The organism is Achromobacter colocynthidis (genome assembly GCF_057334535.1).
On sequence record NZ_JBHFIZ010000024.1, the window covers coordinates 401,324 to 442,936 of the forward strand.

Annotated in this window: 38 protein-coding genes (1 of these 38 running past the window's edge); 24 read left to right on the forward strand and 14 right to left on the reverse strand. The window is 65.9% G+C overall.

Annotated elements, in window-relative coordinates; all coding sequences use genetic code 11:
• On the reverse strand, positions 1-898 hold the 5' portion of the coding sequence (locus tag ACE04A_RS10485; RefSeq protein WP_448715878.1) for an efflux RND transporter periplasmic adaptor subunit. Its footprint begins 305 nt before the window's first position; only the first 898 of its 1,203 coding nucleotides appear in the window; its start codon is at positions 896-898; the stop codon falls past the left edge of the window.
• Between the two features lie 381 nt (positions 899-1,279).
• On the opposite strand from ACE04A_RS10485, the gene ACE04A_RS10490 reads away from it, so the two are divergent.
• The 6 genes from ACE04A_RS10490 (at position 1,280) to purU (ending at position 6,474) form a co-directional block, all read left to right on the forward strand.
• Positions 1,280-2,488, forward strand: a complete 1,209-nt coding sequence (locus tag ACE04A_RS10490; protein WP_485820090.1) for an MFS transporter — start codon at positions 1,280-1,282, stop codon at positions 2,486-2,488.
• Between the two features lie 4 nt (positions 2,489-2,492).
• The gene (locus ACE04A_RS10495; RefSeq protein WP_447988023.1) at positions 2,493-3,155 is read left to right on the forward strand and encodes a gamma-glutamylcyclotransferase; all 663 of its coding nucleotides are present in this window, start codon (positions 2,493-2,495) and stop codon (positions 3,153-3,155) included.
• 117 nt (positions 3,156-3,272) lie between these two features.
• Positions 3,273-3,902, forward strand: a complete 630-nt coding sequence (pdxH, locus tag ACE04A_RS10500; protein ID WP_438859528.1) for a pyridoxamine 5'-phosphate oxidase — start codon at positions 3,273-3,275, stop codon at positions 3,900-3,902.
• Positions 3,903-3,941: 39 nt separating this feature from the next.
• A complete protein-coding gene (locus tag ACE04A_RS10505; protein ID WP_050448957.1) occupies positions 3,942-4,466 on the forward strand; it encodes a flavin reductase family protein in 525 nt (174 codons plus the stop codon).
• Positions 4,463-5,572, forward strand: coding sequence for an L-2-hydroxyglutarate dehydrogenase LghO (lhgO, locus tag ACE04A_RS10510; RefSeq protein ID WP_438859529.1), 1,110 nt, complete (start codon positions 4,463-4,465; stop codon positions 5,570-5,572). The genes ACE04A_RS10505 and lhgO overlap by 4 nt, the downstream gene beginning before the upstream one ends.
• 47 nt (positions 5,573-5,619) lie before the next feature.
• A complete protein-coding gene (purU, locus tag ACE04A_RS10515; protein WP_485820091.1) occupies positions 5,620-6,474 on the forward strand; it encodes a formyltetrahydrofolate deformylase in 855 nt (284 codons plus the stop codon).
• An 11-nt stretch (positions 6,475-6,485) separates the two neighbouring features.
• Here the strand turns inward: purU and ACE04A_RS10520 are convergent, their stop codons facing one another.
• Positions 6,486-7,397, reverse strand: a complete 912-nt coding sequence (locus ACE04A_RS10520) for a LysR family transcriptional regulator (protein WP_448715875.1) — start codon at positions 7,395-7,397, stop codon at positions 6,486-6,488.
• Between the two features lie 114 nt (positions 7,398-7,511).
• Between ACE04A_RS10520 and ACE04A_RS10525 the strand changes: the two genes are divergently transcribed.
• The 4 genes from ACE04A_RS10525 (at position 7,512) to ACE04A_RS10540 (ending at position 13,641) form a co-directional block, all read left to right on the forward strand.
• Entirely contained in the window at positions 7,512-9,212 is a 1,701-nt protein-coding gene (locus tag ACE04A_RS10525; protein WP_448715874.1) for an acyl-CoA dehydrogenase family protein, read from the forward strand.
• A 50-nt stretch (positions 9,213-9,262) separates the two neighbouring features.
• Positions 9,263-10,246, forward strand: a complete 984-nt coding sequence (locus ACE04A_RS10530; protein ID WP_448715873.1) for a Bug family tripartite tricarboxylate transporter substrate binding protein — start codon at positions 9,263-9,265, stop codon at positions 10,244-10,246.
• 12 nt (positions 10,247-10,258) lie between these two features.
• A complete protein-coding gene (locus ACE04A_RS10535; protein ID WP_448715872.1) occupies positions 10,259-11,371 on the forward strand; it encodes a CaiB/BaiF CoA transferase family protein in 1,113 nt (370 codons plus the stop codon).
• 863 nt (positions 11,372-12,234) lie between these two features.
• Positions 12,235-13,641, forward strand: a complete 1,407-nt coding sequence (locus ACE04A_RS10540; protein ID WP_485820092.1) for an APC family permease — start codon at positions 12,235-12,237, stop codon at positions 13,639-13,641.
• Between the two features lie 9 nt (positions 13,642-13,650).
• On the opposite strand, the gene ggt is transcribed toward ACE04A_RS10540, so the two are convergent.
• Positions 13,651-15,408, reverse strand: a complete 1,758-nt coding sequence (gene ggt / locus ACE04A_RS10545) for a gamma-glutamyltransferase (RefSeq protein WP_485820093.1) — start codon at positions 15,406-15,408, stop codon at positions 13,651-13,653.
• A 114-nt stretch (positions 15,409-15,522) separates the two neighbouring features.
• Here ggt and ACE04A_RS10550 point away from each other — a divergent pair, with 114 nt between their 5' ends.
• Positions 15,523-16,428 (forward strand): LysR family transcriptional regulator, encoded by a 906-nt coding sequence (locus ACE04A_RS10550; RefSeq protein ID WP_259252404.1) that lies wholly within the window; start codon positions 15,523-15,525, stop codon positions 16,426-16,428.
• A gap of 114 nt (positions 16,429-16,542) precedes the next feature.
• Here ACE04A_RS10550 and ACE04A_RS10555 read toward each other — a convergent pair whose 3' ends face one another.
• The gene (locus tag ACE04A_RS10555; RefSeq protein WP_485820094.1) at positions 16,543-17,535 is read right to left on the reverse strand and encodes a tripartite tricarboxylate transporter substrate binding protein BugE; all 993 of its coding nucleotides are present in this window, start codon (positions 17,533-17,535) and stop codon (positions 16,543-16,545) included.
• 244 nt (positions 17,536-17,779) lie between these two features.
• On the opposite strand from ACE04A_RS10555, the gene ACE04A_RS10560 reads away from it, so the two are divergent.
• The gene (locus ACE04A_RS10560; protein WP_485820095.1) at positions 17,780-18,673 is read left to right on the forward strand and encodes an AEC family transporter; all 894 of its coding nucleotides are present in this window, start codon (positions 17,780-17,782) and stop codon (positions 18,671-18,673) included.
• 124 nt (positions 18,674-18,797) lie between these two features.
• Here the strand turns inward: ACE04A_RS10560 and fumC are convergent, their stop codons facing one another.
• Positions 18,798-20,192: a class II fumarate hydratase gene (gene fumC / locus ACE04A_RS10565; RefSeq protein WP_279996504.1), complete on the reverse strand. Its 1,395-nt coding sequence runs from the start codon at positions 20,190-20,192 to the stop codon at positions 18,798-18,800.
• A 161-nt stretch (positions 20,193-20,353) separates the two neighbouring features.
• Here fumC and tsaE point away from each other — a divergent pair, with 161 nt between their 5' ends.
• Both tsaE and ACE04A_RS10575 read left to right on the forward strand, forming a co-directional pair.
• Complete coding sequence (gene tsaE / locus ACE04A_RS10570) at positions 20,354-20,893, forward strand: tRNA (adenosine(37)-N6)-threonylcarbamoyltransferase complex ATPase subunit type 1 TsaE (RefSeq protein WP_259252407.1); 540 nt, start codon at positions 20,354-20,356, stop codon at positions 20,891-20,893.
• Positions 20,821-22,194, forward strand: a complete 1,374-nt coding sequence (locus tag ACE04A_RS10575; RefSeq protein ID WP_485820096.1) for an N-acetylmuramoyl-L-alanine amidase — start codon at positions 20,821-20,823, stop codon at positions 22,192-22,194. The genes tsaE and ACE04A_RS10575 overlap by 73 nt, the downstream gene beginning before the upstream one ends.
• Before the next feature lie 128 nt (positions 22,195-22,322).
• Here ACE04A_RS10575 and ACE04A_RS10580 read toward each other — a convergent pair whose 3' ends face one another.
• Positions 22,323-22,955: a VTT domain-containing protein gene (locus ACE04A_RS10580; protein ID WP_279996503.1), complete on the reverse strand. Its 633-nt coding sequence runs from the start codon at positions 22,953-22,955 to the stop codon at positions 22,323-22,325.
• Positions 22,956-23,055: 100 nt separating this feature from the next.
• On the opposite strand from ACE04A_RS10580, the gene mutL reads away from it, so the two are divergent.
• Both mutL and miaA read left to right on the forward strand, forming a co-directional pair.
• Positions 23,056-25,071, forward strand: a complete 2,016-nt coding sequence (gene mutL, locus ACE04A_RS10585) for a DNA mismatch repair endonuclease MutL (RefSeq protein ID WP_485820097.1) — start codon at positions 23,056-23,058, stop codon at positions 25,069-25,071.
• A gap of 38 nt (positions 25,072-25,109) precedes the next feature.
• Positions 25,110-26,051 carry a tRNA (adenosine(37)-N6)-dimethylallyltransferase MiaA gene (gene miaA / locus ACE04A_RS10590; protein WP_448715906.1) on the forward strand — a complete coding sequence of 314 codons (942 nt, stop codon included), beginning with the start codon at positions 25,110-25,112 and terminating at the stop codon, positions 26,049-26,051.
• Between the two features lie 76 nt (positions 26,052-26,127).
• On the opposite strand, the gene purM is transcribed toward miaA, so the two are convergent.
• Positions 26,128-27,177: a phosphoribosylformylglycinamidine cyclo-ligase gene (gene purM / locus ACE04A_RS10595; protein WP_259252411.1), complete on the reverse strand. Its 1,050-nt coding sequence runs from the start codon at positions 27,175-27,177 to the stop codon at positions 26,128-26,130.
• A gap of 392 nt (positions 27,178-27,569) precedes the next feature.
• Here purM and hda point away from each other — a divergent pair, with 392 nt between their 5' ends.
• The 4 genes from hda to ACE04A_RS10615 are packed head-to-tail and all read left to right on the forward strand — an operon-like array spanning position 27,570 to position 30,842.
• On the forward strand, positions 27,570-28,271 hold the full coding sequence (hda, locus tag ACE04A_RS10600; protein ID WP_259252412.1) for a DnaA regulatory inactivator Hda: 702 nt from the start codon (positions 27,570-27,572) through the stop codon (positions 28,269-28,271).
• Positions 28,268-28,966, forward strand: a complete 699-nt coding sequence (locus tag ACE04A_RS10605; RefSeq protein ID WP_259252413.1) for an HAD family hydrolase — start codon at positions 28,268-28,270, stop codon at positions 28,964-28,966. Before hda ends, ACE04A_RS10605 begins: the two co-directional genes overlap by 4 nt.
• On the forward strand, positions 28,967-30,349 hold the full coding sequence (pcnB, locus tag ACE04A_RS10610) for a polynucleotide adenylyltransferase PcnB (RefSeq protein WP_279996501.1): 1,383 nt from the start codon (positions 28,967-28,969) through the stop codon (positions 30,347-30,349).
• 4 nt (positions 30,350-30,353) lie between these two features.
• A complete protein-coding gene (locus ACE04A_RS10615) occupies positions 30,354-30,842 on the forward strand; it encodes a 2-amino-4-hydroxy-6-hydroxymethyldihydropteridine diphosphokinase (protein WP_438859179.1) in 489 nt (162 codons plus the stop codon).
• A gap of 364 nt (positions 30,843-31,206) precedes the next feature.
• On the opposite strand, the gene ACE04A_RS10620 is transcribed toward ACE04A_RS10615, so the two are convergent.
• The 4 genes from ACE04A_RS10620 to ACE04A_RS10635 are packed head-to-tail and all read right to left on the reverse strand — an operon-like array spanning position 31,207 to position 34,950.
• Positions 31,207-32,103 carry a sugar kinase gene (locus tag ACE04A_RS10620; protein WP_448715867.1) on the reverse strand — a complete coding sequence of 299 codons (897 nt, stop codon included), beginning with the start codon at positions 32,101-32,103 and terminating at the stop codon, positions 31,207-31,209.
• Positions 32,100-32,933, reverse strand: coding sequence for an HpcH/HpaI aldolase/citrate lyase family protein (locus tag ACE04A_RS10625; protein WP_259252416.1), 834 nt, complete (start codon positions 32,931-32,933; stop codon positions 32,100-32,102). The genes ACE04A_RS10620 and ACE04A_RS10625 overlap by 4 nt, the downstream gene beginning before the upstream one ends.
• Positions 32,930-34,123 (reverse strand): CaiB/BaiF CoA transferase family protein, encoded by a 1,194-nt coding sequence (locus ACE04A_RS10630; protein WP_438859287.1) that lies wholly within the window; start codon positions 34,121-34,123, stop codon positions 32,930-32,932. Before ACE04A_RS10630 ends, ACE04A_RS10625 begins: the two co-directional genes overlap by 4 nt.
• Positions 34,120-34,950, reverse strand: coding sequence for an HTD2 family dehydratase (locus ACE04A_RS10635; RefSeq protein ID WP_448715865.1), 831 nt, complete (start codon positions 34,948-34,950; stop codon positions 34,120-34,122). The genes ACE04A_RS10630 and ACE04A_RS10635 overlap by 4 nt, the downstream gene beginning before the upstream one ends.
• Before the next feature lie 164 nt (positions 34,951-35,114).
• Between ACE04A_RS10635 and ACE04A_RS10640 the strand changes: the two genes are divergently transcribed.
• A complete protein-coding gene (locus ACE04A_RS10640; protein WP_100853013.1) occupies positions 35,115-36,008 on the forward strand; it encodes a LysR family transcriptional regulator in 894 nt (297 codons plus the stop codon).
• A 39-nt stretch (positions 36,009-36,047) separates the two neighbouring features.
• On the opposite strand, the gene paaG is transcribed toward ACE04A_RS10640, so the two are convergent.
• The 3 genes from paaG to ACE04A_RS10655 are packed head-to-tail and all read right to left on the reverse strand — an operon-like array spanning position 36,048 to position 39,213.
• Positions 36,048-36,866, reverse strand: a complete 819-nt coding sequence (gene paaG, locus ACE04A_RS10645) for a 2-(1,2-epoxy-1,2-dihydrophenyl)acetyl-CoA isomerase PaaG (protein ID WP_485820098.1) — start codon at positions 36,864-36,866, stop codon at positions 36,048-36,050.
• Positions 36,863-37,993: an acyl-CoA dehydrogenase family protein gene (locus ACE04A_RS10650; RefSeq protein ID WP_448715863.1), complete on the reverse strand. Its 1,131-nt coding sequence runs from the start codon at positions 37,991-37,993 to the stop codon at positions 36,863-36,865. The genes paaG and ACE04A_RS10650 overlap by 4 nt, the downstream gene beginning before the upstream one ends.
• Positions 37,994-38,022: 29 nt before the next feature.
• Positions 38,023-39,213 (reverse strand): acyl-CoA dehydrogenase family protein, encoded by a 1,191-nt coding sequence (locus tag ACE04A_RS10655; protein WP_485820099.1) that lies wholly within the window; start codon positions 39,211-39,213, stop codon positions 38,023-38,025.
• Positions 39,214-39,421: 208 nt separating this feature from the next.
• Between ACE04A_RS10655 and ACE04A_RS10660 the strand changes: the two genes are divergently transcribed.
• The 3 genes from ACE04A_RS10660 to ACE04A_RS10670 all read left to right on the forward strand — a co-directional run.
• Positions 39,422-39,826 (forward strand): Zn-ribbon domain-containing OB-fold protein, encoded by a 405-nt coding sequence (locus tag ACE04A_RS10660; RefSeq protein ID WP_447988006.1) that lies wholly within the window; start codon positions 39,422-39,424, stop codon positions 39,824-39,826.
• Positions 39,823-40,995 carry a thiolase family protein gene (locus ACE04A_RS10665; protein WP_279996494.1) on the forward strand — a complete coding sequence of 391 codons (1,173 nt, stop codon included), beginning with the start codon at positions 39,823-39,825 and terminating at the stop codon, positions 40,993-40,995. The genes ACE04A_RS10660 and ACE04A_RS10665 overlap by 4 nt, the downstream gene beginning before the upstream one ends.
• 29 nt (positions 40,996-41,024) lie before the next feature.
• On the forward strand, positions 41,025-41,613 hold a 589-nt coding region (locus ACE04A_RS10670), incomplete at its 3' end, for an AMP-binding protein (protein ID WP_485820100.1).

Consider the following 41,613-nt stretch of genomic DNA (forward strand, 5'->3'; position numbering starts at 1 on the left):
CATCGAACAGGCCGTTGTAGTACACGGCGGCGGTGGTGGAGCTGCTGCTGGACGAGGTCATCGACGTGGTGGCGTCGTCTTTCTGGACGGAGTCCGGCGCGGGTTCCACCGCGCGCAAGGTGGCGTGATAGCGCTGGTCGGGTTCGCCCAGGATGGTGAAGTACACCGGCAGCCCCGGCTTGACCCGGGTGACGTCGGCTTCCGAAATCTGCGCCTTGATCGTCATGGTGTCCACCTGGGCCACCTTGATGATGGTGGGCGCGCTCTGGATCGAGTTGACCGTCTGCCCTTCCTTGGTCACCACCGCCACCACCATGCCGTCAATCGGCGACACAATGCGCGTGTACCCCAGGTTGACCTTGGCCGTATCCACCTGGATTTCGGCCTGCGCGATCTGCGCGTCCAGCGACGCGATCTCGGCGCGGGTCACGCCCAGCGTGGCTTCGGCGGATTCATAGGCTTCGCGCGAACTGGCGTCGGCCGCCAGCATCTGGCGCTGGCGCTTGAACGCCAGTTCGGCCTGTTTCAGCATGGCGACCTTGGCGGCCCGCTCGGCGCGCCGGGTCTGCAAGGCGGCTTCGGCGTTGCGCAGGTCGTTCTGCTGGGTCAGGTCGTCAATCTCGGCAACCAGTTGGCCTTTCTTGACCCGGTCGCCCAGTTCCACTTTCAAGGACTTCAACTGGCCGGTGGCCTGGGCGCCCACGCTGACGCGCTCGATGGCGTCGATGGTGCCGCTGGCCAGCACGCTGTCTTCCAAGTTAGCCCGGCTGACTTCCGCCACCGCGAAGGTGGGGGGCGGCGGCGCCGAGAAGAACATGGCGCGCAAGCCCCACACCCCCAAGAGGATGACGACGGCGATGATTGCGTAGCGTTTGAACTTACTGCGGGACTTTTTCATTGCACCAGAGGATGAGGGGCGAGCCACGCCGCCCTTATTTCGGAACCAGGACGCCATCCTAAACGGGCTGGATGGCCAATCAACGGACTGTCGTCGGTTGAAACGGGAAAAAAATACTAGGGCGGCGCCGCGCGGCGCCACGCGCATCTGATTGTTCCGTTGCGAGAACGATACAACGGCAGCGGTCCGCGGGTGAAACCCGCCGCCGGCGCCCGCCGCCATCATGCCGCCAACCTGCCGCATCTTGCACCGTAAGCGCGCAACTTGGCCCCTAGATGGCGCCTATCTTGTTAACACGCGCAGGAACTTTATGCGGCAGTGCAAAAAAAGCGCGCCTCGACATAGGGGGACGATACGAACAGAATGAATGCAGTTAACGCCGTGTCTACCTCCAACAGATCCCCCTCCTCGCCCTCTGGTTCCCCGGAATTTTCCGGGGCGGTGCTGCTGTGCCTGCTGGCGATGATGAATCATGTGGCGTTGACGGGCGGACGGATCACCGTGTCGCTGACGGCCCTGCAAATGGGGCTGTCCACCTTCAAGGTAGGCATGCTGGTTGCCGTGTTCGCGGTGCTGCCGATGCTGTTTTCGGTGCGCGCGGGGCGCTGGGTCGACCGGGTGGGCATCGTGCGCCCGCTCGTCATCGGCACGTCATTGGTGGCGATCGGCACCGCTTTGCCGTTTATCTCGCAAACACAGACGGCCTTGTTGATTGCGTCCTGCTGTATCGGCATCGGCTTCATGCTGCATCAGGTGGCCACCCAGGATCTGCTGGGCCACGCCGAACCCGTGCAACGGATGCGCAACTTCTCCTTCCTGTCCTTGGCGCTCGCCGCGTCCGGATTTTCGGGGCCGCTGATCGCCGGGCTGGCCATCGACAACCTGGGCACGCGCACCGCATTCGGCCTGCTGGCGCTGGGCCCCATCCTGTCCGGCATCGGCTTGTATGCCTTGCGTCACCAATTGAAGGCCGTGGATTCGCAACTGTCGGGCGCCAAGGAAGCGCAGCGCCGCCGCGTGACCGAATTGCTGGCGGTGCCCGCCCTGCGCCGCATCCTGATGGTCAACACCATTTTGTCCGGCGCGTGGGACACGCATTTGTTCGTGGTGCCGATCTTTGGCGTGGCGATCGGGCTGTCCGCCACCACCATCGGCGTCATTCTGGCGTCCTTCGCGGCGGCAACGTTCGTTATCCGCCTGGTATTGCCGCTGATCATGCGCCGGGTGCGGTCGTGGACGCTGGTGCGGGTGGCCATGGCCACCGCCGCCGTCGACTTCATGCTTTACCCGCTGTTCACCGACGTTACCGTCCTGATCGTGCTGTCGTTCATCCTGGGGCTTGCCTTGGGGTGCTGCCAACCGAGTATGCTTTCCCTCTTGCACCAACACAGCCCGCCCGGGCGCGCGGCCGAAGCCGTAGGCTTGCGCATGGCGCTGATCAACGGCTCGCAGGTATCGCTGCCGTTGACCTTCGGCGCGCTGGGTGCGGTAATTGGCGTCGCCCCGTTGTTCTGGGCCTATTCGCTGGCCTTGATGGCGGGCGGCTGGGCCAATCGCAATCCCCCGCTCGAATCTGAACGGAAACCGTAGAGCTTTGACCATGCAGTCCTCTCCCCCCGCCTCCGGCATTGCCGGCGCCAGCCTGCCCTTCCGTCTTTGGACGCCAGAGGAAAGGCAGGCTTCGCTGGATGACGCGCTGCGCCATTGGCAAGCCGGGGACGACGTCTGGGTATATGGGTACGGATCACTGATCTGGCGCCCTGATTTCGACTTCATGGAGCGCCGGCTGGCGACTCTGCGCGGCCATCACCGGGCGCTGTGCCTGTGGTCGCGCGTGAACCGGGGCACGCCGGAATGCCCGGGCCTGGTGTTCGGCCTGGACCGGGGCGGCTCGTGCCGGGGGGTGGTCTACCGTCTGGCCGGCAGCCAGGTGCCCACCTATTTCCCGGCGCTTTGGGAGCGCGAGATGTCCACCGGCGCCTACCTGCCCCGCTGGATCAACTGCACGACCGACGCCGGCCCCGTTCGCGCGCTGGTGTTCATCATGAACCGCGACAACCCCGCCTACATCCGCGCGCTGCCCGACGCCGAGCTGCTAGCCATCGTGCGCCGCGCGGCCGGCCGGTACGGCCCCTGCACCGATTACGTGGTGCAGACGGCCCAGGCGCTGCGCGCCGCCGGCATCCATGACGCCCGCCTGGACGCCATCGCGCGGTTGCTGGAAGCAGACGGACACACCCTGCCGGAAGGCGCCTGAGCGCGCCGCTGGTCGCCACCAGGCGGAAAACATGCCCGAGACTGCGCGGGGTCAATAAGGGAGCGACCGCCCGGGCGGTATAAACTCCCTGTTATCCACGCTGAATCCCACGCCTCCATGTCCGTCTCCGATCTGCGTCAAAGCTACGAAAAGAACGTCCTGTTGGAAAGCCAGGCCGCCGCCTCGCCGTTCGAGCAATTCACCCGCTGGTTCGACGAAGCCCTGGCCGCCAAGGTGCCGGAACCCAACGCCATGACCCTGGCCACGGTTGACGCCAGTGGCCAGCCCAGCGCCCGCATCGTCCTGATCAAGGGCTTTGACGAGCGCGGCTTCACGTTCTTCACCAACTACGAATCCCGCAAGGGCCAGGACCTGCTGGCCGAACCGCGCGCCAGCCTGCTGTTTTTCTGGCAGCCGCTGGAACGCCAGGTCCGCATCGAAGGCGTGGTGGAGAAGGTCGCCCCCGAGGAATCGGATGCGTACTATCACAGCCGCCCCGCCGGTTCGCGCATCGGCGCCTGGGCCTCGCCCCAGAGCCAGCCCATTACCCGCGAAGCGCTGGAAGCCCGTGAAAAGGAATTCCGCGAACGTTTCGGCGCAGAACCGCCGCGTCCGCCGCACTGGGGCGGTTACCGCCTGAAGCCCACCGCCATTGAATTCTGGCAAGGCAGGCCCTCGCGCCTGCACGACCGTCTGCGCTATGTTGCCGACGGCTCGGCCTGGAAGATCGAACGCCTGTCGCCCTGATGTCGGGCGCCCTGTCGCGCCCGCCCAATTACCGATTGCATGCCCGCCTCCTCCCCTGATTTTGACGCCGCTTTTTTCCGCACCGCGCTGGGCCGCTACGCCACCGGCGTAACGGTCGTGACGGCCGCCGGGCTTGATGGCGCCCCCATCGGCCTGACGGTCAGCTCGTTCAATTCGGTATCACTGAACCCGCCGCTGATCCTCTGGAGCCTGTCGCGCGCCTCGTCGTCGCTGGCAATCTTCGAGCAATGCGAACGGTACGTGGTCAACGTGCTGAGCGCCGAGCAGATCGCGCTGGCGCGGCGCTTCGCCACTGGCAAGACGCCCGACCGCTATGCCGGCCTGACGGTGCACTACGCGCCGGGCGGCACGCCGATGCTGGACGGCCATTGCGCCGCCTGGTTCGAATGCCGCAACCGCAGCCGCTACGAAGAGGGCGACCACATCATCATGGTGGGCGAGGTGGAACGCTGCGGCCACAGCCACGAGCCGCCGCTGGTATTTCACGCGGGCGGCTTCGACCTGACGCCGGCCGGCACACGCTCTGAAAGGAAAGCACCATGAGCGCGGATGTGGATTGCATCGTGATCGGCGCGGGCGTGGTCGGCCTGGCCATCGCGCGTGCGCTGGCCCAGTCTGGCCGCGAAGTGCTGGTGGCCGAAGCCACCGAGGCCATCGGCACGGGCACCAGCTCGCGCAATTCCGAAGTCATCCATGCCGGCATCTACTACCCCGCGGGTAGCCTGAAGGCGCGCCTGTGCGTGCGCGGCAAGCATCTGCTGTACGCCTATTGCGCCGAACGCGGCGTGCCGCACAAGCGCCTGGGCAAGCTGATCGTCGCCACCGACCGCGACCAGGCGGCCCAGTTGGAAGGCATTGCGCAGCGCGCCCGCGCCAATGGCGTTGACGACCTGCAATTCATCTCGGGCGAAGAAGCCATGCGCCTGGAACCGGCGCTGCAATGCACCGCCGCGCTGGTGTCGCCGTCCACGGGCATCGTGGACAGCCATGCCCTGATGCTGTCGTTCCAGGGCGACGCCGAAAACGCCGGCGCCCAGTGCGTCTTTCACACGCCGCTGGTGTCTGGCCGCGTGCGCCCCGAAGGCGGCTTCGAGCTGCAATTCGGCGGCGATGAAGCCATGACGCTGACCTGCAACGTCCTGATCAATTCAGCCGGGCTGCAAGCGCCCGCGCTGGCCCGCCGCATCGACGGCGTACCGCCGGCCAGCATCCCCACCGACTACCTGTGCAAGGGCAGCTATTTCACCTTGTCCGGTCGCGCCCCGTTTTCGCGCCTGATCTACCCCGTGCCGCAACACGCCGGCCTGGGCGTCCACCTGACGCTGGACCTGGGCGGTCAGGCCAAATTCGGCCCCGACACCGAGTGGATCGGCACCGAGGACTACACGCTGGACCCGGCCCGCGCCGATGTGTTCTATGAAGCCGTGCGCAGCTACTGGCCGGCCCTGCCCGACAACGCGCTGGCGCCCGGCTACACCGGCATCCGGCCCAAGATCTCGGGCCCGCACGAACCCGCCGCCGACTTCGTCATTGCCGGCCCCGCCGTGCATGGCGTGCCGGGCTTGGTGAACCTGTTCGGCATTGAATCTCCCGGGCTGACCTCAAGCCTGGCCCTGGCGGAAGAAACCCTGGCGCGCCTGGCCGCCTGATTCCGCCCATCCCCCCCTTTATCCTTACCCTGGCCTATTCCCGCACCATGCAGCACAACGACTACATCCTGACCCTGTCCTGCCCCGACCGCACCGGCATCGTCTACCGCGTCAGCGGCCTGTTGTTCGAATTGGGTTGCAACATCCTGGATTCGCAGCAGTTCGGCGACGAGGAAACCGGCCAGTTCTTCCTGCGCGTGCACTTCGACTTGCCCGGGGCCGTGAACCCCGACGACCTGCGGGCCCGGCTGGATACGCTGTCGGCGGATTACGGCATGGACCTGAAGCTGCACGACGCGCGCCGCAAGCAGCGCCTGTTGATCATGGTCAGCAAGCAGGGCCACTGCCTGAATGACCTGCTGTTCCGGGTGCATAGCGGGCATTTGCACGCGGAAGTGGCTGCGATCGTGTCGAACCACAACGACTACGCCAGCCTGGCCGCGTCCTACGGCATTCCGTTCCACTACCTGCCCGTAACGCCGGACACCAAGGCGGAACAGGAAAAGCAGGTGCTAGCGATTGCCGACCAGTCCAACACCGACCTGGTGGTGCTGGCCCGCTACATGCAGATCTTGTCGGCGGACATGTGCCGCGCGCTGAACGGCCGCGCCATCAACATCCACCACAGCTTCTTGCCCAGCTTCAAGGGCGCGCGCCCGTATCACCAGGCGCATGCACGCGGCGTGAAGATCATTGGCGCCACCGCGCACTACGTGACGTCGGACCTGGACGAAGGCCCGATCATCGACCAGGACATCGAGCGGGTCGACCATACGATGACGGCGGCCGACCTGACCCAGGTGGGCAGCGATATTGAATCGCTGGTGCTGTCGCGCGCGGTGCGCAGCCATGTGGAACACCGCATCCTGCTGAACCGCAACAAGACCGTGGTGTTCCGCTGATTCGTTGATCTTCAGTCGGACGCGGCCTGCGCCGCGTCCGGTGGAAACTGGCGTTCCACCAGCGCCATCGCCCTTTGCTGCAAGGGCGTGCGCGCGCCCGCGTGCCAGATCACCTGGCTGACCGAGCGCGCTTCATGCTCGAAGGTGATGAAGCGCGTGCCGGCCAACCCGCTGCGCGACAGGCAGGCCGGTACGATCGACACCCCCAAGCCCTGCGACACCAGCGACGCCACGCTTAGCCAGTGGCGCACTTCGTGCCGGATCACCGGCATAAAGCCCGCCGCCACACACATGGACAGCACGGTTTCGTAATAACTGGGGGACGCCGCGCGGGCGAAAAAGACAAAGTCATCGCTTGCCAATTCGGCAAGACGTAGCGATTGGCGCCCGGCAAGCGGATGGGAGTCCGGCAGGCACACCACGAACGGCTCGGCGATCAGGTCGCGCGCCAGTACCTCGTCGGGCACCGGGTTGGCGTGGATGAAGCCCAGGTCCTGTTCACCGCGCCGCACGGCTTCAATCTGCTCATGCGAATTAAGTTCGGTCAGCACGTGCTCAACGTCGGGCAACTCCGCCCGCATCACATTCAACAGCGTCGGCAAGCCGCGATACAGCATCGACCCCACGAAGCCGATGCGCAGCCGGCCCCGCAAGCCCGCGTCCACCCTTTGCACCAGCGTGCGTACCTCTTCCGCCTGCCTCAGCAACGTCAGGGCCTCGCGGTACAGCACGTGGCCCGCGTCGGTCAGTTCCACGTGGCGGCTGGTACGCGCCAGCAGGCGGGCGCCGACGTTGTCTTCCAATTGGCGGATGGCGTAGCTGAGCGGGGGTTGGGAAATATGCAGCCGCGTGGCGGCGCGGCTGAAGTGGCGCTCTTCGGCCACCGCGATGAAGTAGCGCAAAAGGCGCGGGTCCAGATCCATGGTCTCCCCTTATCTATATTTTTTATGGATTGTTCTACACAAAATCGGTATTTGCATAGATTAATGTACCCACGCAACATCGGCCATCTTCCCCGTTTTCCGCAGGATGCCGCCATGGATGCCCCCGCCCACCCCGTTGCCCCCGCCGCCACGCCCGTTCCGGATTCACGCGGCCTGAATCTGTTCAGCGCGGACCCCTATGCCGCCGCCCTGAGCCAGCGTTACCTGCCCGCCGCGCTGCACGCGCATCTGCTGCCGCACCTGGAACGGCTGGGCGGCTTGGCAGGCGGCGTGATGGACGAACTGGCCGCCACGGCGGACAAGCATCCGCCCACCCTGTCCGTGCGCAGCCGCGCGGGCGCGGACGAATCGCGCGTCGACAAGCATCCCGCCTATGTGGAACTGGAACGCCTGGCCTACAGCGAATTCGGCCTGGCCGCGCTGTCGCATCGTGGCGGCGTGCTGGGCTGGCCGGAACCCATGCCGGCCAGCGCCAAGTACGCGCTGAGCCACCTGTTCGTGCAGGCGGAATTCGGCCTGTGTTGCCCGGTCAGCATGACGGATTCGCTGGCGCGCACGCTGCGCAAGTTCGGCGACCCCGCGCTGGTCGAGCGCGTGCTGCCGCAAGTCACCACCCAGGATTTCGACGCGCTGCGCCAAGGCGCGATGTTCATGACGGAACAGGGCGCGGGGTCGGACGTCAGCGCCACGGAAGTGACCGCCGAAGCGCAAGCCGACGGCACCTGGCGCATTCATGGCGACAAGTGGTTCTGCTCGAATCCCGACGCGGGCTTTGCCATGGTGCTGGCGCGCAGCGAGCCGGAGCCGGGCCTGAAGGGCGTGTCGCTCTTCCTGCTGCCGCGCGACCTGGACGATGGCAGCCACAACCACTACCGCATCCTGCGCTTGAAGGACAAGCTGGGAACGCGCTCGATGGCCAGCGGCGAGATTCGCCTGGAAGGGGCCGTAGCCTGGCTGGTGGGCGAACGTGGTCGCGGCTTCAAGCAGATGGCCGACATGATCAACAATTCGCGCCTGTCCAACGGCATGCGCGCGGCCGGGCTGATGCGCCGCGCGGTCACCGAAGCGATCTACGTGTCGCAGCACCGCCGCGCATTCGGCAAGCGTCTGATCGACATGCCGCTGATGCAGCGCCAACTGGTCAAGATGACGGTGTGGGCCGAACAGGCGCGCAGCGTCATGTTCCAGACGGCGCGCGCGCTGGCGGACGCCGATCAGGGCATGGCCGACCCGGCGCTTGCCCGCATCCTGACGCCGCTGATCAAGTTCCGTGCCTGCCGCGACGCCCGCAAGGTGACGGGCGACGCGATGGAAGTGCGCGGCGGCTGCGGCTATATCGAGGAATGGACCGAGCCGCGCCTGGTGCGCGACGCGCATCTGGGCTCCATCTGGGAAGGCACCAGCAACATCGTGGCGCTGGACGTGCTGCGCGCCATCAAGAAAGAAAATTCACTGCCCGCCTTGCGTGCCCACATCGACCAGTTGCTGGCGGCGGGCGTGCCGTGCCCGCCCGCCCTGGCCGCGCTGCAAGCAGACGCGCTTGCCAAGAGCTTTGCGCTGGCCGAGCAGGCGGCGGCGGGCGACCATGACGAACTGGCCCGTCAGGCCGCCTCGCTGCTGTACCACGCCGTGTCCATGGCCGCGCTGCGCTGGGAAGCCACGGGCGCCGGGCTGGAAAGCCGCGCGCAACTGGCCGACCAGGTGCTGCTGCACCGCCTGGCGCCACGCGACCCTTACGCCATTCCCCCCAACGAAAGCGCGGCCTGCCAGGCCATCTTGCAGTACGCGCTGTAATCCGACGCCGGCGGCACAGCCGGCGCGCCTTCCCCACAGGAGACACCACCATGAAACGCATTCTTGCCCCCTTGCTGCTGGCTGCGGCCACCGCCGTCCTGCCAGCCACGTCCGCGCTGGCGGCCGACGCCTTTCCCAGCGCCCGCCCCATCACGCTGATCGTGCCGTTCCCGCCCGGCGGGCCGACCGACGCCATGGCGCGCCGCCTGGCCGAGAAGCTGCGCGAGCCGCTCAAGCAAAACGTGATTGTTGAAAACCGCAGCGGCGCGGGCGGCAATATCGGATCGGAATACGTGGCGGGGGCCAAGCCCGACGGCTATACGCTGCTGTTCGGTACGTCCGGCCCGCTGGCCATCAACGTCAGCCTGTACAAGAACCAGGGCTACAACCCCGAGACCAGCTTCGCGCCCATCATCCGCCTGGGCCATCTGCCCAACATCCTGGTGGTGAACCCGTCGGTGCCGGCCAACAACGTGCAGGAGCTGATCGCCTACGCCAAGCAGAACCCCACCAAGCTCAGCTATGCCTCGTCGGGCAACGGCGCGTCGTCGCACCTGGCCGGCATCCTGTTCAACAAGATGGCGGGCACCGACATCATGCACATTCCCTACAAGGGCACGGGGCCTGCGCTGAACGACCTGCTGGGCGGGCAGGTGTCCATGTCGTTCACCGACATCCTCACGGCTTTGCCCCACGTCAAGGCCGGCAAGCTGCGCGCCATCGGCCTGGCCAGCGCGCAACGCTCGGACGCGCTGCCGGATTTGCCCACCTTGTCCGAACAGGGGCTCAAGGGATATGACGTCAGCGTCTTCTTCGGCATCGTCGCGCCCAAGGGCACGCCGGCCGATGTGGTGAATACCTTGAACCAGGCGTTCAAGGTCGCGCTGTCGGACCCCGCCGTCGAGCAGGCGCTGCGTTCGCAAGGCATCGTGGCGGCCAAGGACCAGACGCCGCAAGGCCTGGCCGACTTCATCGCCGCCGAAGTGCCCAAGTGGCGCGAGCTCATCAAGAGCGCCAACGTTTCCATCGACTGAAGCAGAGATTCCATGGCCCCTACTCTTCCGAACGCCGGCGCACTGGCCGGCTGCAAAGTGATCGACCTGTCGCGCGTGCTGGGCGGCCCGTACTGCACGCAGATACTGGCCGACCACGGCGCCGACGTGCTGAAGATCGAGCCCCCGGGCGGCGACGAAACCCGTGGCTGGGGCCCGCCTTTCCTGGGCGACACGGCGTCGTACTTCATCGGCGTGAACCGCAACAAGGAAGGCATGACGCTGGACTTGTCGCAACCAGCCGGCCAGGAACTGCTGCGCCATCTGCTGGCCGACGCCGACGTGCTGGTTGAGAACTTCAAGCCCGGCACGCTGGAAAAGTGGGGGCTGGGTTATGACAGTTTGAGCCAGGCCTTTCCCAAGCTGGTGCATTGCCGCGTCAGTGGCTTCGGCGCCGACGGCCCCTTGGGCGGGCTGCCCGGCTACGACGCCTGCGCACAAGCCATGTGCGGCTTGATGAGCGTGAACGGCGAAGCCGACGGCGAGGCCACGCGCGTCGGCCTGCCGGTGGTGGACATGGTGACCGGGCTGAACGCCGCGGTCGCCGTGTTGCTGGCCCTGAACGAACGCCATCGCAGCGGGCTGGGCCAATTCCTGGACATCACGCTGTACGACTGCGCGCTGTCGCTGTTGCACCCGCACGCGGCCAATTTTTTCTACAGCGGTAATGTGCCCAAGCGCAGCGGCAACGCGCACCCGAACATCGCGCCGTACGAAACACTGCCCACCGCCAGCGGCCCGCTGTTTCTTGCCGTGGGCAACAACCGCCAGTTTGCGTTGATGGCGCAGGTGCTGGAAGCGCCGGGGCTGGCCGTGGATGCGCGCTATGCGACAAATGCCGATCGTCTGCAAAACCGGCAAGCCTTGCGCGATGAATTGTCGGCGTTGTTGGCAAGCCAAAACGCGGCCGCGCTGGCCGACCGCCTGCTACGCGCAGGCGTCCCCGCCGCCGCCGTGCAAACGGTGGACCAGGCGTTGGAGCACCCGCACACGAAGCATCGCGGCATGGTGCTGGAGCAAGGCGAATACAAAGGCGTAGGCTCGCCCATCAAGCTATCGCGTACACCGGCTAGCCTGCGGAAACTGCCACCAGAATTGAAGGCGTGAATCGATGGGTTCCGCGCGAATCGCACTGGGATTTTTCTGACCTGCCTCTCGCGCTGCACCCATCCTACGAACCCCAACCGGATATGAATCGTAGGATGGGTGCAGCGCGCGGGAAAAATCAGAAGAACGCTGAAGCCGTTCGCGCGAAACCCATCAAGCAGCGCTTGAACCAGCGCTGACCCAGCCACACATCGGTGTGGCCATGGCACCCCGATCTCCACCGCTGCTTGATGGGTTTCGCGCGATCTGCACTTGGGTCTTTCTGCCCTGTCCTCTCGCGCTGCACCCATCCTACGAACCCCAACCGGCTATGAATCGTAGGATGGGTGCAGCGCGCGGGAAAGATCAGAAGAACGCTGAAGCCGTTCGCGCGAAACCCATCATGCAGCGCTTGAACCAGCGCTGACCCAGCCACACATCAGTGTGGCCACGGCACCCCAATCTCCGCCGCTGCTTGATGGGTTTCGCGCGATCTGCACTTGGGTCTTTCTGCCCTGTCCTCTCGCGCTGCACCCATCCTACGAACCCCAACCGGCTATGAATCGTAGGATGGGTGCAGCGCGCGGGAAAGATCAGAAGAACGCTGAAGCCGTTCGCGCGAAACCCATCATGCAGCGCTTGAACCAGCGCTAATCCAGCCACACATCGGTGTGGCCACGGCACCCCAATCTCCGCCGCTGCTTGATGGGTTTCGCGCGATCTGCACTTGGGTCTTTCTGCCCTGTCCTCTCGCGCTGCACCCATCCTACGAATCCCAACAACTAAGACATTTCGTTGCACCGCTGTAGCACTGTCTGCACCCTCCTCGCCTTAGACTTTTCGGGTCGCCTCCCCCCAAAGTCCAAGAAAGAGGAGAAAAGAATATGGCCACGAACGAAACGACTGCCCCTTCCACAACGGAGCATGCGCCGCTCAAGCGCGTGATGGGCGCCAAACTATTGTTGCTGTTCATTGTTGGCGACATTCTTGGTACTGGCGTGTATGCATTGACCGGCCAGGTGGCCGCCGAAGTCGGCGGCGCGGCGTGGTTGCCCTTCCTGGTGGCCTTCGCGGTGGCGTTGCTGACCGCGCTGTCTTACCTGGAGCTTGTCACCAAGTACCCCAAGGCCGCCGGCGCGGCGCTCTATGTGCACAAGGCCTTCGGCGTGCACTTTCTGACCTTCATCGTTTGCTTCACCGTGATGAGCTCTGGGCTGACATCGGCCGCCACGGCCTCGCAGGCCTTTGCGGCCAACCTGTTCGCGGCCTTCGGCATCGAAGCCGACAAAACCTGGATCACGTTCGGCGCACTCGGCTTCATGCTGCTGGTGATGTTGGTGAACCTGCGCGGCGCGGCCGAAAGCGTCAAGGCCAACGTCATACTGACCCTGATCGAACTATCGGGCCTGTTGATGGTGATCTTGCTGGGCTTCTATGCCATGGCGGGCGGGCAGGCGGATTTCTCGCGCGTGATCGCGTTTGACACGCCCGAGGACAAGAGCGTATTCCTGGCGGTCACGTCGGCTACCGCACTGGCGTTCTTCGCCATGGTGGGCTTCGAGGATTCGGTCAACATGGCCGAAGAAACGCACGAACCCAGCCGCATCTTTCCCAAGGTCATGCTGACCGGCTTGGGCATCACCGCCGTGATCTACGTGCTGGTGTCGATATGCGCGGTGGCGCTGGTGCCGGTGGGCGAATTGGCCAAAAGCGCGACGCCGCTGGTGCTGGTGGTCAAGCGCGCCGCGCCGGACCTGCCGGTGGAATACATCATGCCCGTGATCTCGATGTTTGCCGTGGCGAACTCGGCGCTGATCAACATGATGATGGCCAGCCGCCTGCTTTACGGCATGTCGCGCCAAGGCGTGCTGCCGTCGTTCCTGGCGCACGTGCATCGCAAGAACCAGACACCCTGGACGGCCATCCTGTTCACCACCGCGCTTGCCTTTGGCCTGATCATCCTGGTGGCCCTGGCAGATTCGGAAGCCATCCGCGCGCTGGGCGGCACCACGGCGTTGCTGCTGCTTGGCGTGTTCGCCTTCGTCAACGTCGCGGTGCTGGTCCTGCGTCGCGACGAAGTCAAGCACGAACACTTCCGCATCAACCGCATCATTCCGTGGCTGGGCGCGGCGGCCTGCCTGTTCCTGGTCACGCCGCTGACGGGTCGCGACGTCATCCAGTATCAAGTCGCGGGTTGGCTCTTGCTGCTGGGAGTGGTGATGTGGGGTGTGACCTATCTGGCGCGTCGCAAGGAAGCGCGCATGGAAATCGACCCGTCCGCGCTGGAATAAAACGCCGGCTCAACCGCCCTTCGCCAAGCCTTCACGGCGCGGGTCCACCCCGCCTTGCAAGCCCTTGGCGTCGATGACGATGCCATGGATGCCGCTGGGGAATTCGGTGATGCGCACCGGGTGCCCCATGGCTTCCAGGGCAGGCGCCAGCGCTTCCAGCGCCGTGCCTTTTTCCAGTTCCGTTTCCTTGTTGCGGCTGCCCATGTTGGGCAGCGCAATCGCGGCCTGGATGTCCAAGCCCCAATCCAGCACGCCCACAATCGTCTTGGCCACGTAGTTGATGATGGCGCTGCCACCCGGCGAACCCACCAACATCACGGGCTTGCCGTCACGCAACACGATGATCGGCGCCATCGAACTGCGCGGCCGTTTGCCCGGTTCGACACGGTTGGCCACCAGCCTGCCTTCAGGGTCCTTGAACGACGAAGAGAAGTCCGTCATTTCGTTGTTCAACAAAAAGCCGCGCACAAAAATCTTGCTGCCGAATTCGCTTTCGATGGTGGTCGTCATGGACAGCGCATTGCCTTGCTTGTCCACCGCCACCAGATGGCTGGTGGACGGCAGCTCCAGCGCGTTGTCGCGGCCAAGCGCCAACAGCTTGCCTTCCGGGTCGCCCGGCAGCGCAACCTTCATGCTGCGATCCGGCTGGATCAACGCACCGCGCGCGCGCAGATAGGCCGGGTTCAGCAGTGCGCGTACCGGCACATCGACGAAGTCCGGATCCGCCACATAGAAATCTCGGTCAGCGAACGCCAGCCGGCCAGCTTCGGAAAAGTAATGCACCGCCTGCACCGAACCCGGCGCATACGTCGACATCGGATACTGTTCCAGCTCGCCCAGCATCTGCAACACGGCGATAGGACCGCTGCTGGGCGGCGCCATCCCGCACAGTTGGTAGCCGCGATACGCGCCGCACACCGGGTCGCGCGTCTTGGCGCGGTAGTTCGCCAAGTCCGCCAGGCTCAGGTCGCCGGGCGTGGCGTGGCCGTGCACCGCCGCCACGATGTCGCGGGCGATATCACCTTGGTAGAACGCATCGGCGCCCTGCGCGGCAACCGCGCGCAAGGTCCGCGCGAACTCTGGGTTCTTCAACACATGGCCCACCGGCCAGGGCGAGCCATCCGGCCCATAGAAGTACGCGGCTGCGGCCGTCTGTTTCGGCAGCGCCTTGTTGCCCGCCAGCAGCGTATGCAAGCGCGGCGACACGGCAAAGCCTTGTTCGGCAAGCCGGATGGCGGGCTGGAACAGGTCGGCCCAGGGCAGCACGCCCGCCTCCTTGTGCGCCAGTTCCAGGCCGCGCAGCAAGCCCGGCACGCCGACCGCCATGCCGTTGTTCACGGCCTGCGCAAAAGGCAGCGGCTTGCCCTCGGCGTCCAGGAAGCGATCCGGGCGCGCTGCGGCGGGCGCGGTTTCGCGGCTGTCATAGGTTTGGATGCGACCGGTCTTGGCCGAATACAGCACGAGGAACGCGCCCCCGCCAATGCCTGACGATTGCGGCTCAACCAGATTCAATACCAACTGCGTGGCGATGGCGGCATCCACCACCGAGCCGCCCGCGCGCAGCATGTCGTCGCCTGCCTGCGTGGCCAGCGGGTTGGCGGACACCATCATGTACTGCGGCGCGCGGACCAGTTCGCGCGCCTGGGCGCCGCTGGCCGCTTCGGGGTTGCGATCTTCAACCGCCGCGGGGGTACGTGCCCAAACGGCCGGCATGGCGGCCAGGGTGGCGGCAAGAAGAATGGCGGCGGCGTGGCGGCAAGCGCGCATGGTCAACTCCAAGGTGGCGCCGGCATGCCGGCAGGCGTTCATCATCGGCCCGGGTGTCCCGCGCCGTCAACCCGACATAGAATCGCGGTTCCGGTCCCTCTTCCCTGCCCTGACATGCGCCTGCGCCACATCGAGATTTTCGAAGCGATCCGCCGTACCGGATCCCTGACCGAGGCCGCCGCCGCGCTGCATATCTCGCAGCCCGCCGCCAGCAAACTGCTGGCGCACGCCGAAACCCAACTCGGCTTCAAGCTGTTTGAGCGCGTGAAGGGTCGCCTGGTTGCCACGCGCGAGGCCGAAATCCTGACACCCGAAGTCGCGCGCCTGAACCAGGACTTGAACAGCGTGCGCCGGCTGGTCGCCAGCCTGCGCGACCGGCCGAACGGGCATTTGCGGCTGGGCTGCGCGCCCGCGCTGGGGCTGGGCTTGCTGCCCGACGTGGTGCGCGAAAGCCGCGATGCGCAACCCGGCATCACCTTTGACATCCACACGCATCACAGCGCGGAACTGGTGCAGGGCTTGTTGACGCGCGAACTGGACCTGGCCATTACCTTCGACACCAACGACTACCCCGGCCTGACGCGCATGGGCCTGGGCCATACCGAGCTGGTGCACCTGAGCCGCAGGCCCGCCACCGGGCCGATGCGCCTGTCTGAACTGGCCGACCCCAAGGGCGATACGCTGATCGTGCTGGACGCGGGCGATGCCTCGGGCGCGCTGCTGCAGATGGCGCTGGATGCGCAAGGCCTGGCGCCACAAGTCGCTATCCAGGTGCAGACGCATTACGTGGCCTGCGCGCTGGTCGACGCGGGCTGCGGCGACGCCATCGTCGACGCCATCACCGCCCAGGCCATGCTGCGCCCCGGCATGAGCCTGCGCCGCCTGGACCCCGCGCTGCGCGTGCCGATCAGCATCATGGTGCGCAACCAGGACCCCTTGTCCGCCCTGCACCGCGACCTGATCGACCGGCTGCGCGCCGCCTGCGCCGCGCGCATGGCCTCGCTGGACACGCCCGCTTGAAGGACGCGACGTCGCCAAAATAAACGCCACCAAAATAAAACGGGCGCCTTGAAATTCAAGGCGCCCGCTTTTACTGGCGTTGGAAACCGGCCCACGGGCCGGCCCCATGCCGCATCAATCCAGCTTGATGTTTTGCTTCTTCACGACGTCTTGCGCCCAATCAAACTGCTCTTTGATTTCCTTGGCGAACTCTTCCGGCGTGTTGCCCGACGGCGCCGAACCTTGGTCGTCCAGCGCCTTGATGACCTTCGGGTCCTTCAGGGCCACGACAGCGGCGTCGCGCAGCTTGTTCACGACTTCCATCGGCGTGCCCTTGGGGGCCAGCAGGCCGTACCAGACCGGCTGGTTCAGCACCGGGAAGCCGGCTTCCTTGAACGTGGGCACACCCTTGATCGAGGAGATTTGCTCAGGCCAGGCGATGGCCATGGCGTGCAGCTTGCCCGCCTGGATCTGCGGCATCGACGACGGCAGGTTGTCGAACAGGATTTCGATCTGGCCGCCGACGGCATCCGCCACGGCCGGGCCCGAACCCTTGTACGGCACGTGCACGATGTCGGTGCCCGTGGCCATCTTGAACGACTCGCCCATCAAGTGCAGCACGCCGCAAGTGCCCGAGCTGCCATAGGAGTACTTGCCCGGGTTCTTCTTCAGTTCTTCGATGAAGCCCTTGAAGTCCTTGGCCGGGAACTTCGGGTTCACGGCAACCACGTTGGCCGTGTTGGCGAAGTTGGTGACCGGCTGGAAGTCCTTGATCGGGTCGTACGGCAGGTCCTTCGGACGGCAGGCCGGGTTGACGGCCATGGTCGACACCGTGGCGATGGACAGCGTGTAGCCGTCGGCATCGGCGCGCGCGGCTTCCGACGCGCCGATGGCGCCGCCTGCGCCACCCTTGTTTTCCACAACCATCGGCTGGCCAAGTTCCTGGCTCATGCGCTGGGTCACCAGGCGCGCGATGATGTCGGTGGAACCGCCCGGCGCGAAAGGAACGATCACGCGGATCGGCTTGCTGGGGTACTTGTCGGCGGCATGCGCGACGGAGGCGCCAAGCGGGCGGGCGGCGCCGGTCGCCACGGCGATAGCCAAGGCCAGGGAGCGAACTTTATTCATAGGTGTGTTTCCTCCAAGAGTGCGAGCCCGTATGTAAACGGACCGTTTTGAGATGGTCTCGTCTGTAGACGGGCCAGCAGATAACGGTGGGAGCGCATTGCTTCTGTGCAGCGTGTGTGGCGCTGCTTTTATGAATTGCTTGTGGCAGACGCGCCCGCCAGAATGACGGAGAATAGCAGCAAATGCTTACACCCGCATAGCGCGCCGATCCCGGCCCGCGCCCCTACAAAAACACCCTGGTCCCATGTCGGTTGCCCTTCTGGTTTTCCCTGATTTCATGCTGGTTGCGCTGGGTTGGGCGCTACGTCACAAGCTGGGTTTTTCACGCGAATTCTTTGCGGGCACCGAGCGCCTTGTGTACTTCGTGCTGTTCCCCGCGCTGCTGTTCCAATCCATTCTTCGTACCCCCATCACGGCCGGCAACGCCGCCCTGCTGCTGCAGGCCACGGCGGCCGTGATCGTGGCGGGCGTGGCCATGGCGTGGCTGGCGGGCCTGGTGCTGCGGCCGTCGTCGTTGGGGCTGGCGTCATCGGCGCAGTGCGGTTACCGCTTCAATACCTATATCGGGCTGGCGCTGGCGGCCAGCCTGGCCGGTTCGCAAGGGCAGACGGTGATGGCGTTGATCGTCGGCTTCGCGGTGCCCATGGCCAACGTGGCCGCGGTCTACGGGCTGGCGCGTCACAACGGCGGCAATCTGCTGCGTGAACTGGCGCGCAATCCGCTGGTTGTCTCAACCCTGTTGGGGCTGGCCTGCAACCTGGCCGGCCTGCAACTACCCGGCCCCGTGGATACGGTGCTGGCGCGCCTGGGCGCGGCGGCGTTGGCGCTGGGCATCCTGTGCGTGGGCGCCAGCCTGGCGTGGGAAGGCGGCAAGGGCTACGGCGCATTGATCACATGGATGCTTGCCGTGAAGCTCGTGGCGCTGCCCGCGGTGGCCCTGGGCGTGGCGCGCCTAGTGGGCCTGCCCCCGCTGGAAGCGCGCATGCTGCTGCTGTTTGCCGCCTTGCCCACCGCGTCCGCCGCCTACGTGCTGGCCATGCGCATGGGCGGCGACGGGCGGATGGTGGCGGTGCTGATTTCGCTGGGCACGCTGTTCTCGGCCGCCACGATTCCGCTGTGGCTGATGCTGACCGCGTAGGCTGGATCACTGCAAAAAAATGGCCGCCCATCAAAGGCGGCCATCTGGGGCGGGCATCTATCGCAGCCATCTAGGGCTGCCATCTGGGCGACCCCCGCGGCAACAGCGGCCGCGGTCGTGCCGATTACGACTTGTGCGCGTTGGTCATGGACCCAGGCACCACCCATTCGGCGAACTGCGCTTCGGTCACGTAACCCAGCGCCAGGGCCGATTCCTTCAGCGACAAGCCTTCCTTGTGCGCTTTCTTGGCAATCTGCGCGGCCTTGTCGTAGCCGATGTGTGGGTTCAGCGCCGTCACCAGCATCAGGGAACGATCCACCAGTTCGGCGATACGTTCGTGGTTGGGCTCGATGCCGGCCGCGCAATGCGCATTGAAGCTGGCCATGCCGTCCGTCAAGAGGCGCACCGATTGCAGGAAGTTGTGGATCACCAGCGGCTTGAATACGTTCAGTTCAAAGTTGCCGCTGGCGCCGCCGATATTGATGGCCACGTCGTTGCCCAGCACTTGCGCGGCCAGCATGGTGATGGCCTCGCACTGCGTCGGGTTGACCTTGCCCGGCATGATGGAGCTGCCCGGTTCGTTTTCCGGAATGCTGATTTCGCCCAGGCCCGAGCGCGGGCCGCTGGACAGCCAGCGCACGTCGTTGGCGATCTTCATCAAGCCGGCCGCCAGCGACTTCAATGCACCGTGCGCGAACAGCAGCGCTTCGTGCGAGGCCAGCGCCTGGAACTTGTTGGGCGCCGACACAAAAGCCGTGCCCGTTGCATGCGCCAGATCGGCCGACACCTTGGCGCTGAATTGCGGATGCGCGTTCAGGCCCGTGCCCACCGCCGTGCCGCCAATGGCCAGTTGATGCAAGCCGGGCAAGGTCGCGCGGATCTGCTGCTCAACCAGATCCAGTTGCGCCACATAGCCCGACAGTTCCTGGCCCAGCGTCAACGGCGTCGCGTCCTGCAAGTGGGTACGGCCGATCTTGACGATGTCATAGAACTCGGCGCTTTTCTCGGCCAGGGTCGCGCGCAACTGTTTCAGCGAAGGCAGCAGGTGATGCTCGACTTCGACGGCGGCCGCCACGTGCATGGCGGTCGGGAAGGTGTCGTTGGACGATTGGCCGCGGTTGACGTGGTCGTTCGGGTGCACCTTGCGCGCTTCGCCGCGCACGCCGCCCAAGATTTCGGACGCGCGGTTGGCCAGCACTTCGTTCATGTTCATGTTGCTTTGGGTGCCCGAGCCCGTTTGCCAGACCGACAGCGGGAATTCGTTGGGCCATTTGCCGGCGATGACTTCGTCGGCCGCGCGGATGATGCCGTCGGCGATCGTCGGATCCAGTTCGCCGAGTTCGGCGTTGACCTTGGCGGCCGCGCGCTTCAGGCGGGCCATCGCGTTAACCAGCGGCACAGGCATTTTTTCGGTGGAAATCGCGAAAAAATGCAGCGAACGTTGCGTTTGGGCGCCCCAGAGGTGATCCTCGGGGACTTCGATGGGCCCAAACGTGTCTTTTTCGATGCGGGTCTTCATGGCGCGTACAACTCCGTGGCGGCTGTCAGTCGCAAGTGGCGGTGTCCGCCCGAAGCGACAATTGAGAATAGCAATCACTTATAAGATTAGCAGAAACCCGCATTCCTATAATTGCGGCAATCCGTGATCTCTCCACCGTTTTTTACCACTCGCCCCGCGTCATGTCCGCCCCTCTTTGCACCCTGACCTTGCACCTGCCCGACGAAGCCGCCACGGAATCGCTTGCGCGCCAGCTTGCCCCCTTGGTTTCAGGGGGACAGACTGGCCCCGCAGGCGCTTGCATACACCTGCAAGGAGACCTGGGCGCGGGCAAAACAGCCTTCACCCGGGCCCTGTTGCGCGAATGCGGCGTGACGGGCCGAATCAAAAGCCCCAGCTACGCGCTGCTTGAATCCTATAAAGTTTTTAACTTATACTTCTATCATCTTGATTTTTATAGATTTAGTGATTCGCGCGAATGGTTAGACGCAGGATTTCGGGATTTACTGCGTGAAGACGCGGTGGTTTTGATCGAATGGCCAGAGCGGGCCGAGGGCCTTTTGCCCCCTCCCGACTTGCTCATTTCCCTGGCATATGCCGATGACGGCCGCGACGCCACCCTGACCGCGTACACCGCTCGAGGACAAACATGGTTGAACGCGATTGTCCCCCCGCCCCAGACGGCGCCCTTCCCTCCGCAGGCGCCACCCGGCGCCGCCTGATCAGCGTCGCCGCCACGCTGCTTGTCTTGCCGGTCCTGCCCCGTTTGGCGCAGGCGGCAACGATTCTGGCTGTCCGGACCTGGCCGGCCGACGAATACACCCGCGTCACGCTGGAGCTCGACAGCGAGCTCAAGGCTGAACAATTCACGCTGGAAAATCCCCACCGGCTGGTGGTCGACATCGAGGGACTGACCCTTAGTTCCGCCTTGAATGACCTGGTGTCCAAGGTCCGGCCCGACGACCCCTATATCCAAAGCCTGCGCGTGGCGCAGAACCGCCCGAACGTGGTGCGGCTGGTGTTCGACCTGAAGCAGCCCGTCGCGCCTCAGGTGTTCACGCTCAAGCCCGTGGCCGACTACCAGTACCGTCTGGTGCTGGACCTGTATCCGAAGGTCGCCCAGGATCCGCTTATCGCGATCCTGAACCAGAGCGGCCCCGACGTCGACGATCCGCTGGCGCGCATCCTGGAAGATATCCAGCGCAATCCGGTCACCCGTGCCGACCCGCCCGAACCTCCGCGCGTGCGCGGGCAGCAACCCGCCCCGCCGCTGCCGACCGCGCCCAAGCCGCCTACCGGCACCGCCCGCCGCGGCAAGCAGCGCACGCTGACCATCGCGCTGGACCCGGGCCACGGCGGCGAAGACCCGGGCGCCATCGGCCGCAGCGGCCTGCGCGAAAAAGACGTGGTGTTGCGCATTGCGCGACGCCTGAAAGCGCTGATCGACAGTCAGCCTTACATGCGCGCCTACCTGACCCGCGACGACGATTACTTCGTGCCGCTGCATGTGCGCGTGCAGAAGGCGCGCCGGGTGAATGCCGACCTGTTCATCTCGATCCACGCGGACGCCTGGGTCAAGCCGTCGGCCAATGGTTCATCGGTGTTTGCGCTGTCGCAGCGTGGCGCCACCAGCGCTCAGGCGCGCTGGATGGCTGACAAGGAAAACGCGGCCGACCTGATCGGTGGCGTCAACCTGGGCAGCCACGACCGCCAGGTCGCCAAGGTGCTGCTGGACCTGTCCACCACCGCGCAGATCAATGATTCGCTCAAGGTCGGCAACGCCTTCCTGGACGAGATCAAGAAGATCAACCGTCTGCACAAGAACAGCGTCGAACAAGCCGGCTTCGCCGTGCTGAAAGCGCCGGACATTCCGTCGGTGCTGGTTGAGACCGCCTTCATCAGCAATCCGCAGGAAGAAGCTTTGTTGCGGAGCAATTCGCATCAGGACAAGCTGGCACAAGCCATGATGACCGGCATCCAACGCTACTTCACCGCAAACCCGCCGCTGGCGCGGCTGGGGTGATATCAGCGCGCTGCTGATAGGTTACGTCGTTCATGTGGGTGGTGCATTGTCCGCTCCACCGCTGCTTGATGGGTTTCGCGCGGCATACGGTGGTGTTCTTGCAACCGCCCTGCCGCGCTGCACCCAGCCTACCGGCGGGATTTGATCAGCTTGAATACGCCGGCGCCTACTACGGGCACGATGGCCGCGGCCAGGCCCACCAACACAATGGTGTTCAGGTGTTCGCGCACCAGGGGGATGTTGCCGAAGAAGTATCCGGCCGCAACCAGGCTGACCACCCACAGCAACGCGCCCAGGATATTAAACAGTTGAAAGCGCGACATCGGCATGTCCGCCACGCCCGCCACGAACGGCGCGAACGTGCGCACGACCGGGATGAAGCGCGACATCACGATTGTTTTCCCGCCGTGCTTTTCATAGAACGCATGCGTGCGCATCAGTGCGCCACGGTCTAGAAATCGCACGTTCATGGAAAACACGCGCGGGCCGATGTAGCGCCCTATCATGTAGTTCAGCGTGTTGCCGGTAATGGCCGCCACGATCAACAGCACCGCCATCAGCACCGGATCGATATGCCCCGTGGCGCCGAACGCGCCCGCGATGAACAACAGCGAATCGCCGGGCAGGAAGGGCATGACGACCAGCCCCGTCTCCGCAAAGACAATCAGGAACAGCACCAAGTACACCCACACGCCATATTGCGCGACCCAGACGCCCAGCGTCTTGTCGATGTGGAGCACCATATTGAAAAATTCAAGCATCAGCGGCCCGGAGTTCGGAAGAAGGTTAAACCTTCGCGACTATAGCCCAGCAGGCCATGACGCTAAAATCCTCCACACAGCCCCACCAGACCTACGCCTAATGACAGAACGCCGTTCCATTCTTGCGCTTCCCGACCTGCTCATCAGCCAGATCGCCGCTGGCGAGGTGATCGAGCGGCCTGCCTCCGTGCTCAAGGAAATCCTTGAGAACGCGATCGATGCGGGCGGCCGCGCCATCGAAGTGCGGCTGGAGGGCGGCGGCATTCGCCGTATCGCCGTGACGGACGACGGCGGTGGCATTCCGCCCGACGAATTGCCGCTGGCGCTGGCCCGCCATGCCACCAGCAAGATCCGGTCGTTGAACGAATTGGAATCCGTGGCGTCGATGGGGTTTCGTGGCGAAGCGCTGGCCTCGATTGCCTCCGTGGCCCAGGTCACCATCATTTCGCGCACCCGTGACGGCGAGCACGCCTGGCAGATCGACGCGGGCAGCATGCAGGTCAGCCCCGCTTCCGGCCCCCCCGGCACCACCGTGGACGTGCGCCAGTTGTTCGACGCCGTGCCCGCGCGGCGCAAGTTCCTGCGATCCGAGGCCACCGAGTTCGGCCATTGCGTGGATGCCATGGAACGGATTGCGCTGGCGCATCCGCAGATTGCGTTCCGCCTGTTCCATCACGATCGCGCGCAGCGCCAGTGGCTGCCGGCCGAACCGCCTCAGCGCATCCGCGACGTACTCGGTGCGGAATTCGCCGAACACGGCCTCTTGCTGTCGCACGCGGTCGGCGCCGTCAGCCTGGCCGGCATGATCACCCGCCCGACCGCCGCGCGCGCCCGCGCCGACCGCCAATACCTGTACGTGAACGGCCGCTATGTGCGCGACCGCACGGTCAGCCACGCGCTGCGCGCCGCTTACGCCGACGTGCTGCACGGCGACCGCCAGCCCGCCTATGTGCTGTTCCTGGACATCGACCCCGCCGCCGTGGACGTGAACGTGCACCCGGCCAAGCACGAGGTCCGCTTTCGCGACAGTGGCGCCGTGCACCGCTTCGTGTCTCACGCGGTCGGCCAGACGCTGGCGCAGACAGGCGGCTCGTCGGCGGTTGCACCCGCCCGGCAAGATCAAGCGGAAGACGGCGGCTTTGAAACCGTCGCATCCGGCACCACGGGCTTGGGCCAGGGTTCGGGTTCGGGCTCCGGCTCAGGCTCCGGCTCCAACTTGGGTGACGACGCGACTGCAAGCGCGGACGCCGCCGCGTCCTCCGCCCGCGCGGGCCTCCAACCCGGCCACGCCGCCCCCGCGCCGAACGCTCCCCGCCCCGGCTACACCAGCCAGCCCGCCGCCTATGGCCTGCGCCCGTCACCCGCCCCGCAGCGCGCCCATACCCAGGTGCCGTTCCGCCTGCACGCCGAGCCCGCCGGCATCCCCGCCGCCGACTGGCAATCGCTATACCGCCCCTTGACCGACGACACGGCGGCCAAGGTCACTCCGGTCAGCGAGCCCCGGCCCGCCCCCACGCTGCCCGCCGACGAAGAACACCCGCTGGGCATGGCCCTGGCGCAATTGCACGGCATCTACATCCTGGCGCAGAACCGCCGGGGCATGGTGCTGGTGGACATGCATGCCGCCCACGAGCGCGTCGTCTACGAACAACTGAAGCAGGCGCTGGACGCCCGCAGCCTGCCGCGCCAGGACCTGCTGGTGCCCGTGGTGTTCCACGCCCAGGAAAAAGACGTGGCCCTGGTCGAGGAATTCGACACCCAACTGAACGATCTGGGTTTCGAGATGCGCCCGTCCGGCCCGACGTCGATTGCCGTGCGCTCCGTGCCCGCCATCCTGGCGCGTGGCGACATCGAAACGCTGGCGCGCGCCGTGCTGCGCGACCTGGGCGCCGTGGGCGTGTCGCGCTTGCTGACCGAACAGCGCAACGAACTGCTGTCGACCATGGCCTGCCACGGTTCCGTGCGCGCCAACCGCAAGCTGACCCTCGAAGAAATGAACGGGCTGCTGCGGCAAATGGAAGCCACCGAACGCGCCGACCAGTGCAACCACGGCCGTCCGACCTGGGTGCAATGGTCCGTGTCCGACCTGGACAAGCTCTTTCTGCGCGGACAATAAGCTTGCCCTCTTCCCTGCCTTCTTCGCTGCCCTCCGATATGCCGCCGGTCATCTGCCTGGCCGGCCCCACCGCCGCCGGCAAAAGCGCGTCCACGCTGGCGCTGGCCGAGCGCTGGCCCATGGAAATCGTCAACGTCGATTCGGCCACCATCTACCGTGGCATGGACATCGGCACGGCCAAGCCCTCGCCCGAGGAACAGGCGCGCGTTCCCCAACATCTGCTGGACATCCTGGACCCCGCGCAGTCGTACTCAGCAGCGGAATTCCGCGCCGACGCACGAAGCCTGATCGACGAGATCCGCGCGCGCGGGCGCATTCCGCTATTGGCGGGCGGCACCATGATGTATTACAAGGCGCTGCGCGACGGGCTGGACGACCTGCCCCAGGCCGACCCTGCCCTGCGCGCCGAGATCGAAGCCCGCGCCGCCATCCACGGCTGGCCCGCGCTGCACGCCGAACTGGCGCTGCTTGACCCCGTCACCGCGGCGCGCCTGGCGCCCAACGACAGCCAGCGCATCCAGCGCGCCCTGGAAATCTGCCAACTGACGGGCCAGCCCATGTCGACCCTGCTGCGCCGCGGCGAACAAAAGCCGGACGACGACGCCAACCACTACCTGACCATCAGCCTGGAACCGTCCGACCGCGCCGCGCTGCACGCGCGCATCGAGCAGCGCTTTGACGCCATGCTGGCCAAGGGGCTGCTTGACGAGGTCCGCACGCTGCGCGCCCGGCCCGACCTGCATCCTGGCCTGCCGTCCGTGCGCTGCGTGGGCTATCGGCAGATGTGGGCGCATCTGGATGGCGAGGTTGATCTGGCCACCGCGCGCGAACAGGGCATTGCCGCCACGCGCCAGTTGGCCAAGCGCCAGATCACCTGGCTGCGCGCCCAGCCCGACCGCGTCATCGTTGACTGCCTGGCCGGCGACGCGGTGGCGCAAACCATCGACGCCGTGGCGATGGCGCTGGCGGGCAAGCGCTAGCGGCAACGTGCACGCCGTCCGCCCATGAAAAAACCCGCCAGCGGCGGGTTTTTCGTTCACGCGGGACCGGTCGGGCTTACACCACGAAGGTCTGCGCCATGCCTTCGGTCTGCTCGACGATTTCGCCGATCTTGCTGACCGTTTCGCCCTGCTCGCGCAAGGTTTCAGCGATGGCGTCGGCCTGGGCCGCGTCCACCACCAGCACCATGCCGATGCCGCAGTTGAAGACGCGGTGCATTTCGGTGTCTTCCACACCGCCCTGCTCTTGCAGCCACTGGAACAGCTTGGGCATTTCCCAGCCGTCGCGATGCAACTTGGCCGACAGGCCGGCTTGCAGGATGCGCGGCACGTTGTCCAGCAAGCCGCCGCCGGTGATGTGGGCCAGGCCCTTGATGTCGGTGCCATGCTTGGCCAGCGCGGCCAGCACTTGCTTCACGTAGATGCGCGTGGGCGCCATCACGACGTCAACCAGCGGCTGGCCGTGGAAGTCGTCCGTCGGCTTGGCGCCGGCACGTTCGATGATCTTGCGCACCAGCGAAAAGCCGTTGGAATGCACGCCGCTGGAAGCCAGGCCCAGCACCACGTCGCCCGGCTTGATGGACTTGCCGTCGATGATCGCGGACTTTTCCACCGCGCCCACCGCGAAGCCGGCCAAGTCGTATTCGCCGTCCGGATACATGCCCGGCATTTCGGCGGTTTCGCCGCCGATCAGCGCGCAGCCCGACAGTTCGCAGCCCTTGGCAATGCCGCCCACCACCGACGCCGCCGTGTCCACCGAAAGCTTGCCGCAGGCAAAGTAGTCCAGGAAGAACAGGGGCTCGGCGCCCTGCACCAGGATGTCGTTGACGCTCATGGCGACCAGGTCGATACCCACGGTGTCGTGGCGGTTCCACTCGAACGCCAGGCGCAGCTTGGTGCCCACGCCGTCGGTGCCCGACACCAGCACGGGCTCGTTGTACTTCTTGGGCACTTCGAACAGCGCGCCAAAGCCGCCGATACCGGCCAGCACCCCGGGGCGCATGGTGCGCGCCGCGAGGGGTTTGATACGGTCGACCAGGGCGTCGCCTGCGTCGATGTCGACACCGGCATCGCGGTAGGTCAAGGGGGCTTTAGGTTGATTCGTCATGAGAAATGCCGTGGGGTATGTAACAATTGCTGGGAATTTGGTGGAACGCCCCGCATTTTACGATGTTGTGGGCTTGTGCAGGGTTCCGGCCGGCCGCGCGTGGCGAAAGCAATGCGGGCGGACTGGGCCACCGCCGGGGCCAAAAGGGCGCAAACCCAAGCCTGGCAAAGCCCTTGAGCGCGACACCATGCCCCCAGGTGGTTTAAAGTGTTGGGTTGGCTGGGTTGGATTTTGCCAGTTTCTGGCGGGCAATACCCGAATCGGCCCCGTGCATCACCGTTTTTTGGCTTTTCCGGCAACATCGGCCTGCCCATCGCGCCGCAGCGAGCCCCGCGTAATCAATACTGCGCAGGGCCTTGGAAGTACCGAACAAGCCTGATTGATAACCTCTCATGAACCGCCAGCTGTTGCTTGACGTTCTTCCCGCGCCAGCGCCATCGCTGAACAACTATATCGCCGGCCCCAACGGGGAAGCGCTGGCAGCCGTGCGCGCGCTCGATCCGGGCCGCGCGCTGTACATCTGGGGCGCCGCGGGCTGCGGCCGCACCCACCTGCTGCGTGCGCTGACCGCGCGCCCGGACGCCGTCTTCATCGACCCCGCCAAGGGCGAAACCATGCTGCGCCGCCTGGCCGAAGCCGATTCCAAATCGCCCATGCCGAAGTTCGTGGCCGTTGACGACGTGCACCGCATGGACGACAGCCGCCAAGCCGCCCTGTTTGCGCTGTACAACCGCTGGCGTGAATCCGCCGCCACGGGCCGCGCCTTTGCGCTGGCGCTGGCGGGCGACCGCGCCCCGCTGTCGATGCCGCTGCGTGAAGACCTGCGCACGCGCCTGGGCTGGGACCTGGTGTTCCGCCTGGATCCGCTGTCCGACGCCGACAAGCTGGCCGCCCTGTCCGCGCAGGCCGCCGAACGCGGCATGCACCTGGCGCCTGAAATCATCAACTGGATGCTGATCCACCACGAGCGCGACATCCGCAAGCTGGCCGCATTGATCGACGCGCTTGACCGCTATTCCCTGGCCACCGGCCGTCCCATCACCCTGCCATTGCTGCGCGCCATGCTCGCAGATCCTGATTCGCAACGCACATGACATCCCGACGTCTCGCCCTGTTCGACCTGGACCACACCCTGTTGCCGCTGGATAGCGACTATCAATGGGCCGACTATCTGGCCCGCACAGGCCGCGCGGGCGATCCCGACGAAGCCCGCCGCCAGAACGACGACCTGATGGACCGCTACAACCGCGGCGAACTCACCGCCGAACAGGCCGCCGAGTTCATGCTGGGCCTGTTGGCGGCACATTCGCCGTTCGACCTGGCCGACTGGCATGAGGAATTCATGCGCGAAGTCATCCGCCCGTCCATCACCGCCGACGCGCGCGCGCTGGTTCAAGCGCACCTGGACGCCGGCGACCTGTGCGCCATCGTCACGGCCACCAACAGCTTCGTTACCGCTCCCATCGCGCGCGCCTTCGGCGTGCCGCACCTGGTGGCCACCGACGCCGAATACCTGCGCGGCCGCTACACCGGCCGCATCCTGGGCACGCCCAGCTTCAAGGAAGGCAAGGTGGTGCGCGTGAACGATTGGCTGGCCAATATGGGATTTGGGCTTGCGGATTTCCCCGAATCGTTTTTCTATAGCGATTCGGTCAATGATGTACCCCTGCTCGAAAAGGTGACCCGTCCGATCGCCGCCAACCCCAGCCCAACCCTGCGCACCATCGCGCAGGACCGTGGCTGGCAAGTGATCGACTTGTTCGACCACATGGAAGACTCGAAGTCATAAATGATCACTGAAACCATAAAAAAATTCGTCGGCCGCTTGTTCGCGCCGGCACCTCGGGGGCCGTTGCGCATTGGGCGCGACAAGCACGGCATTGACCGCCGTAACGTTTCTCGCCACGCCATCAAGGTCTGCGAAGTCTTGCGCCAGCACGGCTATGAAGGCTATATCGTGGGCGGCGCGGTGCGCGACCTGATCGTGGGGCTTGAGCCCAAGGATTTCGACGTGGCCACCAACGCCACGCCCGAACAGATCCGCCCGCTGTTTCGCCGCGCCCGCATCATTGGCCGCCGCTTCCAGTTGGTGCACGTGGTCTTCGGCCAGGAAATCATCGAAACGTCCACCTTCCGCGCCCCGGCGTCCGAAGACCAGGAAACCGATGAGCACGGCCGCATCCTGCGCGACAACGTATTCGGCTCGCAGGAAGAAGACGCCAAGCGCCGCGACTTCACCATGAACGCGCTGTACTACGACCCGCACAACGAGGAAGTCATCGACTACCACAATGGCGTGGCCGACCTGAAAAAGCGCCAGGTCCGCATCATTGGCGATCCGGTCAAGCGTTACCGCGAAGACCCGGTGCGCATGCTGCGCGCCGTGCGTTTCGCCGCCAAGCTCAACGGCACGATCGACCCGGCCACGCGCCAGCCGATCAGCACCATGGCCGAGCTCATCGAAAACGTGCCGGCCTCGCGCCTGTTCGACGAAATGCTCAAGCTCTTGACTTGCGGCCACGCCATGGACTGCCTGCGCCAGTTGCGCGCCGACGGCCTGCACAACGGCCTGCTGCCCTTGCTGGACGTGGTGCTGGAACAGCCCGGTGGCGAGCACTTCGTGGAACTGGCGCTGGAACGCACCGACGCGCGCGTGCGCGCCGGCAAGACGATCAGCCCCAGCTTCCTGTTTGCCGCGCTGCTGTGGCAGCAGGTGGACGTGCGCTGGAAGCAGTTGCGCGCGCAAGGCGAGCACACCATTCCGGCGCTGTCGCAAGCCGCGGATTCGGTGCTGGACGAGCAAACCGAAAAGCTGGCCATCCAGCGCCGCTTCTCGTCGGACATGCGCGAAATCTGGTTCATGCAGCCGCGTTTTGAACGCCGCATGGGCAAGACCATTTTCCGCATGATCGAACAACCGCGCTTTCGCGCCGCCTGCGATTTCCTGCAGTTGCGCGCCGCCGCCGGCGAGTTCGACAGCGTGTTGGCGCAGTGGTGGATGGACCTGGCCAATGCCGACGACGTCACTCGCGCCGACATGATCGAAGAAGTCTCGCGCCTGCCGCGCGAAGCCGGCGACGGCGGCCCCAGCGGCCCGGCCTCGTCGTCGTCCACGCGCAAGCGTCGGCGCCCGCGCCGTTCGCCGTCGCGCGGCCCGTCCACCCCCGAGTAAGCCCGTGTCGCCCCGCTTGGTCCGCGCCTATATCGGCCTGGGCGCCAATCTGGGCGACAGCGCCGCCACCTTGCGCGGCGTGCTGGCCGAGCTGCAAGCCTCGGACGGCATCAAGGCGGTGACGGCATCGCCGTTCTACCGCAGCGCCCCGGTCGAGGCCACCGGCCCCGATTTCGTGAATGCCGTCGCGGCGCTGGATACGGATCTTCCGCCCTTGGCGTTGCTGGATACGCTACAGGCGCTGGAGAATCTGCATGGGCGGCAGCGTCCGTATAGGAACGCGCCTCGCACGCTGGACCTGGACCTGTTGATGCATGGGGACGCGGTGTTGAATCACGAACGGTTGACGCTGCCGCACCCTCGGATGCATCAACGCGCGTTCGTGCTGGTGCCGCTGCGGGATCTGGCGCCGGACATGATGGTGCTTGGCCGGCCGATTTCGGCATGGATTGATGAAATTCGGGATCAGGCGATTGAGCAGATGCCCGCCTGATGGAGCAGATGCCCGCCTGATGGGTTACGCGCGTGGAAAGCTGGTTTTCGCACAACGGCCAACCCGCGCTTCACCCATCCTACGAAGGACAGGGCGCCAACACGCACCGTAGGATGGGTGAAGCGCGAGAACCGGGTCAAAAATACCCAAGCCCCCATCGCGCGCAACCCATCTGCCACGCCCATCCGCCGCCCCCCCCCAAGTACCGCCGGATCGCCGGATCGCCAACGAACAGCACCACACCGTAGGATGGGTGAAGCGCGGCATGACCGTCACGCGAAAACCACCGTCCATCGCGCGGAACCCATCGGCCGAGCCCCATCGCGCAACCCATCCCACCGCCCCGCCCTACGCCCCCAAACAATCAGCCCTTCGCCGCAAACCCCATCATCGCGCGTTCCACATCCTCAACCCGCGGCAACCCCGCCTCGTTCCCCAGATACTGGATCTTGTGCGCCGACGCCGCGCGTGCGAAGGTGAAATGTTCAAGCCAGGGCAATTCAGGCCGGTTCAAATACGACCACACATAAGCCCCATGGAACACGTCACCCGCCCCTGACGTATCCACAATGCGATCGCCCGGCACGTTCAGCGACGGCAGGGTATCCACCCGCCCCGTCTCGTCGTACCAAAGCATGCCGTGCTCGCCCATCGTGACGGCGCCGATGCGGCAGCCTCGGGCTTTCAGCAGGTCCAGCAAGCCTTCCGGGCTTAAACCCAATTGTTCGCACATGCGCTCCGCGCAGACCGCCACGTCGATAAACCGCAGCAGCTCGTCGGTGTTCTCGCGCATGCCGCCGCCGTCCAGCGACGTCAGCACGCCCGCCTGCCGGCACGCGCGCGCGTAATGCAGCGCGGCGTCGGGCTGATGGCCGTCCAGATGCAGCGCGCGATAGCCGCTGATATCCAGCTTCGGAAACTCATTCAGGTATTCAACGTCCCGCGCCCGCACGATGGCGCGCTTGCCGTGGTTGGGCATGATGAACGACAGCGACGAACGGCGCACATGCCGCGCATGCAGCGTGATGCCGTGCGCCGCCGCCATGTCGGTGTACATATGACCCAGCCAGTCGGGCGCCAGCGAACAGATCAGATCGGGCGGCGTGCCCAGCCGACCGCAGGCGAATGCCGCCGTGACGGCGTTGCCGCCGAAGGACACGGCGTAGTCCCGCGCCACGCTTTTTTCATCACCGGTTGGCCATTGATCCGCCAGCACGGTCACGTCGATATAGGTGTGCCCGATGAAGAGCGCGTCGCTCATGTGGGCGCCTGCTCGCCCGCTTGCGCGAGCACCAGGCGCGCGCGCGCGATGACGGGGGCATCGACCATCTTGCCGTCCAGCATGAAGGTGCCTGCCGACGTATCCCGATGCGCGGCGATAACGCGGCGCGCCCAGTCGAGCTCTTCGCGCGCCGGCACGAAGGCGGCGTGAATGACCGGCACTTGCGCCGGGTGGATGCACAACATGCCGCCGAATCCCATCTGCTGCGCGCGACTGGCCGCCTGATTCAGGCCGGCCGTGTCCTGCACGCCGGGAAACACACCGTCCAACGCGGGCGCAAGACCCGCCGAACGGGTATGCAGCAATACCTGCACCCGCGCATGGTCCAGCACCGTCTCGGCGCCGGGCGTGTCGGGCGTCAGGCCCATGTCCAGCGCGTAGTCCAGGCTGCCGAACGCCAACCGCGCCACCCCGGGTGTGGCCGCGACTTCGCCGGCGTTCAACATCCCGCGCGCGGTTTCGATCAGGGGAATGACCGGCAGCCCGGTCTGCGCCACATGCCGCACCTGCGCCAGCGTTTCGGCCTTGGGCAGCAGGATGCCGGCAATGTTGGGCCGACCACGGCAGGCTTTCAAGTCATCGTCATGCCACGACGTGGAGGCATCGTTGATGCGCACCCACAAGCGGACGTCGCGATGCGTCCCCAGGAAGTCGCACAGTGCCTCGCGGGCGGACGCCTTGGCCAGATGCTCGACCGCGTCTTCCAAGTCCACGATAACGGTGTCAGCCCCCGCGGCCAGCGCTTTGGGGATGCGCTCGGCGCGGGACGCCGGCACGAACAGGGCGCTACGAACGACGGAATGCGTCACACGACCTCCGATGCATGGAATTGCGCCACCTGATCCGGCGCGTATCCCAACGATGCTAGCACCGCATCCGTGTTTTGGCCCACGCCGGGCACCGCCGCCATGCGCGGCGCGAAGGCGTTGCTGCTGGCGGGCGGCAGCAAGGCGGGCAGCATGCCGGCCGGGCTGTCGACCTGGCTCCAGCGCGCGCGCGCCTGCAATTGCGGGTGCGCCCACACGCCCGCCATGTCGTTGACGCGGGCGTTGGCGATCTGCGCGTCTTCCAGCCGCTGCGTCACCTGTTCGATCGACAGGTCCGCAAACGCCGCCACGATCAAATCGCGCAGGGCGTCGCGGTTGGCGGTGCGCTGCGAATTCGAGATAAAGCGCGCGTCTTCGGCCAGCGTGGCCTGGCGCAGCACCTGCGCGCAGAACACCCGCCATTCACGTTCGTTCTGCAGGCCCAGCATGATGGTCGACCCATCACCCACCGGGAACGGGCCATAGGGGTAGATGGACGCATGCGCCGCGCCCGCGCGCACGGGCGGCTTGGCGCCTTCGAAGGCGTAGTACATGGGAAAGCCCATCCACTCGACCATGCTCTCCAGCATGGACACGTCCAGGCGGCTGCCCAGGCCGGTTTTCTGGCGCAGCAGCAAGGCGTTCAGGATGGCCGAATACGCATACATGCCCGCCGCGATGTCGGCGATGGAACACCCGGCCTTGACCGGGTCGTCCTGCGTGCCAGTCACCGACAGAAAGCCGCTTTCGCTCTGGATCAGCAGGTCATACGCCTTCTTGTCCTGATACGGGCCGCCTTCGCCGTAACCCGAAATGTCGCAGACGATCAGGCGCGGGAACCGTTCATGCAAGGTGTCGAACGACAGGCCCAGGCGCGCCGCCGCGCCTGGCGCCAGGTTTTGCACCAGCACGTCGGCCGACTCCAGCAGGCGTTGCATGACGTCGCCGGCCTCTTCGCGTTTCAGGTCCAACGTCAGGCTTTCCTTGGACCGGTTGGTCCAGACGAAGTGCGACGACAGGCCGCGCACGCGCTCGTCATAGCCACGCGCGAAATCGCCACTGCCAGGGCGTTCGATCTTGATGACGCGCGCACCCATGTCCGCCAGTTGGCGGGTGCAAAACGGCGCGGCGATGGCGTGTTCCAGGCTGACGACGGTAATGCCGTCCAAGGGGCGGGATGCCGGTGTGCTCATTCGGTAAACCTCAGTTCGGCTTGGTGGGCCAGCGTGCCGTCCTGCTCGGCCCACAACTGGGCGACGCCCGGCTCGGTCAAGCGGCCGGCCACCTGGAAGGGGGTGGGCGAAATCAGCGGACGCAGGCCGCGGTAGCTCAGGTGCGTGGGGCGTGCCTTCGGATGGGCGCGAGTGAACGCCGCCACCATTTCCGTGGCGATCAGCGGGCCGTGCACGACCAGACCTGGATAGCCTTCGACTTCCGTCACATAGGGGTGGTCGTAATGAATGCGATGGCCGTTGAACGTCACGGCCGAATAGCGGAACAGCAGCACGGACGTGGGGTTGACGGTGTCGCGCCATTGGGCTTCGGGCGCGGGCTCGCTGCCCGCGAGCTTGGGCGGCGACGGCTGGCGGTAGACGATGTCCTGCTCTTCCTGGATGACGATTTCACCCGCCTGGTGATATTCATGGCGCACGGTCACGAACAGCAAGGCGCCGGTGCGGCCCGCTTTCTCTTCCACCTTGATCACCGTGGACACGCGCTCGGCCGGTACGCCCACTTTCAAGGGCTGGCGGAATTCCACCCGGCCGCCCGCCCACATGCGGTTGCGGTCCTGCGCGGGCGGCAGGAAGCCGCCGCGCGAGGGGTGGCCATCTGTCCCCAAGCCATCCATGCCCACCGTGCTGATGAAAAACGCCCACTGCCACAAGGGCGGCAAGGCTTCGCCCTGGGCCGGCGCGACGCCGCCCAGGGTGGCGGCGATGCGCGCGGCGTGGCCGGGGTCCATGGCGTCCGGCTTGCGTTCGCCGCTGCCGATCCAGGCTGCCGGATCCGTAGAAGTCATGCCTATATCCTTTGGTGGGTTTATTTATGGGGGTTTACTCAGGCATCAAGCATGCCCGCAAGCCGTCCCCGTTGTGAATTCGTTTTTCCTCAAGGCGGGGTTTGCGGCGCCTGAATCGACAAGCCAGGCCCAGCCCCGACGCGGCGCGCCGTAAACTATGCCGCATGCACTTCGACCTAGCCGACCTACGCCTGTTCATCCACATCGCCGAATCTCCCAGCCTGACCCAGGCTGCGAAACGCGCGCATCTGTCCCTGGCCGCCGTCAGCGTGCGGATCAAGGCACTTGAGAACCAGCTCAATTCCCGCTTGCTGTACCGCGACAGCCGGGGCGTGGAAATCACGCCCGCCGGCCAGAAGCTGCTACAGCACGCCCGCGTCATCATGCGGCAGGTCGACCACCTGAAGCATGACTTCCAGGAACAATCCGATGGCGACGCCGGGCATATCCGCATCTTCGCCAACACCACGGCCGTCACCGAATTCATGCCGGATATCCTGGCGCAGTTCCTGTCGGTGCATCCGGGCGTTACGGTCGACCTGCAAGAACGCCTGACGCGCGACATCGTGCGCGGCGTGCTGGACGGCACCACCGACCTGGGCATCGTCGCCGGCCCGGTGGACGCCCCCGAGTTGCAAGCCATCCACTTCAGCACCGACCGGCTGGTGCTGGTGGTGCCCAACGGCCATCCGCTGCAAGACCAGGACAAGGTCAAGCTGGTGGATGCCGTGCGCTATCCGTTCATCACCATGCACGAAGGCTCCACGCTGGTGGCTTTTTTACGCGACCAGTTAGAGCGCGGCGGCCAACGCTTGCCGCAGCGCATCCAGTTGTATAGCTTCGATTCCATCTGCCGCATGGTGCAGGCCGGCGTGGGCATCGGCGTGATTCCCGATTCCGCCGCCCGCCGCTATGGCGCCGACACCAAGTTGCGCGTGGTAGAGCTTGATGAACCCTGGGTGGTGCGCGAACGCAAGCTGCTGGTGCGCGACATCGATGCCCTGCCCGGCTGCGCGCGCGACTTGATCGAACAGATCCAGACGCCGCGCAAGCCTTAGGCGCGCGAAGCGCCGGGCAGCCGCAGTCAAGCTCGGCCCTCAGGTTCCGGTAAACGCAGGCGGCCGCTTTTCCGCGAAGGCGCGCATGCCTTCCAGGTAGTCGTCGGTGTAGCCCAGCTCGCGCTGCAACTGGCATTCCAGGTCGAACTGCTGTGCCAGCGTATTGCCGCTGGACGCATGCAGCGCGGCCTTGGTGGCTGCATACGCGCGCGTGGGCCCCGTGGCCAAGGTGGCCGTGATGTCCGACAAGGTGGATGCCAGTGCCTCGTCCGGCACCACGCGCCAGATCAGCCCCCACGCTTCCGCCTGGGTCGCGCTGACTGACTCGCCGAACAAAGCCGCGCCCATGGCCCGGGCCGAGCCCACCAGGCGTGGCAAGAACCACGTGCCGCCCGCATCGGGCAACAAGCCGATCTTGCTGAAGGCCTGCACGAAACGCGCCGATTGCACGGCGAACACTACGTCGCACGCCAATACCAGGCTGGCCCCGGCGCCCGCCGCCACGCCGTTCATCACGCACACCACCGGCACCGGCAGCGCGCGCAAGCGGGTGATCAAGGGCCGATAGCACTTCTCAAGCATCTGGCTGAGGTCGCGCCGCGCGCCGTCTTCGGCGGGCTTGCGCTCGCTTAAGTCCTGCCCCGCGCAAAAGCCCCGGCCGGCGCCGGTGATGACCAGGCCGCGCAAGCCCGCGTGCGTCTCCATAACGTCCAGCGCGCGCGCCAGTTCGGCGTGCATGACCTCGGTGAAACTATTGAGCCTGTCTGGCCGGTTCAGCGTAATCACGCCCACGCCGTCCGACAGCGTGAACTGAATCTGCGTGAAATCTTCGCCCATGGCGTTGTGCGTCGCGCTCATGCCTGCTCCTCAAGAATCGCCAATTCCTCCAGCACCGCCAGTTGTTCGGCCGTGTCGCCCAGCAACTGATCCACCATGGTCAAGCGCTTGAAGTAATCGCCCACGTCCAGTTCGTCGGTCATGCCCATGCCGCCGTGCAATTGCACCGCCATCTGCGCCACCTGGCGTCCGGCGCGCGCGGCCTCCAGCTTGGCCGACGCAATCATGCGGCGGCGTTGCACGGCATCGGGTTCGGTCAGGGCGGCCACGGCCACGTAGGCCATCGACAAGGCCAGTTCCTTGGCCACCAGCATCTCGGCTAGGCGGTGCTGCAAGGCCTGGAACGACGCCAGCGGCTGGCCGAACTGCTTGCGGGTCTTCAGGTAGTCGACGGTGATTTCCAGCAGGCGGTCGATGGCGCCGGCCGCGTGCGCGCACAGCGCCGCCGTGCCCCACTGCAAGGCCTGGGCCAAGGCCTCGTCGGCCTGCGGGCCTTCCGCCAGCAAGGCGTCGGCGGGTAGCTCCACCGCGTTGAAATCCAGCCGGGCGCAGCGGGCGCCGTCCAGCGTGGGCGTGTCGGTGACCCGCACATCCGAGGCATCCGCAGGCACCGCCAGCAGCACCGTCTGGCCATCCGCCCCTAACGCGCTCACCAACCATGTGCTTGCCGCCGCGCCGTGCCACACCAGATGCTTGGCGCCGTCCAGCCGCCAGCCCTGGGCGGTGTTGGCAGCGCGGCAATCTTGCGGCCGGGTGTCATAGCGGCGGCCGGGTTCCTGATAGGCCACGCTGACAATCGTTTCGCCCGAGGCAATGGCCGGCAACCAGCGACCGCGCGCGGCGTCACCGCAAGCATCCAGCAGCGCCGCGCCCATGACCGCGCTGGGAATGACGGGTTCGGAGACCAGCCCACGACCCAGTTCCACGTGCACGGGCAGCAGGCTGGCGGGCACTTCGCCGAAGCCGCCGAAGTCTTGCGAGATATTCAGGCCCAGCACGCCCAGTTCGGCCAGTGCGCCCCAGGCGCGGGCGTCCAGCGTGCCCGTCGCCTGACGCGCGCGGCGTTTGGGGGTTGTCCATGCCTGGTCCACCAGGCGGCGCAGGCTGTCGGCCAGCATGCGCTGTTCTTCGGTATAGAGGAAATCCATGCGTGTCTTCCTGTCGGGTTGCGCGGGGCCTACAGGCCCAGCACCAGGCGGGCGATGATGCCCTTCTGCACTTCGGTGGTGCCGCCGTAGATGGAGGTCTTGCGCATATCGGCATAGCCCGCGCCGGCGGCGGCGGCCATCTCGGGGCCGGGTCCGTGGGTATCGTGGTCGGCCAGCAGCCAGTCGGGGTCGTAAGGCCAGGCGTCCGGCCCCGCCACTTCCATTTGCAGCATCGCCAGGTCCTGCTGGATTTCAGACCCGCGTATCTTCAGCACCGAAGCCTCGGGGCCCGGCGTGCCGTCGTTGCTGGAGGCCACTCGCAGCAACAGCATTTCCAGCGCCATGATGTCGACTTCAATGCGCGAAATGCGGTCGCGGAAACGGCTGTCGGCCAAGAGCGGCTTGCCGCGTGATTGCGCTTGGGCCGCCATCTGTTTCAGGATGCCCAGTTCGCGATGGCAATGGCCCAGGCCGGCGATTCCGGTGCGCTCGTGGCCCAGCAGGTATTTGGCGTAGGTCCAGCCCTGGTTCTCTTCGCCCACCAGATTGGCCACCGGCACGCGCACGTTTTCCAGCCACACTTCGTTGACGTCGTGGCCGCCGTCCAGCGTGCGGATGGGGCGCACGGTCACACCCGGCGCGCGCATGTCCAGCAGCAGCATCGAAATGCCGCGCGGCGCGGGGGCGTCGGGGTCAGTGCGGGCCAGGCAGAACATCCAGTCGGCGTACTGCGCCAAGGTGGTCCAGGTCTTTTGGCCATTGACGACGTAGTCATCGCCGTCGCGCACGGCGCGCGTTTTCAGCGATGCCAGGTCCGAACCCGAACCTGGTTCGGAATAGCCCTGGCACCACCAGTCCTGCACGCGCGGAATGCGCGGCAACAGACGCGCCTGTTGTTCCGCGCTGCCGTACTTCATCAGCACCGGGCCGATCATCGACAAGCCGAATGGCAACAGGCGCGGAGCGCCTGCCTTGAAGCATTCCACTTCGAAGATCAGGCGCTGCAAGGCGTTCCATCCCGTGCCGCCATGCTCGACGGGCCAGTTGGGCGCGCCCCAGCCGTGGTCCGCCAGGATGTTGTGCCATCGCACGTAATCGTCGCGCTCCAGGCGCTGATGACGCAACACCTTGTCTCGGATGTCGGCGGGCAACTGGGTGGCGGCGAACGCGCGCACCTCGTCACGGAATTGGCGCTCTTGCGGCGTCCAGGTCAGGTTCATGGTCTACCTCCTTTGCCCGGTATCTAGCCATGGCGTGCGCGGCCGGACAATCTGCCTCTTCCGAAGACCGGCTTCGCGCTGGATGTAGGGCGGCGCAGGCGGCGCCCACTATCGCTTCGCAAAAGGCCTGCTTCAGCAATGAAGAATGGCAGAACGCTGCCGCAGTGCCGACACTAGCAGCCGTCATCCACTGGAATCCCATCGCACCATGACTGTTTCCGATCCCAAGGAAAGCGTGTCGCAGGGCGTCGAGGCGCAGTACCGCCAGGCGCTCGACCAGGGCCGTTTTCTTATTCAGCACTGTGGCGGCTGCGACCGCGCGGTGTTCTATCCGCGCATGGTCTGCCCGCACTGCGGCGCCGACAAACTGGCTTTTGCACCGGCCGACGGACGCGGCACGGTTTATTCCACCACCGTCGTGCGCCGCAAGCCCGAGGCCGGCGGCGACTACAACGTGGCGCTGATCGACCTGCAAGAAGGCGTGCGGCTGATGAGCCGCGTGGAAGGCGTCGCCCCCGCCGACGTGCGTATCGGCATGGCCGTGCGCGCCCGTGTCATTCAACAAGACGGCCACGGCCTTGTGGTCTTTGACCCCTATCAGGAGGCGGCATGACGCTTAACGATTTGCGCGGCGCCGTCGCCGTTGCCGGCGTGGGCCATGCGGGCCTGGGGCAAGCCAACGGCTTTACCGAAATGGAAATCCTGGTGCAGGCGGCGCAGCGCGCCGTGGCCGACGCCGGCCTGACCCTGCGCGACATCGACGGCATCTGCACCGCCAGCGTCGCCGCGCCGATGTGGGCCATGCCGGTGATCGAACACCTGGGCATCCGCCCCACCTTCATCGACAGCACCATGCTGGGCGGTTCCAGCTTCGTGGCGCACCTGTTGCCGGCCATGCACGCGCTGGCGTCGGGCCAGTGCAATGCCGTGCTGGTCTGCTATGGCAGCACGCAGCGCACGTCCACGCTGAGCCGCGCCGAAGTGGGCCGCGTGCGCAAGCAGTTCGACCCGCAGCCTTATGAAACGCCTTACGACCCGCTAAGCCCGCTGTCGTCCTATGCGCTGGCCGCCGCCCGCCACATGCACCAGTACGGCACGCGCCGCGAGCATCTGGCGCAGGTGGCGTTGGCGGCCAACCAATGGGCGCAATTGAACCCCGAGGCGCAACTGCGCGAACCCACCACGCTGGACCAGATTCTGTCAGCGCGCATGGTGTCCGATCCCTTGAGCGTGCGCGATTGCTGCCTTGTTACCGACGGCGCGGGCGCCTTTGTACTGGTGCGCGCCGACCGCGCACGCGACCTGCCGCGCCCGCCTGTCTACGTGCTGGGCAACGCCACCGCCGTATGGAACCGACAGATCTCGTCCATGCACGACCTGACCGTCACCGCCGCCGCGCAATCGGGCAAGCACGCTTTTGAAATGGCGGGCGTGTCACCGCGTGACATCGACGTGGTCGAACTCTACGACGCCTTCACCATCAACACCTTGCTGTTCCTGGAAGACCTGGGCTTTTGCGCCAAGGGGGAATCCAAGGACTTCATCGCGGACGGCGCCATCGCACCGGGCGGCAGGCTGCCCGTCAACACCAACGGTGGCGGGCTGTGCTGCGTGCATCCCGGCATGTATGGCGTCTTCATCATGATTGAAGCCGTGCGCCAATTGCGCGGGGAATGCGGCGCGCGCCAGGTTACCGACGCGCAACTGGCGCTGGTGCACGGCAACGGCGGCACGCTGTCCAGCCAATCGACCGCCATCCTGGGTACCCAGGCCACGCTCTGATTTACACGTTGACCCTTACGGCACTATCGATGTCTCACGCAGAACCCCTCACCCGCATCCATGAACTGCTGGCGCGGCAAGCGCGCCAGCAACCCGACGCTGTTGTGCTTTACGAAGAAGGCGGCGGCACCCTGACCTACGCGCAACTGTGGCAGCGCGTGCAGGCCGTGGCCGAATGGCTGCGTGATCAAGGCGTACAGCCGGGCCAACGCGTGCTGATGGTGGGGGAAAACTGCACGGCGATGATCGCGGCGCTGTTCGGATGCGGTGTGGTGGGCGCGTGGCCGGTCGGCGTAAATGCGCGGCTGTCGGCGCGCGAAGTCGACAACATCCGCCAACACGCCCAACCCGAACTGCTGCTCTACACCACGGGCGTATCGGGCGCGGCGGCCGACCACGCCTCTGCTGCCGGCGCGGTGGATGCGGACCCCGCCGTCTGGGGGCCGGGCGTGCAGGCCGCGCGCGCCGCCACCCCCACCCTTGCGGAAACCGGTGCGCTGGCCACGGAAGTGGCGACCGTCATCTACACGTCCGGCACCACCGGCGCGCCCAAGGGTGTGCTGGTGCCACATCGGGGCCTGCTGCATTTCGCGCGCGTGTCGGCGGCGTGGCGGGGGG

What these genes read in the sequence shown, in the direction of transcription:
- purM (WP_259252411.1), bottom strand. Translation starts at nt 27,177, where the DNA reads ATGACGAATCAACCTAAAGCCCCCTTGACCTACCGCGATGCCGGTGTC.
- ACE04A_RS10530 (WP_448715873.1), top strand. Translation starts at nt 9,263, where the DNA reads ATGAAACGCATTCTTGCCCCCTTGCTGCTGGCTGCGGCCACCGCCGTC.
- pcnB (WP_279996501.1), top strand. Translation starts at nt 28,967, where the DNA reads ATGATCACTGAAACCATAAAAAAATTCGTCGGCCGCTTGTTCGCGCCG.
- ACE04A_RS10580 (WP_279996503.1), bottom strand. Translation starts at nt 22,955, where the DNA reads ATGCTTGAATTTTTCAATATGGTGCTCCACATCGACAAGACGCTGGGC.
- mutL (WP_485820097.1), top strand. Translation starts at nt 23,056, where the DNA reads ATGACAGAACGCCGTTCCATTCTTGCGCTTCCCGACCTGCTCATCAGC.
- tsaE (WP_259252407.1), top strand. Translation starts at nt 20,354, where the DNA reads ATGTCCGCCCCTCTTTGCACCCTGACCTTGCACCTGCCCGACGAAGCC.
- ACE04A_RS10540 (WP_485820092.1), top strand. Translation starts at nt 12,235, where the DNA reads ATGGCCACGAACGAAACGACTGCCCCTTCCACAACGGAGCATGCGCCG.
- paaG (WP_485820098.1), bottom strand. Translation starts at nt 36,866, where the DNA reads ATGAGCGCGACGCACAACGCCATGGGCGAAGATTTCACGCAGATTCAG.
- ACE04A_RS10560 (WP_485820095.1), top strand. Translation starts at nt 17,780, where the DNA reads ATGTCGGTTGCCCTTCTGGTTTTCCCTGATTTCATGCTGGTTGCGCTG.
- ACE04A_RS10620 (WP_448715867.1), bottom strand. Translation starts at nt 32,103, where the DNA reads ATGAGCGACGCGCTCTTCATCGGGCACACCTATATCGACGTGACCGTG.
- ACE04A_RS10555 (WP_485820094.1), bottom strand. Translation starts at nt 17,535, where the DNA reads ATGAATAAAGTTCGCTCCCTGGCCTTGGCTATCGCCGTGGCGACCGGC.
- miaA (WP_448715906.1), top strand. Translation starts at nt 25,110, where the DNA reads ATGCCGCCGGTCATCTGCCTGGCCGGCCCCACCGCCGCCGGCAAAAGC.
- hda (WP_259252412.1), top strand. Translation starts at nt 27,570, where the DNA reads ATGAACCGCCAGCTGTTGCTTGACGTTCTTCCCGCGCCAGCGCCATCG.
- ACE04A_RS10550 (WP_259252404.1), top strand. Translation starts at nt 15,523, where the DNA reads ATGCGCCTGCGCCACATCGAGATTTTCGAAGCGATCCGCCGTACCGGA.
- ACE04A_RS10605 (WP_259252413.1), top strand. Translation starts at nt 28,268, where the DNA reads ATGACATCCCGACGTCTCGCCCTGTTCGACCTGGACCACACCCTGTTG.
- pdxH (WP_438859528.1), top strand. Translation starts at nt 3,273, where the DNA reads ATGTCCGTCTCCGATCTGCGTCAAAGCTACGAAAAGAACGTCCTGTTG.
- ACE04A_RS10635 (WP_448715865.1), bottom strand. Translation starts at nt 34,950, where the DNA reads ATGACTTCTACGGATCCGGCAGCCTGGATCGGCAGCGGCGAACGCAAG.
- ACE04A_RS10655 (WP_485820099.1), bottom strand. Translation starts at nt 39,213, where the DNA reads ATGAACCTGACCTGGACGCCGCAAGAGCGCCAATTCCGTGACGAGGTG.
- ACE04A_RS10650 (WP_448715863.1), bottom strand. Translation starts at nt 37,993, where the DNA reads ATGGATTTCCTCTATACCGAAGAACAGCGCATGCTGGCCGACAGCCTG.
- ACE04A_RS10520 (WP_448715875.1), bottom strand. Translation starts at nt 7,397, where the DNA reads ATGGATCTGGACCCGCGCCTTTTGCGCTACTTCATCGCGGTGGCCGAA.
- ACE04A_RS10630 (WP_438859287.1), bottom strand. Translation starts at nt 34,123, where the DNA reads ATGAGCACACCGGCATCCCGCCCCTTGGACGGCATTACCGTCGTCAGC.
- ACE04A_RS10575 (WP_485820096.1), top strand. Translation starts at nt 20,821, where the DNA reads ATGGTTGAACGCGATTGTCCCCCCGCCCCAGACGGCGCCCTTCCCTCC.
- ACE04A_RS10665 (WP_279996494.1), top strand. Translation starts at nt 39,823, where the DNA reads ATGACGCTTAACGATTTGCGCGGCGCCGTCGCCGTTGCCGGCGTGGGC.
- ggt (WP_485820093.1), bottom strand. Translation starts at nt 15,408, where the DNA reads ATGCGCGCTTGCCGCCACGCCGCCGCCATTCTTCTTGCCGCCACCCTG.
- fumC (WP_279996504.1), bottom strand. Translation starts at nt 20,192, where the DNA reads ATGAAGACCCGCATCGAAAAAGACACGTTTGGGCCCATCGAAGTCCCC.
- ACE04A_RS10505 (WP_050448957.1), top strand. Translation starts at nt 3,942, where the DNA reads ATGCCCGCCTCCTCCCCTGATTTTGACGCCGCTTTTTTCCGCACCGCG.
- ACE04A_RS10525 (WP_448715874.1), top strand. Translation starts at nt 7,512, where the DNA reads ATGGATGCCCCCGCCCACCCCGTTGCCCCCGCCGCCACGCCCGTTCCG.
- purU (WP_485820091.1), top strand. Translation starts at nt 5,620, where the DNA reads ATGCAGCACAACGACTACATCCTGACCCTGTCCTGCCCCGACCGCACC.
- ACE04A_RS10660 (WP_447988006.1), top strand. Translation starts at nt 39,422, where the DNA reads ATGACTGTTTCCGATCCCAAGGAAAGCGTGTCGCAGGGCGTCGAGGCG.
- ACE04A_RS10640 (WP_100853013.1), top strand. Translation starts at nt 35,115, where the DNA reads ATGCACTTCGACCTAGCCGACCTACGCCTGTTCATCCACATCGCCGAA.
- lhgO (WP_438859529.1), top strand. Translation starts at nt 4,463, where the DNA reads ATGAGCGCGGATGTGGATTGCATCGTGATCGGCGCGGGCGTGGTCGGC.
- ACE04A_RS10535 (WP_448715872.1), top strand. Translation starts at nt 10,259, where the DNA reads ATGGCCCCTACTCTTCCGAACGCCGGCGCACTGGCCGGCTGCAAAGTG.